This window comes from Streptomyces cinereoruber, from assembly GCF_009299385.1.
Classification (GTDB): Bacteria; Actinomycetota; Actinomycetes; order Streptomycetales; family Streptomycetaceae; genus Streptomyces; species Streptomyces bikiniensis.
Map to the genome: position 1 here is coordinate 1878654 of NZ_CP023693.1, position 56930 is coordinate 1935583.

48 protein-coding genes, 2 pseudogenes and 1 riboswitch (2 of these 51 cut by a window edge) are annotated in these 56930 nt (G+C 75.0%); of the genes and pseudogenes, 29 read left to right on the plus strand and 21 right to left on the minus strand.

Going from position 1 to position 56930, the window contains the following annotated elements; all coding sequences use genetic code 11:
- The 3 genes in view from CP977_RS08285 to CP977_RS08295 are tightly spaced (at most 60 nt apart) and all read right to left on the minus strand, a layout consistent with a single transcriptional unit that may run on beyond the window.
- Nucleotides 1–167, minus strand: the beginning of a protein-coding gene (locus CP977_RS08285; RefSeq protein WP_062756679.1) for an Asp23/Gls24 family envelope stress response protein. It extends 214 nt beyond the left edge of the window; the window shows 167 of its 381 coding nt (coding positions 1–167); the start codon lies at nt 165–167; the stop codon falls past the left edge of the window.
- A gap of 6 nt (nt 168–173) precedes the next feature.
- Entirely contained in the window at nt 174–365 is a 192-nt protein-coding gene (locus CP977_RS08290; RefSeq protein ID WP_030204980.1) for a hypothetical protein, read from the minus strand.
- A 60-nt stretch (nt 366–425) separates the two neighbouring features.
- Nucleotides 426–914 (minus strand): Asp23/Gls24 family envelope stress response protein, encoded by a 489-nt coding sequence (locus CP977_RS08295; protein ID WP_062756678.1) that lies wholly within the window; start codon nt 912–914, stop codon nt 426–428.
- Nucleotides 915–1007: 93 nt separating this feature from the next.
- On the opposite strand from CP977_RS08295, the gene CP977_RS08300 reads away from it, so the two are divergent.
- Nucleotides 1008–1682 carry a hypothetical protein gene (locus tag CP977_RS08300; RefSeq protein WP_062756677.1) on the plus strand — a complete coding sequence of 225 codons (675 nt, stop codon included), beginning with the start codon at nt 1008–1010 and terminating at the stop codon, nt 1680–1682.
- 12 nt (nt 1683–1694) lie between these two features.
- Here the strand turns inward: CP977_RS08300 and CP977_RS08305 are convergent, their stop codons facing one another.
- The 3 genes from CP977_RS08305 to CP977_RS08315 form a co-directional block, all read right to left on the minus strand.
- Entirely contained in the window at nt 1695–2495 is an 801-nt protein-coding gene (locus tag CP977_RS08305; protein ID WP_062756676.1) for an enoyl-CoA hydratase/isomerase family protein, read from the minus strand.
- 129 nt (nt 2496–2624) lie between these two features.
- Nucleotides 2625–2846: a helix-turn-helix domain-containing protein gene (locus CP977_RS08310; RefSeq protein WP_006123601.1), complete on the minus strand. Its 222-nt coding sequence runs from the start codon at nt 2844–2846 to the stop codon at nt 2625–2627.
- A gap of 430 nt (nt 2847–3276) precedes the next feature.
- A complete protein-coding gene (locus CP977_RS08315; RefSeq protein ID WP_062756675.1) occupies nt 3277–4875 on the minus strand; it encodes an ABC-F family ATP-binding cassette domain-containing protein in 1599 nt (532 codons plus the stop codon).
- A 313-nt stretch (nt 4876–5188) separates the two neighbouring features.
- Between CP977_RS08315 and ypfJ the strand changes: the two genes are divergently transcribed.
- Together ypfJ and CP977_RS08325 are read left to right on the plus strand one after the other, a co-directional pair.
- Nucleotides 5189–6079, plus strand: a complete 891-nt coding sequence (gene ypfJ, locus CP977_RS08320; protein ID WP_062756674.1) for a KPN_02809 family neutral zinc metallopeptidase — start codon at nt 5189–5191, stop codon at nt 6077–6079.
- An 81-nt stretch (nt 6080–6160) separates the two neighbouring features.
- Nucleotides 6161–6562 (plus strand): VOC family protein, encoded by a 402-nt coding sequence (locus tag CP977_RS08325; RefSeq protein ID WP_183953385.1) that lies wholly within the window; start codon nt 6161–6163, stop codon nt 6560–6562.
- 49 nt (nt 6563–6611) lie between these two features.
- Here the strand turns inward: CP977_RS08325 and CP977_RS08330 are convergent, their stop codons facing one another.
- Nucleotides 6612–8021 (minus strand): hypothetical protein, encoded by a 1410-nt coding sequence (locus CP977_RS08330; protein ID WP_079131256.1) that lies wholly within the window; start codon nt 8019–8021, stop codon nt 6612–6614.
- A gap of 209 nt (nt 8022–8230) precedes the next feature.
- A complete protein-coding gene (locus CP977_RS08335) occupies nt 8231–9358 on the minus strand; it encodes an alpha/beta hydrolase (protein WP_062756671.1) in 1128 nt (375 codons plus the stop codon).
- A 382-nt stretch (nt 9359–9740) separates the two neighbouring features.
- Here CP977_RS08335 and CP977_RS08340 point away from each other — a divergent pair, with 382 nt between their 5' ends.
- From CP977_RS08340 to CP977_RS08370, 7 genes are all read left to right on the plus strand, one after another.
- Complete coding sequence (locus CP977_RS08340; RefSeq protein ID WP_062756670.1) at nt 9741–11006, plus strand: inorganic phosphate transporter; 1266 nt, start codon at nt 9741–9743, stop codon at nt 11004–11006.
- Between the two features lie 12 nt (nt 11007–11018).
- The gene (locus CP977_RS08345; protein ID WP_062756669.1) at nt 11019–11240 is read left to right on the plus strand and encodes a hypothetical protein; all 222 of its coding nucleotides are present in this window, start codon (nt 11019–11021) and stop codon (nt 11238–11240) included.
- A 135-nt stretch (nt 11241–11375) separates the two neighbouring features.
- Nucleotides 11376–11514, plus strand: a riboswitch (cobalamin riboswitch).
- A 35-nt stretch (nt 11515–11549) separates the two neighbouring features.
- The gene (locus CP977_RS08350) at nt 11550–12521 is read left to right on the plus strand and encodes a cobalamin biosynthesis protein (RefSeq protein WP_152369853.1); all 972 of its coding nucleotides are present in this window, start codon (nt 11550–11552) and stop codon (nt 12519–12521) included.
- On the plus strand, nt 12518–14035 hold the full coding sequence (locus tag CP977_RS08355; RefSeq protein ID WP_062756667.1) for a cobyric acid synthase: 1518 nt from the start codon (nt 12518–12520) through the stop codon (nt 14033–14035). The genes CP977_RS08350 and CP977_RS08355 overlap by 4 nt, the downstream gene beginning before the upstream one ends.
- An 82-nt stretch (nt 14036–14117) precedes the next feature.
- Nucleotides 14118–16202, plus strand: a complete 2085-nt coding sequence (locus tag CP977_RS08360; protein WP_152369854.1) for a putative cobaltochelatase — start codon at nt 14118–14120, stop codon at nt 16200–16202.
- Nucleotides 16202–16810 carry a cob(I)yrinic acid a,c-diamide adenosyltransferase gene (cobO, locus tag CP977_RS08365; RefSeq protein ID WP_062756666.1) on the plus strand — a complete coding sequence of 203 codons (609 nt, stop codon included), beginning with the start codon at nt 16202–16204 and terminating at the stop codon, nt 16808–16810. Before CP977_RS08360 ends, cobO begins: the two co-directional genes overlap by 1 nt.
- Entirely contained in the window at nt 16804–18174 is a 1371-nt protein-coding gene (locus CP977_RS08370) for a cobyrinic acid a,c-diamide synthase CobB (protein ID WP_152369855.1), read from the plus strand. The genes cobO and CP977_RS08370 overlap by 7 nt, the downstream gene beginning before the upstream one ends.
- Nucleotides 18175–18176: 2 nt before the next feature.
- On the opposite strand, the gene CP977_RS08375 is transcribed toward CP977_RS08370, so the two are convergent.
- Nucleotides 18177–18905: a ZIP family metal transporter gene (locus CP977_RS08375; RefSeq protein ID WP_062756664.1), complete on the minus strand. Its 729-nt coding sequence runs from the start codon at nt 18903–18905 to the stop codon at nt 18177–18179.
- Nucleotides 18906–18947: 42 nt separating this feature from the next.
- On the opposite strand from CP977_RS08375, the gene cobC reads away from it, so the two are divergent.
- Nucleotides 18948–20561 carry an Rv2231c family histidinol phosphate aminotransferase CobC gene (gene cobC, locus CP977_RS08380; protein WP_372460688.1) on the plus strand — a complete coding sequence of 538 codons (1614 nt, stop codon included), beginning with the start codon at nt 18948–18950 and terminating at the stop codon, nt 20559–20561.
- A gap of 142 nt (nt 20562–20703) precedes the next feature.
- Here cobC and CP977_RS08385 read toward each other — a convergent pair whose 3' ends face one another.
- Nucleotides 20704–21696 carry an SCO1860 family LAETG-anchored protein gene (locus tag CP977_RS08385; RefSeq protein WP_062756661.1) on the minus strand — a complete coding sequence of 331 codons (993 nt, stop codon included), beginning with the start codon at nt 21694–21696 and terminating at the stop codon, nt 20704–20706.
- A 297-nt stretch (nt 21697–21993) separates the two neighbouring features.
- Nucleotides 21994–22713 carry a siderophore-interacting protein gene (locus CP977_RS08390; protein ID WP_062756660.1) on the minus strand — a complete coding sequence of 240 codons (720 nt, stop codon included), beginning with the start codon at nt 22711–22713 and terminating at the stop codon, nt 21994–21996.
- Between the two features lie 90 nt (nt 22714–22803).
- Here CP977_RS08390 and CP977_RS08395 point away from each other — a divergent pair, with 90 nt between their 5' ends.
- Nucleotides 22804–25110, plus strand: coding sequence for a penicillin acylase family protein (locus CP977_RS08395; protein ID WP_062756659.1), 2307 nt, complete (start codon nt 22804–22806; stop codon nt 25108–25110).
- Nucleotides 25107–25667, plus strand: a complete 561-nt coding sequence (locus CP977_RS08400; protein ID WP_062756658.1) for a GNAT family N-acetyltransferase — start codon at nt 25107–25109, stop codon at nt 25665–25667. The genes CP977_RS08395 and CP977_RS08400 overlap by 4 nt, the downstream gene beginning before the upstream one ends.
- 89 nt (nt 25668–25756) lie before the next feature.
- Here the strand turns inward: CP977_RS08400 and CP977_RS08405 are convergent, their stop codons facing one another.
- Nucleotides 25757–26842 (minus strand): amidohydrolase family protein, encoded by a 1086-nt coding sequence (locus CP977_RS08405; protein WP_062756657.1) that lies wholly within the window; start codon nt 26840–26842, stop codon nt 25757–25759.
- Between the two features lie 86 nt (nt 26843–26928).
- Here CP977_RS08405 and CP977_RS08410 point away from each other — a divergent pair, with 86 nt between their 5' ends.
- Nucleotides 26929–28029, plus strand: coding sequence for a pyridoxal-phosphate-dependent aminotransferase family protein (locus CP977_RS08410; protein ID WP_109186090.1), 1101 nt, complete (start codon nt 26929–26931; stop codon nt 28027–28029).
- Nucleotides 28030–28251: 222 nt separating this feature from the next.
- On the opposite strand, the gene CP977_RS08415 is transcribed toward CP977_RS08410, so the two are convergent.
- The 3 genes from CP977_RS08415 to CP977_RS08425 form a co-directional block, all read right to left on the minus strand.
- Nucleotides 28252–29322, minus strand: coding sequence for an aminotransferase class V-fold PLP-dependent enzyme (locus CP977_RS08415; protein WP_062756656.1), 1071 nt, complete (start codon nt 29320–29322; stop codon nt 28252–28254).
- Nucleotides 29323–29500: 178 nt separating this feature from the next.
- Nucleotides 29501–30211 carry a DsbA family oxidoreductase gene (locus tag CP977_RS08420; RefSeq protein WP_152369856.1) on the minus strand — a complete coding sequence of 237 codons (711 nt, stop codon included), beginning with the start codon at nt 30209–30211 and terminating at the stop codon, nt 29501–29503.
- A gap of 68 nt (nt 30212–30279) precedes the next feature.
- Nucleotides 30280–30756 carry a GNAT family N-acetyltransferase gene (locus CP977_RS08425; protein ID WP_152369857.1) on the minus strand — a complete coding sequence of 159 codons (477 nt, stop codon included), beginning with the start codon at nt 30754–30756 and terminating at the stop codon, nt 30280–30282.
- Between the two features lie 201 nt (nt 30757–30957).
- Here CP977_RS08425 and helR point away from each other — a divergent pair, with 201 nt between their 5' ends.
- Nucleotides 30958–33138, plus strand: coding sequence for an RNA polymerase recycling motor ATPase HelR (gene helR / locus CP977_RS08430; protein ID WP_152369858.1), 2181 nt, complete (start codon nt 30958–30960; stop codon nt 33136–33138).
- A gap of 32 nt (nt 33139–33170) precedes the next feature.
- Here helR and CP977_RS08435 read toward each other — a convergent pair.
- Together CP977_RS08435 and CP977_RS08445 are read right to left on the minus strand one after the other, a co-directional pair.
- A pseudogene (locus CP977_RS08435) lies at nt 33171–33452 on the minus strand (helix-turn-helix transcriptional regulator); the annotation flags it as partial.
- A gap of 165 nt (nt 33453–33617) precedes the next feature.
- Nucleotides 33618–35117, minus strand: coding sequence for an aldehyde dehydrogenase (NADP(+)) (locus CP977_RS08445; protein WP_152369859.1), 1500 nt, complete (start codon nt 35115–35117; stop codon nt 33618–33620).
- A 152-nt stretch (nt 35118–35269) separates the two neighbouring features.
- Here CP977_RS08445 and CP977_RS34765 point away from each other — a divergent pair.
- From CP977_RS34765 to CP977_RS08460, 4 genes and pseudogenes are all read left to right on the plus strand, one after another.
- Nucleotides 35270–35523 (plus strand): annotated as a pseudogene (locus CP977_RS34765) (hypothetical protein); the annotation flags it as partial.
- A gap of 255 nt (nt 35524–35778) precedes the next feature.
- Nucleotides 35779–35961: a hypothetical protein gene (locus CP977_RS08450; protein ID WP_152369860.1), complete on the plus strand. Its 183-nt coding sequence runs from the start codon at nt 35779–35781 to the stop codon at nt 35959–35961.
- Nucleotides 35958–37196, plus strand: a complete 1239-nt coding sequence (locus tag CP977_RS08455; RefSeq protein WP_062756651.1) for a sensor histidine kinase — start codon at nt 35958–35960, stop codon at nt 37194–37196. The genes CP977_RS08450 and CP977_RS08455 overlap by 4 nt, the downstream gene beginning before the upstream one ends.
- 92 nt (nt 37197–37288) lie before the next feature.
- A complete protein-coding gene (locus CP977_RS08460) occupies nt 37289–37936 on the plus strand; it encodes a response regulator transcription factor (RefSeq protein ID WP_079131351.1) in 648 nt (215 codons plus the stop codon).
- Nucleotides 37937–38006: 70 nt separating this feature from the next.
- Here the strand turns inward: CP977_RS08460 and CP977_RS08465 are convergent, their stop codons facing one another.
- Nucleotides 38007–39083: a serine/threonine-protein kinase gene (locus CP977_RS08465; protein WP_062757157.1), complete on the minus strand. Its 1077-nt coding sequence runs from the start codon at nt 39081–39083 to the stop codon at nt 38007–38009.
- Between the two features lie 233 nt (nt 39084–39316).
- Here CP977_RS08465 and CP977_RS08470 point away from each other — a divergent pair, with 233 nt between their 5' ends.
- The 6 genes from CP977_RS08470 to CP977_RS08495 all read left to right on the plus strand — a co-directional run bounded on the left by CP977_RS08470 (nt 39317) and on the right by CP977_RS08495 (nt 47990).
- Complete coding sequence (locus CP977_RS08470; RefSeq protein WP_062756650.1) at nt 39317–40765, plus strand: peptidoglycan D,D-transpeptidase FtsI family protein; 1449 nt, start codon at nt 39317–39319, stop codon at nt 40763–40765.
- 179 nt (nt 40766–40944) lie between these two features.
- Nucleotides 40945–41331, plus strand: a complete 387-nt coding sequence (locus CP977_RS08475; protein ID WP_152371534.1) for a hypothetical protein — start codon at nt 40945–40947, stop codon at nt 41329–41331.
- A gap of 100 nt (nt 41332–41431) precedes the next feature.
- Nucleotides 41432–43498: a SpoIIE family protein phosphatase gene (locus CP977_RS08480; RefSeq protein WP_062756649.1), complete on the plus strand. Its 2067-nt coding sequence runs from the start codon at nt 41432–41434 to the stop codon at nt 43496–43498.
- Nucleotides 43495–46311 (plus strand): SpoIIE family protein phosphatase, encoded by a 2817-nt coding sequence (locus tag CP977_RS08485; RefSeq protein ID WP_062756648.1) that lies wholly within the window; start codon nt 43495–43497, stop codon nt 46309–46311. The genes CP977_RS08480 and CP977_RS08485 overlap by 4 nt, the downstream gene beginning before the upstream one ends.
- Nucleotides 46312–46433: 122 nt before the next feature.
- On the plus strand, nt 46434–47177 hold the full coding sequence (locus CP977_RS08490) for a hypothetical protein (RefSeq protein ID WP_152369861.1): 744 nt from the start codon (nt 46434–46436) through the stop codon (nt 47175–47177).
- A gap of 57 nt (nt 47178–47234) precedes the next feature.
- Entirely contained in the window at nt 47235–47990 is a 756-nt protein-coding gene (locus CP977_RS08495) for an SDR family oxidoreductase (RefSeq protein WP_152369862.1), read from the plus strand.
- Between the two features lie 439 nt (nt 47991–48429).
- On the opposite strand, the gene CP977_RS08500 is transcribed toward CP977_RS08495, so the two are convergent.
- Complete coding sequence (locus CP977_RS08500; protein WP_208421604.1) at nt 48430–49455, minus strand: AraC family transcriptional regulator; 1026 nt, start codon at nt 49453–49455, stop codon at nt 48430–48432.
- A gap of 55 nt (nt 49456–49510) precedes the next feature.
- Between CP977_RS08500 and CP977_RS08505 the strand changes: the two genes are divergently transcribed.
- Together CP977_RS08505 and CP977_RS08510 are read left to right on the plus strand one after the other, a co-directional pair.
- A complete protein-coding gene (locus CP977_RS08505) occupies nt 49511–49750 on the plus strand; it encodes a hypothetical protein (RefSeq protein WP_062757155.1) in 240 nt (79 codons plus the stop codon).
- A 36-nt stretch (nt 49751–49786) separates the two neighbouring features.
- Nucleotides 49787–51007, plus strand: coding sequence for a TerD family protein (locus tag CP977_RS08510; RefSeq protein ID WP_183953384.1), 1221 nt, complete (start codon nt 49787–49789; stop codon nt 51005–51007).
- Nucleotides 51008–51079: 72 nt separating this feature from the next.
- On the opposite strand, the gene CP977_RS08515 is transcribed toward CP977_RS08510, so the two are convergent.
- On the minus strand, nt 51080–52522 hold the full coding sequence (locus CP977_RS08515; RefSeq protein ID WP_109185682.1) for an alkaline phosphatase PhoX: 1443 nt from the start codon (nt 52520–52522) through the stop codon (nt 51080–51082).
- Between the two features lie 160 nt (nt 52523–52682).
- Nucleotides 52683–54146 (minus strand): hypothetical protein, encoded by a 1464-nt coding sequence (locus tag CP977_RS08520; RefSeq protein WP_109185683.1) that lies wholly within the window; start codon nt 54144–54146, stop codon nt 52683–52685.
- A 237-nt stretch (nt 54147–54383) separates the two neighbouring features.
- On the opposite strand from CP977_RS08520, the gene CP977_RS08525 reads away from it, so the two are divergent.
- Both CP977_RS08525 and dapA read left to right on the plus strand, forming a co-directional pair.
- Complete coding sequence (locus CP977_RS08525; protein ID WP_152369863.1) at nt 54384–56219, plus strand: endonuclease/exonuclease/phosphatase family protein; 1836 nt, start codon at nt 54384–54386, stop codon at nt 56217–56219.
- A gap of 139 nt (nt 56220–56358) precedes the next feature.
- Nucleotides 56359–56930 carry the 5' portion of a 4-hydroxy-tetrahydrodipicolinate synthase gene (dapA, locus tag CP977_RS08530; protein WP_062756641.1) on the plus strand. Its footprint extends 322 nt past the window's final position, so the window shows 572 of its 894 coding nt (coding positions 1–572); it begins with the start codon at nt 56359–56361; the stop codon falls past the right edge of the window.

The following is a 56930-nucleotide window of genomic DNA, read 5'->3' on the forward strand; positions in this document are numbered from 1 at the left end:
GAGGCGTGGGGTTTCGAGCCCCCCTTCGGAACGCGGTCGAGCGCTTCCCGGGCCGCCTGGGCGGCGATCTTCGCGACGACCCGGTCGGCGATGTCGGTCGCTCCCCGGTCACGTACCGGGTCGCGTGCCGTGTCCGCCGCCGGGGCCGCTGCAAGGTCCGTCGCCACCCCGCGTCACCGCCGCCGGTCGCCGCGCTCGCGTCCCCGGAACAGGTCGCCGGGTTCGAGGTCTCCGTCGGCGAAGCGGCCGACCACGAAGCCGACCGCTCCGAGGGCCGCGACCAGTACGAACGCTCCGAAGCCGCCGAAGTATCCGGCGAAGCCGAGAGCCATGCCGGCCAACAGGCCGACCACCGCCATGCTCATTCCGAGTCCCTTTCCTGGCCCTGTCCGCCGGGTGTCCGGTGCCTGCTGGGTTCGACGGTCCTACTGGAGTCGGCGCTGATCGTCGTCGCCGTCGTCGTCATCGTCGTCGTCGGGCAGCTTCACGTCGCTGACCGCGATGTTGACCTCGACGACTTCGAGGCCGGTCATCCGCTCCACGGCGTTGACGACGTTCTCCCGGACGTCGCCCGCGACGTCGGAGATGGCGTACCCGTACTCGACGACGATCTCCAGGTCGAGCGCGGTCTGTACCTCGCCGACCTCGGCCTTCACCCCGCGCGTGGCGTTCGCCTTGCTGCCGCCTCCGCCGGGGACCCGGTCGCGTACGGCGCCGAAGGTGCGGGAGAGGCCGCTGCCCATGGCGTGGACGCCGTCGACGTCACGCGCGGCGAGACCGGCGATCTTCTCGACCACGCCGTCGGCGATGGTCGTCTTGCCGCGGGTGGCGGCGGGACCGCCGCCGCGCTTGGTCACGGAGGTGCGGCGCGACTCGTCCGAGCCGGAGTCTCCGGTGTGGGTGGTGTCCGTCATCAGCTTTCGCCCCTTCTGGGATATTTCGGGGTTCCTCGCTCACATTAAGGGCGTTTCCCCCGTTCCGCTCCGCTGATGCGGCAGTCTGGGGGAATGACGACGGCTGAGGGATGGACGGCGGCGGTCCGGGACCGCCTCGCCCCGGGCAGGCTGCTGCCCCTGGGCGCGGCGGAGGACGGCGCCTGGATCACGGAGCGGGCGGTGCGGCAGGTCCTCGACGGGACCGCCGCGGCGGTACGGGGGGTGGTGCCGGGCAGGCTCCGGGTCGGCCCCGATCCGGACGGGGAGCCGGGCCCGGAGCCGCTTCCGGTGCCGCCGGGCGGGCTGCCGCCGGGGCCGCTGCGGATCACGGCGGAGTTCGCGGCGGTGGCGGGCCGGCCGCTGCCGGAGGTGTCCGAGGAGCTGCGGGCGGCCCTGCTCGGGGCGGCGGCGGACAGGATCGGACTGCCGGTGACGTCCGTGGACCTGCGGGTGACGGAACTGCTCGACGCGGCCCCGGAGGAGGGTCCGGCCGCTCCCCCGCCGGGCCGGCCCTCCCCGGCGACGGACGATCCGGTGGCCCTGGCGGTGCTGCGGGTCGAGGGGGTGGCGGGGATGACGGACGCGCTGGGGCCGCCGGTGCGCCGGAGCGGGGAGGCGCTGCGGGTCGAGCTGGCCATGACGGCGGGCCGCTGCCCGCTGGACGTGGCCCGCGCCGCCCGGAGCGCCGCGACCGCGGCCGCCGGTGGGGCGACCGCGGTCACGGTACTGGTGTCGGAACTGCGCTGAAGGGGTCCTGCGTCAGTCGCCGAGGCCCGCGAGGTCGCGCAGGCGGCGGCCCTGGGCGGCGCGCTCGGCGACGCGCTGCTCCTCGTAGGAGCGGCCGGAGACGCCCTGGAGGAGCGCCTTGGTCTCGTTGACCGCGTCGCGGGGCGCCGCGAGCAGGGCGGCGGTGAGGTCCCGTACGGCCGCGTCGAGCTGGTCGGCGGGCACGGCGAGGTTGGCGAGGCCGATGCGCTCGGCCTCGTCGGCGTGCACGAAGCGTCCGGTGGCGCAGATCTCCAGGGCGCGGGCGTAGCCCACGAGGGAGACGAGGGGGTGCGTACCGGTGAGGTCGGGGACGAGGCCCAGGCTGGTCTCGCGCATGGCGAACTGCACGTCCTCGGCGACGACCCGCAGGTCGCAGGCGAGGGCGAGCTGGAAGCCCGCGCCGATGGCGTGCCCCTGGACGGCCGCGATCGACACGAGGTCGCCGCGGCGCCACCAGGTGAACGCCTCCTGGTACTCGGCGATGACGGCGTCGAGGTCCTCGTCGGACCCGCGCGCCATGTCGAGGAAGGACGGCTCGCCGTCGAAGCCCTCGGGCGTGAACGCCTGCCGGTCGAGTCCGGCGGAGAAGGACTTGCCCTCGCCGCGCAGGACCACGACCCGCACGCTGCCCGGCAACGACCGCCCGGCTTCCGTCAACGCCCGCCACAGAGCGGGAGACTGGGCGTTGCGCTTCGCCGGGTTGGTCAGGGTCACCGTGGCAACGGCGTCCTCGACGGTGAGCCGTACACCGTCCTTGTCGAATACGGGCTCAGAGTCGTCGAGCGTGGTCATGGGGCGCCTCCGGTTCCGGTGCAGCACTGCGTCCGATGCTAAGTGACTGCACAGTAACCACCCGGTCGGCCGCAGGGCCGACCGGGTGGCCACCGGGAGACCCGATGGCCCGGTCGGGCCGCCCCTCTGTCAGGCCGAGGCCGCCTTCTTGCCCCGGGTCGCCCCGCCGCGTCCGCGCAGCGTGACTCCGGACTCGCTGAGCATCCGGTGGACGAATCCGTAGGAGCGGCCGGTTTCCTCGGCCAGCGCCCGGATGCTCGCACCGGAGTCGTACTTCTTCTTCAGGTCTGCCGCGAGCTTGTCGCGCGCGGCGCCGGTCACCCGGCTGCCCTTCTTCAGAGTCTCGGCCACCCGTGCCTCCTCATGGGAAGTGCGCTCTGGACTTCTCATGATCACCCCTCCCGTCCGTCCTGGCCACCCATTCGACAAGGTCCGTGCCGCTTCGTTGGTGGACGCGTACCCCGTCGTCACGACCGGAACCCTGAATTCCGATCACGGGGAAAGACGCCGCCGCGCCGGCCGGGGCGGGAAGTGCCAGGTCAGCGGCGCGTCGGAGAGACGCGTGCGGCGCGGGTCTGCCGGAAAGATTCAGCAGAGCACCGCGCCGACGGGTACGAGACGTCCTCACTCAGATGAAGGATCACCGATGAGCCGAATGATCCAGCCCCGAGTGATCGTTTCGGGTCCGGGAAGGGCCTGGGAGGGGTTCGGAAAGGGTCCGGGAGGGGTTCGCGGGGGCCTTCCCGGGGGCCCGCGAGGGCTCCCCGGGCCCCTGCAGGGGTCAGGCCAGGGCCACCAGGTCCGCGTAGTCCGCGCCCCACAGGTCCTCGACGCCGTCCGGGAGCAGGATGATCCGCTCCGGGTCGAGCGCCTCCACGGCCCCCTCGTCGTGGGTGACGAGGACGACGGCGCCCTTGTACGTGCGCAGCGCGCCGAGGATCTCCTCGCGGCTGGCCGGGTCCAGGTTGTTGGTGGGCTCGTCGAGGAGCAGCACGTTCGCCGAGGAGACGACCAGGGTCGCCAGGGCGAGCCGGGTCTTCTCGCCGCCGGAGAGCACCCCGGCCGGCTTGTCGACGTCGTCGCCGGAGAAGAGGAACGAGCCCAGCGTCTTGCGGACCTCGACCAGGTCGAGGTCGGGCGCGGCCGAGCGCATGTTCTCCAGGACGGTCCGGTCCGGGTCGAGCGTCTCGTGCTCCTGGGCGTAGTAGCCGAGCTTGAGGCCGTGGCCCGGGGTGACCTCGCCGGTGTCGGGCTCCTCGACCCCGCCGAGGAGGCGCAGCAGGGTCGTCTTGCCGGCGCCGTTGAGGCCGAGGATGACGACGCGCGAGCCCTTGTCGATGGCGAGGCTCACGTCGGTGAAGATCTCCAGGGAGCCGTACGACTTGGAGAGCCCCTCGGCCGTCAGCGGGGTCTTGCCGCAGGGCGCGGGCTCCGGGAAGCGCAGCTTGGCGACCTTGTCGGAGGCGCGCACCGCCTCCAGGCCGGAGAGCAGGCGCTCGGCGCGCTTGGCCATGTTCTGCGCGGCGACGGTCTTGGTGGCCTTGGCGCGCATCTTGTCGGCCTGCGAGTTGAGCGCGGCGGCCTTCTTCTCGGCGTTCTGGCGCTCGCGCTTGCGGCGCTTCTCGTCGGCCTCGCGCTGCTGCTGGTAGAGCTTCCAGCCCATGTTGTAGACGTCGATCACGGAGCGGTTGGCGTCCAGGTAGAAGACCTTGTTGACCACGGTCTCGACCAGGTCCACGTCGTGGGAGATGACGATGAAGCCGCCGCGGTAGGTCTTCAGGTAGTCGCGCAGCCAGACGATGGAGTCGGCGTCGAGGTGGTTCGTCGGCTCGTCGAGGAGGAGCGTGTCGGCGTCCGAGAAGAGGATCCGGGCGAGCTCGACGCGGCGGCGCTGACCGCCGGAGAGGGTGTGCAGCGGCTGGCCCATGACCCGGTCGGGCAGGCCGAGGGCGGCGGCGATGGTGGAGGCCTCGGCCTCGGCCGCGTAACCGCCCTTGGTGAGGAACTCGGTCTCCTGGCGCTCGTACTGGCGCAGGGCCTTGTCGCGGGTGGCGCCGCTGCCGGTGGCGATCCGCTCCTCGTTCGCCCGCATCTTCTTGAGGAGGGTGTCGAGGCCGCGGGCGGAGAGGATGCGGTCGCGGGCCAGGACGTCGAGGTCGCCGGTGCGCGGGTCCTGCGGGAGGTAGCCGACCTCGCCGGAGCGGGCGATGGTGCCGCCGGCGGGCTGGCCCTCGCCGGCCAGGCACTTGGTGAGGGTGGTCTTGCCCGCTCCGTTGCGGCCGACCAGGCCGATGCGGTCGCCCTTGGCGACGCGGAAGGAAGCGGACTCGATGAGGACGCGGGCGCCGGCGCGCAGCTCGATGCCGGAAGCGGTGATCACGGACAGACTCCAGGGCGGTGGGGAACGGCGGAAGGACGGGGTGGAGGGCTTCGACGCCGCTAATGCACGGGGAGAATGGCCATACGGCCAGTCTAACGGGCCCCTGCAACTGGTTTTCGGCCATACGGGGCGCGGACCGCCGCCGTCCGGGCCTCCGCTCCGCCCTCCGCTCCCGGCGGACCGCCGCCTTCCGCGTCTCCCCCGCCCGCCGCTCCCACCGGCGCTTCGCAAAAGAAGCGCCGGGTACACGGGCGTCCGATACTCGGCGCAGGGCGGCGGTCACTGCCCGGCGGACAGCGGAGGGTGGTGGACCGTGCAGTTCGACGACAACGCCGATCTGGACACCTCGGAGGTCGAGGACTCCCGGGGCGGCCGGATCCCGGGCGGCGGAGCGACCATCGGCGGCGGGATCATCGGTTTCGTCGCGCTGGTCCTGGGGCTGTTCTTCGGGGTGGGCCCCGAGCAGCTGGGGCTCTCGGACGGCGGCGACCAGCCGGCCGCGACCTCGTCCCCGGCGACCCGGGTGGACCAGGTCTGCCGGAAGGGCTCGGACGCCAACACGCGCGACGACTGCCGGATCGTGGCCGTCGTCAACAGCGTGCAGGACTACTGGCGGAGCGAGTACGAGCGCCGGGGCGGGACCTACGGCACCGCCTCCACCGAGCTCTTCACCCAGCGGGTCGGGACCGCGTGCGGCACGGCGACCTCGGCGGTGGGGCCGTTCTACTGCCCCGGCGACCGGCAGGTCTATCTGGACCTGGACTTCTTCGAGGAGCTGCGCACCAAGTTCGGGGCGAGCGGCGGGCCCTTCGCCCAGGCGTACGTGGTGGCGCACGAGTACGGCCACCACGTCCAGAACCTGATGGGGACCCTGGGCCGCGCCCAGGACGGGCGGACCGGCGCGGACTCCAACGCGGTGCGGGTCGAGCTCCAGGCCGACTGCTACGCGGGCGTGTGGGCGCGGCACGCGACGACCACGCCCGACGAGAAGACCGGCCGGCTGCTGCTGACGAAGCTCACCGACCAGGACATCCGGGACGGTCTGGACGCGGCGGCCGCGGTGGGCGACGACCGGATCCAGGAGAGGTTCCAGGGCCGGGTGACACCGGAGAGCTGGACCCACGGCTCGGCGGCGCAGCGGCAGCAGTGGTTCCACCGGGGGTACGAGACGGGCGACATGGCCCGGTGCGACACCTTCCGCTGAGGCTTCCCCGGCGTTGTCGGTGGCGGCTGCGAGACTGAGACCTGGATCACACGCCGTCGATTGCGAGAGGACGTGGTCGGGATGACCGGGACACCCCACATCTGCCCGACGCTGCTGTACGAGGACGCGAAGGCGGCGATCGCGCTCCTCACGGAGGGTTTCGGCTTCACCGCGACCGGCGTGTACGAGGGCGAGGACGGGCGCGTCGTGCACGCCGAGCTGTCCCTGGGGAACGGGGTCGTGATGCTGGGCAGCAGGGGCACCGGGAGCGCCTTCGACAAGGCGATGGCCGGTGCCGGCCCGGCGGGCGTCTTCGTGCACGTGGACGACGTGGACGAGCACCACGCGCGCGCGGTCGCCCACGGGGTGGAGGTCCTGACGCCGCCCACGGACCAGGAGTACGGCGCCCGGGACTACATGGCCCGGGACGCCGAGGGCAACGTCTGGAGCTTCGGGACGTACAGCCCCGGCGCCGCGGAGTAGCCGGGCGCCGGGATCTTCCCCGGCGGCCCGGTCTCCCCGGCGCCGTGCGTCACGCTCCCCCGGTGTGGACCTGGAAGGCGGCCCTGCGGACCGCCTTGGCCAGGGCCGGGTCCGGGTGGGCGGCGGCGAGGGCGACCAGGACCTGGACGGTACGGGGGTGGCCGACGGCCCGGACCTCGTCGAGCAGCGCGGGGACGGTGCCCTGCACGGCGGAGTCCAGGTGGCGGACGAGCAGCGCGCTCTCGCCGTGGTCGGCGACGGCCGCGGCGGTGTCCACCCAGAGCCAGGTGGCCTCCTCCCGGGTCAGCACCTCCTGGGCGTCGTCGGGGTCGGCGCCCTCGTACTCGGCGAGCCAGAGCAGCGCGTACGGGCGCAGCGGGGGCTCGGCGACGGTGGCCCGGACCTCGGCCTCTGCGGGGGCGCCGACGACCCGGAGCGCCTCGAAGGCGAGGCCGCGCAGCAGGGCGTCCTCGCCCCGGGCGACGGCGAGGAGTTCGGCCACCGCGCTGGAGAGGGTGCGGGCCGCGAGCCAGGCGCGGTACTCGTCGCGGGCCGGGCCGGGGGTGAGCCGGGCGCAGCCGCGGAGCATGTCCTCGGCGGACTGCTCGATGTTGCCCGCGGGGCTCTGCGCGGCGACGCAGATCTGCTCCAGCTTGACCCACACGGCCCAGTTGCCGAGCGGGGTCAGGGTGGCGTGGCGCTCGTCGGCGCCGGGGTCCAGGGTGAGCGCGCCGACGGCGGCCAGGCCCTCCAGGGCCCAGTCGAGGAGGGCGGGGAGCCCGGCGGTGCCCGCCTCGGCGGGGGCCTCGGGGGCCCGTTCGGGCACGGGGACCTCGCAGCGCTCTCCGCGGAGCTCCTCGACCCGCTGGCCGAGGAGGTCGAGGAGGGCGGGGACGGGGACCGGGCCCTGGGAGAGCTGGAGGAGCGAGAGGACCTGCGGGACGGCCTCGACGACCTCGGCGACGGCGCCCGGGGCGACCCCCTCGGGGGCCGGGTGCACCAGGGACCAGGCGTCGAAGAGGGCGACCCAGCCGCGCAGTACGGCGGAGTCGTCGCGGTCCCAGGCGTGCAGCCGCCAGCCGGGGCGGGCGGTGTCGCCGTGGAGCTCGACGAGTCCGGCGAGCCGGGCGCGGTCCCAGCCGGCCCGGACCTGGCCGGGCGTCAGGTCGAGCGCGGCGGCGGCCCGTTCCTGCGGGGGGACGGCGCCGGGGCCGGTACGGGGGGCCGTCCGGGCGCCGCCCTCGACGGCGGCCCAGCGGGCGATCCGTACGGCGTCGGCGAGGACGTGCCGGGCCTGGCGGGCGAGTTCCGCGCGGGGCGGAGTGCCCTCGGGCGGCCGCGGCGCCGGCCGGGTGCGCCGGGTCGTCACGGCCCGTCGGGCGGTGGCCAGCGACCGTGGGCGGACGAGTCGGAGTCTGGAGTTGCGCGCCAATGGTTCATCGGGCTTTCGAGACGTCACGGGGGCAGTCTTCCCGCTGACGGCCCGAAAGCCCAATCGGAATCGGCCGCGCCGTCGGAACGGGGCCCGCGGAGGGCCGGCGGAGACGGTACGGAGACCTCGCGGAGACTTCGGGAAGACCGCGCGAAGTCCCCCGGCCCGGCGCTCCCGGCCGGTAGGGGAAAGGCCTCGGGCCGGTGCCGGGCGGTCCCCGGAGCAGTACCGGGGGCTCAGAGCAGCGGGACGAGGAAGCGCCGCAGGGACTCCTCGTAGCGGGTCGGGTCCGGGTTCCACATCGCCGCGTGCGGGGCGTCCCGGACCGTCCGGAGGCTGATCAGGTCGGGGCGGCGGGCGGCGAGTTCGACGGAGGGCTCCCAGGGGGCGATCGCGTCCTCGGGGCCGTGGAAGAGGAGGGTCGGGGCGCGCAGGGCGCCGGGGGCCGAGGCGAGCCGGAGCAGGTCGTCGTGGGGGCCGGTCCTGCCCTGGGCGGCGCGGACGGCGAGCGGGACCAGGAAGCCGGGGACGTGCCGGGCCGACGCGAGGTTGCGGAGGGTGACCTCCCAGTCCAGGACCGGGGAGTCGAGGACGAGGCCGCCGATCCGGTCGCGGACCCCCGATTCGGCGGCGGCGCGCAGGGCCATCGAGGCTCCGGGTCCCCAGCCGTGCAGGACGACCTCGCGGGCGCCCCGGCGGACGGCGTAGCGCAGGGCCGCGTCGACGTCGCGCCACTCGGAGTCGCCGAGGTGGGTGAGGCCGTCCGGGGAGGGCGGCGCGCCCTCGTCGCCCCGGTAGGCGGGGACGAGGACGGGGATGCGGTGCCGGTGGTAGAAGGGGACGACGTTGAGCGGGTGCTCGCGGGTGGTGCCGAGGCCGTGCAGGGCGATCACCCAGGTGGTGCGCGGGGCGGGCACGAGCCAGGCGGGCAGGGGGCCGAGCTCGCCGGGGATCTCCACGTCCTCGTGGTCGAGCCCGAGGGCGCTCGCGGGCGTGCCGCGGTGGAGCGCGGGGGTGAGCCGGACGCGGGCGCCGGGCCCGGGGGCGCCGAGCTCGATCCGCTCCAGGCGCCGGACGACGGTGTCGGCGGTGTGCGGGGCCCGGGCGAGGACGGGGCCGAGGACGGCGTGCAGGCCGTGGCCCTCCATGCCGTACGTGCCGGGGCGCAGCGAGGCGAGGCTGCGGGTGAGGGTGATCCGGTCGGGGCCCGTGGCGTGCACGGTCAGTCTCGGATCGCCGGGCAGGGGGCGTACGGACGACGCCTTGAGGGCGAGGTCGCTGGCGTACCGGCCGGCCGCGACCGCGGCCGCGCCGGCACCGAGCAGGGTGGTGACGGCCGCTGCCGTCGCTGTAGCCGGGCGCACACCCCCAGTGTCCGCAGGACGGGACCGGGGTGCCACCGGAGGGTCCGGAGGGATGCGTTCCGGGGTGCGGGGGCCCTCCCCGGGAGAGTGACGCGGGTCTCCTCGGCGGGGTCCCCCGGTCGGGTGGTCCGGTCCGGGGAGCGGAACCGGGCGGCGGGGGCGGAACCGGGACGGACCGCCGAGACCTTGCGCGGGCCCGGATTACCCGGGGTCGCAGGGCGACCGCATCGTGGACGGCCCCTCCCGGGGACCCCTCCGGAGCACTAAGCGGAATCTCTTGACACCGGTTAGGGACACCACGCCGCCCGCCCCAGTTCATCTTCCGTTCACCCAGGTTGCTTACGTTCGACCAGCCACTGACGTCAAACGATTGCCTGGGTAAATGGAACACATCACGCTGCTGCTCGCCATTGTGGTCGTGACAGCTCTCGTGTTCGATTTCACGAACGGTTTCCACGACACCGCCAACGCGATGGCCACGACCATCTCGACCGGTGCGCTCAAGCCCAAGACGGCGGTGGCCATGTCCGCCGTGCTCAACCTCATCGGCGCGTTCCTGTCCGTGGAGGTCGCCAAGACGATCTCCGGCGGGATCATCAACGAAGAGGGCATCCGCACAGAGGTGATCTTCGCCGCGTTGGTCGGCGCCATCCTGTGGAACCTGCTGACGTGGCTGCTCGGACTCCCGTCCAGCTCCTCGCACGCGCTCTTCGGCGGTCTCATCGGCGCCGCGGTCATGTCGGCCGGCTGGTCGGCCGTGAACGGCTCCACCATCGTCACCAAGGTCCTCATCCCGGCCGTCGCCGCGCCGCTCGTCGCGGGCCTCGCCGCCATGTTCGCGGCCAAGCTGACGTACAAGATCAAGGCCAACCCCGAGGCGAAGGCCACGGCCAAGGGCTACCGGGCCGGCCAGATCGCCTCCGCCGGTCTCGTCTCCCTCGCCCACGGCACCAACGACGCCCAGAAGACGATGGGCATCATCACCCTCGCCCTGGTCACCCAGGGCGTCGTCGCCCCCGGCTCGAACCCGCCCCTGTGGGTCGTCGTCTCGGCCGGTGTCGCCATCGCGCTCGGCACCTACCTGGGCGGCTGGCGCATCATCCGCACCATGGGCAAGGGCCTCACCGACCTCCAGCCGCAGCAGGGCTTCGCCGCCCAGACCAGCGCCGCGACGGTCATCCTGGCCTCCTCGCACCTCGGCTTCTCCCTCTCCACCACCCAGTCCTGCTCGGGTGCCGTGATGGGCGCCGGCCTCGGCCGCAAGGGCGGTGTCGTCCGCTGGTCGACCGCGACCCGGATGTTCGTCGCCTGGGGCCTGACCCTGCCCGCCGCGGGCCTGGTCGGCGCCGGCGCCGAGTTCCTCACCAAGCAGGGCCCCTGGGGCATCGCCGCCGTCGCGGTCCTGCTCGTGGCCGGCTCGGCCGTCATCTGGGCGCTCTCCCGCCGCAAGCCGGTCGACCACCACAACGTCACGGCCGACGACCTCGACGCCGAGCCCGCGGGCGTGGTGACCACCGCCATCGCCGCCGTCACCCCGCCGCCGCCCGGCTCCGTCGCCGCCGTCGCCGACGAGGACCTCAAGGCGACCATCCTCGCCCCGGCCCCCACCGACCCGACCGCTCCCCCGGCCCCGGCCGCGAAGGTCTAAGGAAAGAACCACATGAAGATCGACTGGGCAGCCCTCGGCTCCGTCTTCGGCGTCAGCCTCGTGGCGACCGTCGTCCTGGTGGGCCTCTTCACCCTCGGCATCGTCGGCCTCACCAAGCAGGAGGAGGCCGAGGCCCGGGGAGGCTCCGCCGCCCTGGCCCGCACCGGCGCCTACGCCTGCTTCGGGCTGTGCCTGGCGGCCGTGGCGTACGGCATCTACCTGATCGTCGTCTGATCGTCGTCCGACGGCCCCCGCTCCACCGGCCGGGCGGTCCGCACCTTCGGGTGCGGGCCGCCCGGTCCCTTTTCCGCCGCGCTTCCTGTGGTGCTCCGCACAGTGCGCCGCCGCAGGTCAAGGCTGGGTTGACGCCCGTTCTCGGCGCGTGGTGGACTGCCGGGGCCATTACGGCGGCAGCAGAGGAAGTCCGGTGCGAATCCGGCGCGGTCCCGCCACTGTGACCGGATCCGAGGGTCCGGGAGTCAGGAACTCTCGCCGCCGGTCACGTCGATCCAGGGCGCGGACCCTGAGTGAGGACATAGCGCCATGCCCGGCCGCAGCAGAGCCACCGGTGTCTTCGCGTACGGAGCGGCCGCGGGCCTCGCCGTCGACCTGCTCCTCGGGGACCCCCGCAGGGGCCACCCCGTCGCCGCGTTCGGCCGGGCCGCCGCCGTCGTCGAGCGGCGCCTCCACCACGACCACCGGGGCTGGGGCGCCCTGCACACCGCCGTCTGCGCCGGCTCCACCGTCGCCCTCGGGGCCCTCGCCGCCCGGGCCGTACGGGACCGGCCGGCCGCCGCCGTCGCGCTGACCGCCGCCTCCGTGTGGGCCGTCGTCGGCGGGACGACCCTGGGCCGGGAGGCCCGCGCGATCGGCGGGGCGCTGGCCGCCGGGGACCTGGAGGTGGCCCGGGAGCGCCTTCCGCACCTGTGCGGGCGCGACCCGCAGTCCCTGGACGGCCCCGCGATGGCCCGCGCGGTCGTCGAGTCGGTCGCGGAGAACACCTCGGACGCCGTGGTCGGCGCCCTGTTCTGGGGCGCGGTCGCGGGCGTGCCGGGGCTCGTCGGCTTCCGGGCGGTCAACACCCTGGACGCGATGGTCGGCCACCGGTCGCCCCGGTACCGGCGCTTCGGCTGGGCCTCGGCCCGCCTCGACGACCTGGCCGGCGGGCCGGGCGCCCGTCTGACCGCCGTCCTCGCGACCGTCGCCGGCGGGAATCCGCGCGGGGCCGTACGGGCCTGGCGGGCGGACGCTTCGAAGCACCCGAGCCCCAACGCGGGCCCGGTCGAGGCCTCCTTCGCGGGCGCGTTGGGCGTGCGGCTCGGGGGCACCCTCTCGTACGGCGGACGCGTCGAGCACCGGCCGGTGCTGAACGGGGAGGGGCGGGCCGTCGAGGTGGCGGACATCGAACGGGCGGTGGCGCTCTCGCGCCGGGTGACCGCGCTGACCCTGGCCGCCTGCGTGGGCGGCCGTCTGATCGCCGACGCCGTGCGGCGCGGGAAGCGGAGGGCTTCATGAGGGGCGGGAAGGGCGGGGGGCTGCTGGTCGCCGGGACCACGTCCGACGCGGGCAAGAGCGTCGTGACGGCCGGGATCTGCCGGTGGCTGGTCCGCAAGGGTCTGAAGGTGGCGCCGTTCAAGGGGCAGAACATGTCCCTCAACTCCTTCGTCACGCGCGAGGGCGCCGAGATCGGGCGGGCCCAGGCCATGCAGGCGCAGGCCGCCCGGGTCGAGCCGACCGCGCTGATGAACCCGGTGCTGCTGAAGCCGGGCGGCGACCGGTCCAGCCAGGTCGTCCTGATGGGGAAGCCGGTGGGCGAGCTGAGTGCCAAGGGCTACCACGGGGGGCGGCAGAAGGAGCTTTTCGAGCCGGTCATGGCCTGCCTGGAGGAGCTGCGGAGCACGTACGACGCGGTGATCTGCGAGGGCGCCGGCAGCCCGGCCGAGATCAACCTGCGGCGCACCGACATCGTGAACATGGGCGTGGCGCGGGCCGCGAAGCTGCCCGTGGTGGTGGTCGGGGACATCGACCGGGGCGGGGTCTTCGCCCAGTTCTTCGGCACGACGGCGCTGCTGTCCCCCGAGGACCAGTCGCTCGTCGCCGGGTACCTGGTGAACAAGTTCCGGGGCGACGTGAGCCTGCTCGAACCCGGGCTCGACATGCTGTACGGCCTGACCGGGCGCCGGACCTTCGGCGTCCTGCCGTACGCGCACGGGCTCGGCATCGACGAGGAGGACGGTCTGCGGGTCTCCCTGCGGGGCACCGTCCGGGAGTCGGTGGTGGCGCCGCCGGTCGGCGCGGACGTGCTGCGGGTCGCCGTCTGCGCCGTCCCCCTGATGTCCAACTTCACGGACGTGGACGCGCTGGCGGCCGAGCCGGGCGTGGTCGTCCGGTTCGTGGACCGGCCCGAGGAGCTGGTCGACGCGGACCTGGTCGTCGTACCGGGCACGCGCGGCACGGTGAAGGCGCTCGCCTGGCTGCGGGAGCGCGGCCTGGCGGACGCCCTGGCCCGGCGCGCGGCCGAGGGCCGCCCGGTCCTCGGCATCTGCGGCGGCTTCCAGGCCCTCGGCGAGCGGATCGAGGACGAGGTCGAGTCGAAGGCCGGTGTGGTCGACGGGCTCGGGCTGCTTCCCGTACGGGTGCGGTTCGGGGTCGAGAAGACCCTGGCCCGGCCGGTCGGCGAGGCGCTCGGCGAGCGGGTCGAGGGGTACGAGATCCACCACGGCGTCGCGGACGTACGGGGCGGGGAGCCCTTCCTGGACGGGTGCCGGGTCGGTGCCGTGTGGGGCACCCACTGGCACGGCTCGCTGGAGAGCGACGGCTTCCGGCGCGCGTTCCTGCGGGAGGTCGCGGCGGCGGCCGGGCGCCGGTTCGTCCCGGCGCCGGACACGTCGTTCGGCGCCCTGCGCGAGGAGCAGCTCGACCGGCTCGGCGACCTGATCGAGGAGCACGCGGACACGGACGCGCTGCTGCGGCTGATCGAGGAGGGCGCCCCGGCGGGGCTGCCGTTCGTGCCGCCGGGGGCGCCGTGAGCACGGGAGGCCGCCGCCGGCTCCTCCCCGGCGGCCGCGCGCCGTCGTCCGAACATCAGCGATCCGAAGGAGAGACCACCCGATGAGCACCCGGTACCCGTTCACCGCCGTCGTCGGCATGGACGACCTGCGGCTCGCGCTGCTCCTGAACGCCGTCAGCCCGGCCGTGGGCGGCGTGCTCGTCCGGGGCGAGAAGGGCACCGCGAAGTCCACCGCCGTGCGCGCGCTCGCGGAGCTGCTGCCCGCCGTGCCGGTGGTCGCGGGCTGCCGGTTCAGCTGCGACCCGGCGTCCCCCGATCCGGGCTGCCCGGACGGGCCGCACGAGGCGGGGCCGGGGGCCGAGCGGCCCGCGCGGATGGTCGAACTCCCCGTCGGCGCCTCCGAGGACCGGCTCGTCGGCTCGCTCGACATCGAGAAGGCGCTCGCGGAGGGCGTGAAGGCGTTCGAGCCGGGGCTGCTCGCCGACGCGCACCGGGGCATCCTGTACGTGGACGAGGTCAACCTCCTCCACGACCACCTGATCGACCTGCTGCTCGACGCCGCCGCCATGGGCTTCTCGAACGTCGAGCGCGAGGGCGTCTCCGTGCGGCACGCCGCCCGGTTCCTGCTCGTCGGGACCATGAACCCCGAGGAGGGCGAGCTGCGGCCGCAGCTCCTCGACCGGTTCGGGCTCACCGTGGAGGTCGCCGCCTCCCGCGACCCCGAGCAGCGGGTGGAGGTCGTGCGGCGGCGGCTCGCCTTCGAGGACGACCCGGCCGCGTTCGCCGCGCGCTGGGCCGACGAGGAGGCCGAGCTGCGCGGGCGGATCGTCGCCGCGCGCGCCCTCCTCCCGCAGGTGACCCTCGGGGACGCCGTGCTGCTCCAGATCGCCGCGACCTGCGCCGCGTTCGAGGTGGACGGCATGCGCGCCGACATCGTCATGGCCCGCACGGCCACCGCGCTCGCCGCCTGGGCCGGGCGGACCGGGGTCACCTCCGAGGACGTGCGGCAGGCCGCGCTCCTGGCCCTCCCCCACCGCCGCCGGCGCTCGCCCTTCGACGCGCCGGGGCTCGACGAGGACAAGCTGGACGAGACCCTCGAACAGTTCAAGGGCGAGGACCCGGACCCCGACCCGGACCCGGAGCCGGACGGCCCGGACGACGGCGGTCCGGGAGACGGCGGTCCGGGAGACGGGGGCCCCGGCGGGGGCGGTCCGGACGGCGGCGGGATCCCGCCGCAGGGCGACGGACCCGTGCCCGAGGACGTACCGGCGCCGGAGGAGGCGCCCGTACCCGAGCCTGCTCCCCAGAGGGCGGGTGCCGGTGAGCGGGCCGCCGTCAAGGCCGCCGAACCCTTCCGTACGAAGGTGCTCAGCGTGCCCGGACTCGGCGAGGGCGCGGCCGGGCGCCGCTCCCGGGCCCGGACCGAGCACGGCCGTACGACCGGCTCCACCCGGCCCCGGGGCGCGCTGACCAAGCTGCACCTGGCCGCGACCGTGCAGGCCGCCGCCCCCCACCAGAAGGCGCGCGGGCGGACCGGGCGGGGGCTCGTGGTCCGGCGCGACGACCTGCGGCAGGCGACCCGGGAGGGCCGCGAGGGCAACCTCGTGCTCTTCGCGGTCGACGCCTCGGGCTCGATGGCGGCCCGGCAGCGGATGAGCGCGGTCAAGGGCGCGGTGCTGTCGCTGCTCCTCGACGCCTACCAGCGGCGCGACAAGGTCGGTCTGGTCACCTTCCGGGGCCGGGACGCCGAGGTGGCGCTGCCGCCGACCTCGTCCGTGGACGCGGCCGCCGCCCGGCTCGAACAGCTGCCGACGGGCGGGCGCACCCCCCTGTCGGCCGGGCTGCTCAAGGCCCACGACGTGCTGCGGGTCGAGCGGCTGCGGGACCCCTCGCGCCGCCCCCTGCTGGTCGTCGTGACGGACGGGCGGGCGACCGGGGGGCGGGCGGCCGGGGACCCGGTGGCGCTCGCCGCCCGCGCGGCGCGGCTGCACGCCGCCGAGGGCACGGCGTCGGTCGTCGTGGACTGCGAGACCGGCCCGGTGCGGCTCGGGCTCGCGGGGCGGCTCGCCCTCGAACTCGGCGGCACGGCCGTGACGTTGGACGAGCTGCGCGCCGACGCGATCGCCGGGCTCGTCAGGGACGTACAGACAGGACACGCAGGGCACGCATCCAGGAGGGCCGCTTAATGCCGCAGGGACAGCCGACCGTCGTTCCCGACGACGGTCTGACCACCCGCCAGCGCCGCAACCGCGCGCTGGTGATGGTGCACACGGGCGTCGGCAAGGGGAAGTCGACCGCCGCCTTCGGCATGGCGCTGCGCGCCTGGAACCAGGGCTGGCCGATCGGGGTGTTCCAGTTCGTGAAGTCCGCCAAGTGGAAGGTCGGCGAGGAGAACGCCCTCAAGGCGCTCGGCGAGACCGGCAAGGGCGGCACGGTCACCTGGAACAAGATGGGCGAGGGCTGGTCCTGGATCCAGCGCGAGGTCGCCGAGGGCGAGCAGTCGCACGAGGACAAGGCACGCGAGGGCTGGGAGCAGGTCAAGCGGGACCTCGCGGAGGAGAGGTACAAGTTCTACGTCCTCGACGAGTTCGCCTACCTCCTGCACTGGGGCTGGATCGACGTGAACGAGGTCGTGGAGGTGCTGCGCGACCGTCCCGGTCAGCAGCACGTCGTCATCACCGGCCGCAACGCGCCCCGGGAGCTGGTGGACTTCGCGGACCTCGTCACCGACATGTCCAAGGTCAAGCACCCGATGGACGCCGGTCAGAAGGGCCAGCGGGGCATCGAGTGGTAGCACGTCTCGTCATCGCCGCGCCCTCCTCGGGCGCGGGCAAGACCACGGTCGCGACCGGCCTGATGGCCGCGTTCGCCGGCCGCGGCCTGGCCGTCTCCCCGCACAAGGTCGGCCCCGACTACATCGACCCCGGCTACCACGCCCTCGCGACGGGCCGCCCGGGGCGCAACCTCGACGCGTACATGTGCGGCACGGGGCTGGTGGCGCCGCTCTTCCTGCACGGGTCGCGCGGCTGCGACCTGGCCGTGGTCGAGGGGGTCATGGGCCTGTACGACGGGGCCGCCGACCAGGGGGAGCTGGCGTCCACCGCGCAGGTGGCGAAGCTCCTGAAGGCGCCGGTGGTACTGGTCGTGGACGCGTCGTCGCAGTCGCGGTCGGTGGCGGCGCTCGTGCACGGGTTCGCGTCCTGGGACCCGGAGGTGCGGATCGGGGGCGTGATCCTCAACAAGGTCGCCACCGACCGGCACGAGCACCTGCTGCGGGAGGCGCTCGGGGAGTCCGGGGTGCCGGTCCTCGGCGTGCTGCGGCGGGCGCCCGCCGTGGCGACGCCGTCGCGGCACCTGGGGCTCGTGCCGGTGGCCGAGCGGCAGGCCGCCGCCGTGGAGGCGGTGGCGGCGCAGGCCGAACAGGTCCTGGCCGGGTGCGACCTGGAGGCGCTGCTCGCGCTCGCCCGGTCGGCGCCGGAGCTGCACGCGGAGGCGTGGTCGCCGGAGGTCGTGGGGCCGGCCGTCGCCGGTGCGCGGCCCCGGATCGCGGTGGCCGGCGGGGCCGCGTTCACGTTCTCGTACGCCGAGCACACCGAACTCCTGACCGCCGCAGGGGCCGAGGTCGTCACCTTCGACCCGCTGCGGGACGAGGCGCTGCCCGAGGGGACCTCCGGGCTCGTGATCGGCGGCGGCTTCCCCGAGGTGTACGGGGGCGAGCTGTCCGCCAACGAGCCGCTGCGGAAGGCCGTGGCCGACCTCGCCGCCTCGGGCGCGCCGGTCGCGGCCGAGTGCGCCGGGCTGCTCTACCTGGCGCGGTCGCTCGACGGCAGGCCCATGTGCGGGGTGCTGGACGCGGACGCGCGCATGTCGGAGCGGCTGACGCTGGGGTACCGGGACGCGGTGGCCGTCAGCGACAGCGTCCTCGCGCCGGCCGGGGCGCGGATGCGGGGGCACGAGTTCCACCGCACCGTGATCGAGCCGGGCGCCGGGGAGCGGGCCGCGTGGGGGCTGCGGCAGCCGGTGCGGCGCGTGGAGGGGTTCGTACGGGGAGGGGTGCACGCCAGTTACGTGCACACGCACTGGGCGGGCGCGCCCGAGGCGGCGGCGCGGTTCGTGGCGGCTGCCGCCGGTTCTGTCGCGGGCGGTCCGGTCACGTGAGTTCAGCCGCCGGAGGCTCCCACCACGAGCCAGATGAAGCCGACGCCCGTCACCGTGCACAGCAGGGTGGAGCGGGCGGGGTGGTCGTGGTGGGCCTCCGGCAGGATCTCGGCGGCGGCGAGGTAGAGCAGGGCGCCGCCGAAGAACCCGAGATAGCCGCCGAGAAGTTCCTCCGGAAGGGTGAACAGCAGAGTGGAGGCGGCGCCGAGGATCGGGGCGACGGCGTCCGCGACGAGCATCGCGAGGGCCTTGCGGCGCGCGTTCCCGTAGAGGCTCGTGATCGTGTACGTGTTGAAGCCGTCGGCGAAGTCGTGGGTGATGACGGCGAGGGCGACGGTGGCGCCCATGCCGCCGCCGACCTGGAAGGCGGCGCCGAGCGCGATGCCGTCCATGAGGCTGTGGCCGACCATCGCGGCGGCCGCCGTGAGGCCGACCTGGGGGACCCGCTCTCCGGCCGCGACGCCGTGCGCGGCCCGGCGCACGGCGAGCAGGCGCTCCACGACGTGGGCGAAGAGGAAGCCGCCGACGAAGAGCAGCAGGGCCTCCGGGACGCCGAACACCTCGTCCCCGGCGGCCTCCAGGGCCTCGGGCAGGAGGTCGAGTCCGACGACGCCGAGCATGAGTCCGCCGGAGAGTCCGAGGACCAGGTGACGCCGGTCGGTGACGCGTCCGGCGACCCATCCTCCGAAGAGCGTCATGAGGAACGCGCCGAGCGCGACGACCACAGCCATGGGGCTTTGCTATCGGATGGGGAGGCGTCCGCGCACCTCGGTGTGGGGGCCCGGTCGGGCGTCCCGGTGGACGAGGTGCTGGCCCTCGTGGACGCGGTGCTGCGGGAGGCGGGGCTTTCCCGTACGGCCGTCCGGTCCCTCGGCACGCTCGACGCGCGGGCGGCGGAGCCGGGGATCGCGGGGGCCGCGGCGCTCCTCGGCGTGCCGGTACGGGGGTTCGCCGCCGAGGAGCTGGCGGCCGTGTCCGTACCGCACCCGTCGGCCCGGCCCCTGGCCGCGACGGGCACGGCGTCGGTGGCGGAGGCGGCGGCCCTGCTGGCGGCGGGTACGGAGCCGGGCGCGGATGCGGGCGCGGTCCCGGGCGCGGTCGTGGCCCCTGGCACGGGCGAACCGGCGGCGCCCCCGGCACGTGCGCGGGCCGTGCTGCTCGTACCGAAGCGGAAAACCCGGCGCGCAACGTGCGCTCTCGCCGCTTCCGTCCCGGTTCGATCGCACGAAGACGCCCCGGGCGCACGGTTGTTGCCCCGAACTCACGGGTACATCGCTGGCGAGCCTGGCTCACCCCCCACCATCCCCACCCCCCACACGACGGCGGCCATGGACATGCACACGCATACCGACGCCCACGACCTTCGCCACCACGGTGACGCCGAGGTCAGGGACGAGAAACTCATCGATCTCGCGGTCAACGTCCGGACGGACACCCCTCCGGACTGGCTGCGCAGACGCATCGCCGACTCCCTGACCGGCCTCGCCGCCTACCCCGACGGCCGGGTCGCGCGGGCCGCGGTCGCCGAGCGGCACGACCTGCCCGCGGACCGGGTGCTGCTCACGGCCGGCGCGGCGGAGGCCTTCGTGCTGCTCGCGCGGGCGCTGCCGGCGCGGCGGCCGGTGGTGGTGCACCCGCAGTTCACCGAGCCGGAGGCGGCGCTGCGCGACGCCGGGCACGCGGTGGGCCGGGTGCTGCTGCGCGAGGAGGACGGCTTCCGGCTGGACCCGGCGGCGGTCCCGGAGGACGCGGACCTGGTGGTGATCGGGAACCCCACCAATCCGACCTCCGTGCTGCACCCCGCCGCCTCGATCGCCGCGCTGGCCCGCCCGGGGCGGACCCTGGTGGTGGACGAGGCCTTCATGGACGCGGTGCCGGGCGAGCGGGAGTCGCTTGCCGGGCGGACGGACGTGCCGGGGCTCGTGGTGCTGCGCAGCCTCACCAAGACCTGGGGCCTGGCCGGGCTGCGGATCGGGTACGTGCTCGCCGCACCCGGGACGATCGCGGACCTGGAGCGGGCGCAGCCGCTGTGGCCGGTGTCGACGCCCGCCCTGGTGGCGGCGGAGGCCTGCATGTCGCGGGCGGCGCTCGCGGAGGCCGAGCACGCGGCGCACCGGATCGGGGTGGAGCGGGCCCATCTGCTCGCCGGGCTCGCGGAGTTCGACGAGGTGCGGACGGTGGCGGGGGCGGAGGGCCCCTTCGTGCTCGTCCGGATCGACGGGGCGGACGCGGTGCGGGAGCGGCTGCGGTCGTTGGGCTTCGCGGCCCGCCGGGGCGACACGTTCCCGGGGCTCGACCGGAACTGGCTGCGGCTCGCGGTCCGGGACCGGGCGACGACGAACCGCTTCCTCCAGGCGCTGGACCAGGCGCTGTTGATGGGCGGCTGAGGCAGGGGTCCCGGGAACGGGCCGGGGCCGAGGTCTTCCGGCGACGGGCCGGGGCCCGGGGAGGGCGGTGTCGTCACCGCCGCCCTCCCCGGGCCCCGCCGTCCTGCTTCCCCCGCGCCCCCGGCGCCTCCCCCTCGGGCCGTCAGCCGCGCGCGCGGGCGCGCGAGCGGGTCAGCGCGAGCGCGCCGCCGCCGGCCACGACGAGGGCGAGCGCCCCGGCCGCGATGTACGGGGTGGTGGAGCTGCCACCGGTCTCGGCGAGGTTCTGGGTGGGGGCGCCGCCGCCGTTGTTGGTGGTGATGCCGCTGTCGTCGCTCGGCTCGGCGGAGGGCTCCGGCTGCTCGGAGGGCCGGTCGGTGGGCTGCTGCGTGGGCCGCTCCGTCGGCTTCTCGGTGGGCTTCTCTGTCGGCTTCGTGCCCTCGGGCGTCTCGCAGGTCGCCTCGGCGAGGGTCACCTTGCCCTTGACCTCGGCGACGCCCAGCTTCAGCGGGTTGACCTCCACGTCGAGTTCCAGGGCGGTCGCCGCGGCGGTGCGGGAGGTCGTGGAGGTGCGGGAGAGGTCCAGGGTGACCTCGCCGACCTTCGGCACGGTGACCTGGGTCCGGCCGGCCGCGGAGAGGGTGGTCTTCTTGCCGAGGACGGTGACGTGGCCGAGGACGTTGGACTCGGCGACCGGCTGCTTCCCCACCTCGCACAGCGCCTTGGAGGTGACCTTCTCAACCTCGATGAGGGAGAGCAGGGGGAGGCCGGGGACGTGCACGCGCGCCTTGACGAGGTTGACGTGCCCCTCGGCCTTCTTCTCGTCGACGGTGGCCTCGGAGGTGGCGACGTCGGCCTTGAGGATGTCGACCGGCTTGCCGTTCTCGGCCCCCTGCACCTTCACGGAGAGCGCGGTCTCGTTCTCGCTCTTCGGTGCCTGGACCTCGTTGAGGGAGGCCCGGACCGGCACGTTCACCGTCTTGTCGAGGAGGGAGACGTCGAGGCCGGTCCGCAGGACGACGGCGGTGGCGCGCCCTTCGCCGCCCGTGGCGTGCGCCGCGGGGGCCGCGAGGAGCACCGGGCCGACGGCCAGAACGGCGACGGTCGCGGCGGCCGCGGAACGGCGTACGGGCATGCGGAAGGTGTTGCTGTTCAAGGTGGTGGAACCCCCACAGGAGACATGGCGTCGCCGGCCGCTCACCACGGGGACGGTGGCTCGGCGCGGTCCGGCGACTTGGGACACCGGAATCTTTACGCACGGAGAGTGAACCGGCAGTCACCTGACGCCAGTTCACTCCAAAGGGGGGTTTCCGCGTTCATTTTCGATTGTTTTCGCTACAACCGTTCCCGCTCGTCCCGCGTGTTTCGTACGAAGGGGCGCGAGCGGGGACGGCGGGCGAGGATGTGAACGACCGGTTCCGCGCCGGGGTAACGGATCGTCAACCCGGTGCGTTCAGCTGTCGCGCCAGTACCCGAGGGCGTGGACGCGCTCCTTGGGCAGCCCGAGCTCCTTGCGCGCGTACGTGCCGAGGGTGCGGGTGGTCGTGGTGTCGCAGGCGATCCAGACGTACGGGGCGGTGCCGGCGAGCGCGGGCAGTTCGGCCTTCACGCGGGCGACGAGCTCGGCGCCGCCCTTCTCGCGCGGCACCCGGCGCAGGTCGTGCCGCTCGGGGTCGACGCGGAACGGCAGTTCGGCGTCGGAGGCGTGCTGGGTCTCGAACCAGACGGTGGCCGGGAGGTCCGGGAAGGCGTCGAGCAGCGAGTTGATCGCGGGCAGGGAGGCCGAGTCGCCGACCACGAGCAGCCGGCCGGGCAGCGGGTCGGGGGCCTCGAAGCCGGTGCCCTGGAGGGTGGCCTCCACGGTGTCGCCGGCGGCGCAGTCCCGGGCCCAGCGGCTCGCGACGCCCTCGTGGAGGGCGAACTCCAGGCTGAAGGTGCCGGCCTCCGCGTCCGGGTCGACGAGCGTGTAGGCGCGCTGGTGCGGCTTGCCGCCGCCGTCGAACCAGATGCGGACCCACATCGTCGGGTGGACCCCGGCGGCGGCGAGGAGGCCGCCGTCCGTGAAGTGCACCCGCCGGTAGTCCTCGGTGACCTGCTCGGCGCCCGTCACGGTGAACGTGAAGTCCTTGCCGCGCATCAACTTGAGGACGGCGCCCTGCCAGCCATGACCCACCGTGATCCCCTCCCCTGTGATTACTGTAGATTAATTTAGGTCAGCCTAACCTAAGATTTTATGGAAAAGCAGGGACGGGAGAATTTCTCCGTGAGCATCGAGGTCTACCGGGACGCCTGGGGCGTTCCGCATCTGCGGGCCGGGGACCCGGACGAACTCGCCTTCGCCCAGGGGCGGGTCACCGCCCGTGACCGCGCCTGGCAGCTGGAGGTGGAGCGGCACCGGGCCCAGGGCACCACGGCCGCGTTCCTCGGCGCCGCCGAGCTCGGCTGGGACGTCTTCGCCCGGCGGGTCCGGCTCGCGGACACCGCCCGCCTCTGCTTCGCCCGCCTGGAGCGCGCGGACGCGCCGACGGCCGCGTGGGTGCGCGCGTACGTGGACGGGGTCAACGACGGTCTGGCGGAGGGGGCGCGGCGCGCGCCCGAGTTCGCGGAGACCGGTCTCGCGCCCGGCCGCTGGGAGCCGTGGACGCCGCTCGCCGTCTGGCTCTCGACCCACATCCTCTTCGCGGGCTTCCCCACCAAGCTGTGGCGGGAGGAGGTCGCGCGCCGGCTCGGCGAGGAGTGGACGGAGCTGTTCGCGACGGACGGGCCGGGCACCGCGGGCTCCAACGGCTGGGTGGTCGCGGGCGAGCGGACCGCGAGCGGGGCGGCCCTGGTGGCCGGCGACCCGCACCGGTTCATCGAGGCGCCGGGCGTCTACCAGCAGATCCGGCTCGCCTGCCCCGCGTACGACGTGGTGGGCCTCGCCGTGCCGGGCATCCCCGGCCTCGCGCACTTCGGCCACACCGGGCCGGTGGCCTGGGCGATCACCAACGCGATGGCGGACTACCAGGACGTGTACCGGGAGCGGCTGCGGCGGCTGGCCGACGGAGGCGTGGAGGCCCTCGGCCCCGAGGGCTGGCGCCCGGCCACCGCCCACACGGAGACGATCGAGGTCGCGGGCGGGGACCCGGTCGTGATCGAGGTGATCGAGACGGACCGGGGACCGGTGATCGTCGGCGTGGAGGAGGAGCCGGAGGCCGGGGGGTCGGAAGGCGGGCCGGTCGGCGGCACCCCGGAAGCCGGAACCCCGGTCGGCAACGCCCCCGCGGACGCCCGGACGGCGGGCGACAGCCCGGCGGCGGGCGCGCCGGTGGACGGTCCGGCGGGCGGGGCCCTGGCGGACGGCCCGGTCGGCGGAGCCCCCGAGGACGGCCCGACCGACGGCGCCCCGGAGGGTGGCCGCCCCGGTGAGGGGCACGACAGCGAGGGGCGCGGCTGGGAGGTCCTCGCCCTGCGCCACCCGCCCCGGGTCACCGGGGAGCTCGGTTTCGGGGTGCTGCCCGCGCTGCTGCGCGCCCGGACCGTCGGGGACGTGGACGCGGCGCTCGACGGCTGGGTCGAGCCGGTGAACGTGGTCCAGGCGGCCGACACCCGGGGCGGGCTGCTGCACCGGGTCGCCGGCCACGTCCCCGTACGGGACCGGCTCAACTCCCTGCGTACCGTGCCCGCCTGGGATCCGGCGCACGCCTGGGCGGACGCGCCCGCCCCGCTCCCCCGCGCCGAGGTCCGGGGGCACGCCGTGATGGCCAACGCCCGGGGCCTGGCCGCGCCGCTGGGCGTCGAGTTCGCCCCGCCGCACCGGGCGGACCGGATCGACGCGCTGCTCGGTGCCTCGGCCGACTGGACCCCGCAGGCCGTCACCGCCGTCCACCGGGACACCGACAACCCCTCGGCGGCCCCCCTCCTCGCGGCGGTCGGACGCGCGGAGGCGGGCCTCTCCCCCGCCGCCTCGGCCGTACGGGAACGGCTGCTCGCCTGGGACCGGCGCATGGACGCGGAGAGCACCGACGCCGGCCTGTACGCGGCCGTCCGGGGCGCGGTCGTCCGCCGCCTCGCCGGGCACGAGGCCTTCGCGGCGCTGCGCGAACCCGCCCCGTACCCCGAGGTGTTCCGGCCCTGGCTGGCCCTCGGGCCGCGCGTGGCCTTCGCCCTGGAGACCCTGCTCACGGCCGGGCCGGTGCCCGCCGGGGACGTCGACCGGATCGTGCGCGAGGCCCTGGAGGAGGTCGCGGCCGGGGAGCCGCCGGCCGCCTGGGGCACCACCCACCGGCTCGCGCCCTGGCAGGCGCTGCCCGATCCCGACGACGCGCGGTGGCCGGGGCTCGCCGGGGACCACGACTGCGTGCTCTCCACGTCCAGCGTGCCCGGCTGGACCGACCGCAGCGCGCGCGCCTCCGCCGCCCGCTACGTCTGGGACCTGGCCGACCGCGAACGCAGCGGATGGGTCGTCCCGTTCGGCGCGTCCGGCGTGCCCGGCGACCCCCACCACCAGGACCAACTCCCCCTGTGGCTGCGGGGCGAGCTCGCCCCCGTCACCACCGACTGGCAGTACCTCACCAAGGAGCAGGGATGACCACCGCCGTTCACGTCCAGACCGTCGAGGGCTTCGGCACCGTCACCATCAGGCCCGTCGACCCGGACCGGGACGCCCCGCTCCTGCACGCCTGGGTCAACGAGGAGCGGTCCCGCTTCTGGGGCATGACCGGGACCACCGTCGAGCAGGTCCGGGAGATCTACGCGCACCTGGACTCGCTCACCACCCACCACGGCTACCTGGTCAGCAGGGACGACGAGCCCGTCGCCCTGCTCCAGACGTACGACCCCGAGGCCGACCGGGTGAGCGAGTGCTACGAGGTGCTGCCCGGGGACATCGGCGTGCACTTCCTCATCGCGCCGAACGCCTCCCCGGAGCCGGGCTTCACCGGCAGGCTCGTCACCGCGCTGATCGCGTTCACGCTGAAGGACCGCACGCGGGTCGTGGTCGAGCCCGACGCCGACAACGAGAAGGCCGTCGCCCGCATGGTGCGGATCGGTTTCGAGCTGGGCCCGGAGGTCGTGCTGCCGGAGGTGGACCTGCCGGAGGTCTTCCTGCCGGAGAAGCGGGCCCGGCTCGCGTTCCTGACCCGCTGACCGGCTGACTGTCTGACTGGCGGGCCGGCGGGCCGGCGGGCCGGCGGGCCGATTCTCGGGCCGCCCGTCGCTCCCGGGCCGCCCGCCGGTCAGCCCGTGATCCGCCCGTTGACGACGATCCGCCGGGGCGCCGCCAGGACGCGGACGTCCGCGCGCGGGTCCTCGTCGTAGACGACCAGGTCGGCGGGGGCGCCCTCCTCCAGGGCGGGGCGGCCCAGCCAGGCCCTGGCCCCCCAGGTGGTGGCCGAGAGGGCGTCGATCGGCGGGATGCCGGCCCGGGTCAGCTCCTCGACCTCCTCCGCGACCAGGCCGTGGGCGAGGGAGCCGCCCGCGTCGGTGCCGACGAAGACCGGGACGCCCGCGTCGTAGGCGGCGCGGACCGTGTCGTACCGCCGCTCGTGCAACCGGCGCATGTGGGCCGACCAGCGGGGGAACTTCTCCCGGCCGCCGTCCGCGAGGTGCGGGAAGGTCGCGATGTTGACCAGGGTCGGGACGATGGCGACGCCCCGCTCGGCGAAGAGCGGGATGGTCTCCTCGGTGAGCCCGGTGGCGTGCTCGACGCAGTCGATGCCCGCCTCGACCAGGTCGCGGAGCGAGTCCTCGGCGAAGCAGTGCGCGGTGACCCGGGCGCCGAGCCGGTGCGCCTCCGCGATGGCCGCCTCCACCTCGGGGCGCGGCCAGCAGGCGGTGAGGTCGCCGACCTCGCGGTCGATCCAGTCGCCGACGAGCTTGACCCAGCCGTCGCTCCTGCGGGCCTCCCGGCCGACGTACGCGACGAGGTCGGCGGGCTCGATCTCGTGGGCGTAGTTGCGGATGTAGCGGCGGGTGCGGGCGATGTGCCGCCCCGCGCGGATGATCTTCGGCAGGTCCTCGCGGTCGTCCATCCAGCGCGTGTCGGAGGGCGAGCCCGCGTCCCGGAGGAGCAGGGTCCCGGCGTCCCGGTCGGTGAGGGCCTGCTTCTCGGCGGTGTCGGCGTCGACGGGCCCGTGCCGGTCGAGGCCGACGTGACAGTGGGCGTCGACGAGCCCGGGCAGGGCCCAGCCCGTCACCGTCAGGGCCTCCCCCGGGGGCCGTTCGAAGGTGATCCGCCCGTCCACGCACCAGAGTTCGTCCCGTACGTCCTCCGGGCCGACGAGCACCCGCCCCTGCACGTGCAACACCTCGTGATCGCTCATGCCTGCACTGTACGAGGGCGCGCGGGAGGGGTGGGCGTACGCTGGCCACGGCCGTACCACCGACCCGAGAAGGCACCACCGTGACCGTGACGCACCCGCTCCTGGACCTGGCCCCGCTGACCGCCGCGCACTTCGCGTCGATCGAGCGGCGGGTGGCCGCGCTGCTCTCCACGGAGCAGGACGTGGTGATCACGCAGGGCGAGGCCCTGCTGCCGCTCGAAGGGTGCATCCGGAGCGGGGCGCGGGCCGGTTCGACCGCGCTGAACGTGGTCACCGGCCCGTACGGGCAGACCTTCGGGAACTGGCTGCGGGACTGCGGCGCGACCGTGGTCGACCTGGAGGTGCCCTTCCACACGGCGGTGACGGCGGAGCAGGTGGAGCGGGCGCTCGCCGAGCACCCGGAGATCGACTTCGTGTCCCTGGTGCACGCGGAGGCGGCGACGGGCAACACCAACCCGGTCGCGGAGATCGGCGAGGTCGTCCGGGCCCACGGGGCGCTGTTCTACCTGGACGCGGTGGCGTCGATCGGTGCGGAGCCGGTGCTGCCGGACGCGTGGGGCGTGGACATGTGCATCATCGGCGCGCAGAAGGCGATGGGCGGCCCGGCGGGCGTGTCCGCGGTGTCGGTGAGCGCGCGGGCCTGGGAGCGGTTCGCCGCCAACCCGGCCGCGCCGCGCCGCTCGTACCTCTCGCTCCTGGACTGGAAGGAGCGCTGGATCGACGGCGGCCGGAAGGCGCTGCTGCACGCGCCTGCGCAGCTGGAGATGCTGGCCCTGGAGGCCTGTGTGGAGCGGATCGAGGCGGAGGGCCTGGACGCGCTGATGGCGCGGCACGCCTCGGCGGCGGCCGCGACCCGCGCGGGCGCGCTCGCGCTGGGCGGCGGTCTGGAGCCGTACGTGTACGAGGCGAGGGACGCGGCCCCGGTGGCGACGACGCTGCGCACCCCGGCGGACGTGAACGCCGCCGAGCTGGTGGCGAAGGCGCTCGCGGCCGACCCGTCGCTGCCGCTGATCGCGGGCGGCGGCGCGCTGTCCGGGGAGATGATCCGGGTCAACCACTACGGGGTGGACGCGACCCCGGGGGCCGTGCAGTCCTCGCTCGCGGCCCTGGGCGCGGCGCTCGGCGAGACGGGCCGCGCGGTGGACCTGGAGGGGGCGCGCCGGGCGGTGACGGAGGCCTGGGCGTAGAACGCTGTACGGGCTGGGGGCGGGGACCCGACACCGGGACCCCGCCCCCTCCGCGTACGCCCGGCCGGTCACAGCGCCGGACAGTCCGTGGAGACGCGGTGGCCGCCGCCGGAGGGGGTGGCGGGCCCGGGGTGTTGGAGGGGCCGCCGGCCCTCAGGCGGGCAGGCGGGTCCCGGCCGTCGGAACGGGGGTCCGGGCGCCCGGTGTCGGGACCTCGGCGCGTCAGTCGTCCAGGGCGTTCAGGGCGCGGTCCACGTCCGCCGTCGTGTTGTACAGGTGGAAGGAGGCCCGCAGGTTGCCCGCGCGGACCGAGAGCAGGACGCCGGCCCTCTCCAGGGCGTCCGCGCGGTCCCCGAGCCCCGGGACGGCGACCACCGTCGAGTCGTCCGCGACCGGCTCGTGCCCGAGGGAGCGGAGCCCGGCGCGGAAGCGGGCCGCGAGCCCCTTGTTGTGGGCCTCGATCCGCTCGATGCCGACCTCTTCGAGGAGGGCGAGCGAGCGGGCCGCCCCGTGGTACGAGAGGAAGGCCATCGGTTCGTCGAACCGGCGCGCGGAGCGGGCGAGTTCGCGGACCGGGCCGTAGCTGTTGACCCACAGGTCCTCGCCGGTGACCCAGTTGGCGTGGATGGCGAGGAGCGAGTCCTGCGCCTCCTCGGTGACGGTGAGGAAGGACGCCCCGCGCGGACAGAGCAGGTACTTGTAGCCGCCGGCGACCGTGTAGTCCCATTCCCCCGCCCGCAGCGGCAGCCAGCCGGCCGCCTGGGTGGCGTCCAGGAGGGTGCGGGCGCCGTGGGCGGCCGCGGCCTCCCGCACCGCCGCGAGGTCGGCCGTCCGGCCGTCCGCCGACTGCACGGCGGAGAGGGCGACGAGGTCGGTCTCCGGCCGGACGGACGCGGCGAGCCGCTCCAGGGGCGCGAAGCGGACCTTGAGGTCGCCGCGGACCGTGAAGGGGGTGATGACGGAGGAGAAGTCGCCCTCGGGAAAGAGGACCTCGGCCCCGGCCGGCAGCGACTGGGCGATCATCCCGCAGTGCACGGCGACCGAGCTGCCGACGGCGACGCGCTCGGGGGCGGTCCCGACCAGCCGGGCGAAGGTCGCCCGGGCCTCGGCGACGATCTCGAAGCTCCCGGAGCCGCCGGGGCGCCCGTCGGCGGTCTCCTGGGCGAGGAGCGTGACGGCCTCGACGGTCCGGCGGGGCAGCAGCCCGCAGGTGGAGGTGTTGAGATAGGTCTTCGTGGGCGCGAACTCGGCGCCGCCGAGCGGCCGGTCGAGCGTCTGATCGAGGGAATCCATGCCCCCACCCTGGATTCCCGACGATCACCCGTCAATTGCTCCCCCACCTGGGGGATCTTCCAAGTGCGGCTTATCACCGCAGGTGAGAGGGGGTAAGAGGCTCCGGCCCGGGGACGGCGGACGCCGAAGCCCGGGCCGGGTCGGGGAGGGGTCGGGGCCGGATCAGGGGCGGGTCCGATCAGGCCCCCGGGACCTCGCAGCCGTCCGGGCCGCAGGCGTCCGCGCCCGCGCCGGTGCCGAGCGGCTGGAGGGCACGGCCCTGCCAGGCCTGTTCGAGGGCTTGGGTGAAGACCTCGGCGGGCTGGCCGCCGGAGACGCCGTAGCGGCGGTCGAGGACGAAGAACGGCACGCCGTTGGCGCCGAGTTCGGCGGCCTCGCGCTCGTCCTGCCGTACGTCGTCGGCGTAGGCGGTCTCGTCGGCGAGGACGGCCCGGACCTCGGTCTCGTCGAGGCCGGCCTCGACGCCGAGCGCCGCCAGGGTGTCGGCGTCGAAGACGGAGCGCTCCTCCGCGAAGTTGGCCCGGTAGGCCAGGTCGAGGAGCGCGTCCTGCCGGCCGCGCGCCTTGGCCAGGTGGAGCAGCCGGTGGATGTCGAAGGTGTTGCCGTGGTCGCGGCCCTCGGTGCGGTAGTCGAGTCCCTCCGCGTGCGCGTTGGACGCGACGTGCGCCTCCATGGCCCGGGCCTCGTCGGGGGTGCGGCCGTACTTCTTCGCCAGCATCTCCAGGACGGGGGCCGTGTCGCCCTTGGGTCGGCCGGGGTCGAGCTCGAAGGAGCGGTGCACCACCTCGACCTCGTCCCGGTGCGCGAAGGCGGCGAGCCCCTTCTCGAAGCGCGCCTTTCCTATGTAGCACCAGGGGCAGGCGATGTCGCTCCAGATCTCGACGCGCATGGGTTTCTCTCCGAGGGGTGGTGGTGGGGCGTTCGCAGGGGGAACGCCCCACCGGCGCCCTTCATTCCTCATTCCTCCCGCGGTCCGAGGGTGAGACGGAGCACCAGGTGGTCGCCGTTCCTCGGGGTCTCGGGGTCCGGGGTCCAGCCCCGGGCCGCGTAGAAGGCCCGGGCGCGTTCGTTCTTGTCGAAGACCTCCAGGCGGGCCCAGGGGGCTCCGGCGGCGTGCCAGATCTCGACGCAGGCGTCGTGGAGCTCGCCGCCGATGCCCCGGCGCCACCGGGCGGGGGACACGTGGAGCTGGGAGAGGACGGGTACGCCGTCGTCCACGCGGTGGGCCGCGACGCCCGCCACCTCGCCGTCCCGTTCGGCGCAGAGGACGATCCCGCGGCCGACGGCGGCCGCCCAGCCCGCCCGGGAGCGGGCGACCTCCTCGGGGCCGAGGAACTCGGCGTCGGGCAGGTGGCCGCGGTAGTAGGTGGCGCGCGCCTCGGTGTGGAGGGCGACGACGGCGTCGAGGTCGGCTTCGGTCGCGAGTCGGATCATGGTCTTTCAGGACGCGGGGGCCGGGGGGACGGTTCCGGACCTTCCCGCGCCGGGCGCGCGTACGGGAGTGGACCCTCCCCTCGCCACTCTCAACGTATAGCGCACAGGGGGGCTTGCGGCAAGGCCCTCTCCGTACCGCAGAATCGTCGACCTGCCCGGGAAAGCCCCAGGTCGGACCCTGCGAAACGGGAGACCCGCCACGTGCCCACCTCTTCGTCCGCCCCTCTCCGCCCCTCCACCGCGCTCAGCGCGTTCGACCTCCCCGACCGGCTCTCCGCCAAGGCCGACCCGGCGCTGGTCGCCGCCGACGAGCGGCACTTCGCCGTCGTGGCGGAGAGCCTGGGACGGTCCGTCGCCGAACTGTCCGGGCGGCTCGACGCCCTGCGGAAGGCGCCCGGCGGCATCGGGCGCGAGGCGATGGAGCGGGACGCCGAGATCCACCGGCTGACCGCGCGCCTGCGGACCCTGCGCCGCTTCGGCCTCGATCTGTGCCTCGGCCGGATGGTCGGCGCGGACGGCGCCGAGCCGGTGTACGTCGGGCGGCTCGGGCTCACCGGCGGCGACGGGCGCCGGCTGCTCGTCGACTGGCGCTCTCCGGCGGCCGAGCCGTTCTTCGGGGCGACCCACGCCGACCCGATGGGGCTCGCCAGCCGGCGCCGGTACCGCTGGACCGGCGGCCGGATCACCGACTACTGGGACGAGGTGTTCACCGCCGAAGGGCTGGAGGGGCACGCGGCCCTGGACGACCAGTCTGCGTTCGTCGCGAGCCTGGGCGGCGAGCGCTCGCCCCGGATGCGCGACGTGCTCGGCACCATCCAGGCCGACCAGAACGCCGTGGTCCGGGCGGGTTCCAAGGGCGCGCTCGTCGTCGACGGAGGTCCGGGGACCGGGAAGACGGTCGTCGCCCTGCACCGCGCCGCCTACCTCCTGCACGCGGACCCGCGCCTCGGGCGCCGCGGGGGCGGCGTGCTGTTCGTCGGGCCGCACCGGCCCTATCTGGACTACGTCTCCGACGTCCTGCCCGGCCTCGGCGAGGACGGGGTGCGGACCTGCACGCTGCGGGACCTCGTCGCCGAGGGGGCGGAGGCGGTGGCCGAGCCCGACCCGGAGGCGGCCGCGCTGAAGTCCTCGGCGGACATGGTGGAGGCGATCGAGACGGCCGTCCGGTTCTACGAGACGCCCCCGGACGGGGTCATGACGGTCACGACCCCCTGGGGCGAGGTCCGGCTGACCGCCCGGGACTGGGCGCGGGCGTTCGAGGCGCCCGAGCCGGGGACCCCGCACAACGAGGCGCGCGAGCAGATCTGGGAGGAGCTGGCCGAGATCCTGCGGGACGGACTCGGCGAGGAGGTCCCGGAGGACGAGTTCCGGGCGTCGCTGCGCCGGGACCGGGAGCTGGCGGACGCCCTGCACGGCGCGTGGCCGCTGATCGAGGCGGCCGACCTGGTCGGGGACCTGTGGACGGTCCCCGCCTATCTGCGCCTGTGCGCCCCCTGGCTCGGCCCGGACGGGGTGCGGAGGCTGCGGCGTACGGACGCGCACGCGTGGACGGTGTCCGACCTGCCGCTCCTGGACGCGGCCCGGCGACGGCTCGGCGCCCCGGAGGCGTCGCGGCGCGCACGCCGGCGCGAGGCCGCCGTCGCGGCCGAGCGCGCACGCCGGGCCGAGGTCACCGCGAGCCTGCTGCAGAACATGGTGATCGACGAGAGCGAGGGCGCCATGGGCATGCTGCGCGGGCGGGACCTCCAAGAGAGCCTGATCGACGAGGGCGCGCTGCCCGTAGCCGAACCCGACCTGCTCGCCGGGCCGTTCGCGCACGTCGTGGTGGACGAGGCGCAGGAGCTGACCGACGCGGAGTGGCGGATGCTGCTCGCGCGCTGCCCGTCCCGGAGCTTCACGGTGGTCGGGGACCGGGCCCAGGCCCGGCACGGCTTCACGGAGTCGTGGCGGGAGCGTCTGGAGCGGGTCGGGCTCGACCGGATCGAGGTGGCCTCCCTGAGCGTCAACTACCGGACGCCGGAGGAGATCATGGCGGAGGCGGAGCCGGTCGTCAGGGCCGCGCTCCCGGACGCCAACGTCCCGACGTCCGTCCGCCGCACCGGGATCCCCGTCGCGTACGGGTCGGTCGGGGACCGGGACGCGGTCCTGGACGCCTGGCTGGCGGAGCACGCGGAGGGGACCGCCTGCGTCATCGGCGACCCGGCGTTCCGCGAGCGGCCCCGCGTCCGGTCCCTGACCCCGTCCCTGGCGAAGGGCCTGGAGTTCGACCTGGTCGTCCTCGTCGACCCGGAGGCGTTCGGCGGGGGCGTCGCGGGGGCGGTGGACCGGTACGTGGCGATGACCCGGGCGACGCGGCGCCTCGTGGTCCTGGGGAGCGCCTGACGCGGGGCGCGCCGGACCTGCCCGGTGCTCCGTCACGCGCTCCCGCGGTACTGCCCCGGCGCCACCCCGCACTCCCGCCTGAAGGCCTTGGCGAAGGCGAACCCGGAGGAGCAGCCGTAGCGTTGGGCGACCGCGCGGAGCGGGAGGTCGTCGGAGCGGAGCAGCCGGCCCGCCGCGGTCATGCGCCACCAGGTGAGGTACGCGAGGGGCGAGCGGCCGACGAGGCGGTGAACCGGCGGGCGAACGCGGCGCGGAAGAGGCCGCCGAGCTCCTCGACCGTCCACGCCCCGGCGGGGGTCCTGGTGGAGGGCGCGGGGCGGCCGGGTTCATCGGCTCGGGGCTGCGCGACGGCTCCCTCGCGCCGGTGGTAGCCGAGGTCTTCGACGGCCTGGACCGGATCGCCGACGCCCACCGGCTGATGGAGTCCGACGCGCACGCCCCAGTGGCTGTCCGGCGGACAGGGCCCAGCGCCCGCGGGCTCAGCGTCTCGGCAGTCCCAGTGGGTTGCCGTCGCGGAGTTCCGGCGGGAGGAGGTGGTCGGGGGTCGACTGGTAGGTGACCGGGCGGAGCCAGCGCTCGATCGCGGTCGCGCCGACCGAGGTGGCGGTGGAGGTGGTGGCCGGGTAGGGGCCGCCGTGGTGCTGGGCGGCGGCGACGGCGACGCCGGTGGGCCAGCCGTTGACGAGGACGCGCCCGGCCAGCGGGGTGAGGGCGGCGAGGAGCGGGGCCGCGTCGGGGTCGTCGGCCGCCTCCGTGGTGTGCAGGGTGGCCGTGAGGTTGCCCGGCAGCAGGTCCAGGACGGCCGCGGCCTCCTCGCGGGTGGAGTAGCGGGCGACGACCGTGACCGGGCCGAAGCACTCCTCCAGGAGGAGGTGGTGGCCGCCCGCGACGAGCCGCCCGGCGTCGACCGCGAGGACGCCGGCGCTGACGGTGTGCGCGCCGCCCGCGCCCGGGGTGACGGGGGCGGCGACCCCGGGGAGCGCGGCGCGTTCCCCGACCCCGGCGACGAAGGCGTCCCGCATCCGGTGGTCGAGCATGACGGACGGCTCGGTCTCGCTGACGCCGGCGGTGAGGGCGTCGAGGAAGCGGTCGCCCGCCGCGCCCGCGGGGGCGAGGACGAAGCCGGGCTTGGTGCAGAACTGGCCCGCGCCCAGGGTCATGGAGGCGGCGAGCCCGGCGCCGATCTCGGCGGCCCGCTCCCCGGCGGCGGCGGGGGTGATCACGACCGGGTTGAGGGAGCCGAGTTCGCCGTGGAAGGGGATCGGCACGGGTCGGGCGGCGGCCGCGTCGAAGAGCGCCCGGCCGCCGCGTACGGAGCCGGTGAAGCCGGCCGCCGCGACGAGCGGGTGGCGTACGAGCGCCACACCGGCGTCGAAGCCGTGGACGAGGACGACGACGTCCTCGGGGAGGCCGGCCTTGACGGCGGCCCGGCGCAGCAGGGAGGCGCAGAGCTCGGAGGTGGCCGGGTGGTCGGGGTGGCCCTTGACCACCACGGGGCAGCCGGCCGCGAGGGCGCTCGCCGTGTCGCCGCCGGGGACGGAGAAGACGAGCGGGAAGTTGCTGGCGGCGTAGACGGCGACGACGCCGAGCGGGACCTTCCAGCGGCGCAGGTCGGGCCGGGGCGGGACGGCGCCGGGGTCCGGGAGGTCGATCCGGACGTCCAGGAAGGACCCTTCCTCGACGGTGTCGGCGAAGGCCCGCAACTGGGCGGTGGTACGGGCGAGTTCGCCGGTGAGCCGGACGGGCCCGAGGGCCGTCTCGGCGTCGGCGGCCTCCACGACGTGGTCGCGGGACCCGTCGAGGAGGTCGGCGGCGGTACGGAGGAGGGCGGCCCGCGCGGCCCGGTCGGCGAGGGCCCCCCGGGCGGCGTGCGCGGCCCGGACGGCCCGGTCGACCTCCTCCGCCGTGGCCTCCACCGCGACCTGCTCGCGCGGCTTCCCCGTCCGGGGGTCCACGCTCCACACCGGTTCTGCCGCCACCGTCACGCCCCTGTCGCCGCCCTGAACACGATTCCCGCAGATGAAAGCGTTTCCGATGGACTCTATTGACGGCCCGGCCGTCTCCACAAGGGGTGGCCGGACGGAGGGAGAAGGGGCGAGGGGCATGGTGACTGCCGGCGCGAGCGGGCGGAGAGGAGTTGCGCGCCGTCCGCGCGCGGGGGTTCTCGGTCGACCGCGAGGAGAACATGCCGGGCTGCGCCGCTTCGGCGTCGCGATCCTCTACCGGACCCTGCTGGTGCGGGACGCAGTCGACCGCTCGGTGCCGGTGGCGGTGGCGGTGCTGTTGGCGGTGGCGGTGGCGCGGCTCGCGCCGGTTCGCGAGCGGTCGAGCCGGGGCGCGCTCCTCGACGTGCGCGACCGGCCGGACCTGACGACCCGCCGGCTCGGAGCGCCGGGACCGTGGTGCCTGCGCGAGAGAGCACCGGGACCGCGGAGGCCGTGCGGGAGAGCACCGGGACCGTAGGCCCGTACGGAAGGTGGGCGTCTCCCCCGTGCGGCGGAGGCGGTTCACCGTACGGGAGGAGGCGGCGCCCGGGGCCCGCGCGGGAGCGTGAACGCATGACACCGACCGTACGTCACACCTCCTCCCCCACCCCGGCATCCCCCGCCGGGTCCCGTCCGTCGGTGGCTGCGCGGGCTGGTGGTCGTCGCCGCCGGCTGCTGGGGCGCCTCCATGTCGCCGGTCGCCCTGCTCCCCGTGGCGGATCCCGCCGAGCGGGTCACCGTCCTGACCCGGCTGTCCTACGCTGGCGTCATGATCACCGGTTTCCTCCTGGCCGCGTGCGCGGCCGTCGTCCTGCGGCGGCGGGGCGCCGGGGCGTGAGGCGGTGGACGGGGGCCCTCCTGGGGCGGCGGGCCAGGCTGCGCTGGCTGCACCTGATCCTGGGCGGCGCGCTGTTCATGCCGTACTGGCTGGTCGGCACCGTGGTCGTGGGGCTCTTCGGCGGCGGGGGCGGGCTGACCGGCGGCGACCTCCGGACGCAGTTCGGGGCGTACGCGGTGGGGCTGCCGCTCGCGGCCGTCACCGCGCTCTTCCCGCTGACTCGGCCGATGTCGGTGGCGGCGGCCCGGACGCTGTGCGGGGTGCCCGCCGAGCGGTTCGCGGACGGACCGGCGCGCGGGTGGGAGGCCAGGGCGCGGACGGCGGGCTGGTTCACCCTCCACCTGGGCGCCGGGGCCCTGGTCAGCGGCGCGAGCCTGGCCCTGCCGCCGTTCGCGGCGGCGGTGGCGGCGCTGCCGTTCTCGCCGTCGCTCCGGGCGTCCGAACTCGGCGCGTACTGGGGGCTCGACGGGTTTCCGTGGGTCTGGGCGGCGGTCCCGGCGGCCGTGCTCATGCTGCTCGCCCTGGCGGGCGCCGCCGCCGCGACCGGGGCCCTGCTCGCCCGGCGGGCGCCCCGGCTGCTCGGGCCCGGCCCGGCGGACCTGCTGGCGGCGGCCGAGCGGCGCGCGGCGGAGGCGGAGTCCCGCAACCGGCTGGCCCGCGAGCTGCACGACTCCGTCGGCCACGCGCTGAGCGCGGTCACCCTCCAGGCGGGCGCGGCCCGCCGGGTGCTGAACGCCGAGGGCCCCGACCTGGAGTTCGTACGGGAGGCGCTGACCGCGATCGAGGAGACCACCCGGCGCACGGTCGGGGAGCTGGACCGGGCCCTCGGCCTGCTGCGGCGCGGCGAGGAGGTCGCGGAGGGCGTGGGCCCGGGGCTCGACGCCCTGGAGGCGCTGGTGCGCGGGGCGGGGCCGCGGGTGGCGCTGGCCGTGGCCGGGACCCCGGAATCCGTACCGGAGGCGGTGTCGCGGGAGGCGTACCGGATCGTCCAGGAGGGGCTGACGAACGCGGCCCGGCACGCGGGCGGCGCGCCCGTCACCGTACGGCTCGACGTCCGTACCGAGGAAGTGGAGATCGTCGTGGAGAACCCCCTGCCCGAGCGGCCCCCGGTCGCCCGCCCGCACGGCGGACGCGGACTGCCCGGCATCGCGGAACGGGCCCGCCTGCTCGGCGGCACCACGGGGGCGGGCCCGGCCGACGGCGTGTGGCGCCTGGCGGCCAGGATCCCCCGGTGAACGCCGACGGCCACCGGGACGAGCCGGTGGACGACCCGGTGAACGCGGCGGAGGCGGGGCGGGCGGTGAGCCCTGCGGGGCCCGGGCAGGTCGTGCGGATCGTCCTCGCGGACGACGAGCGGATGGTGCGGACGGCCCTGCGGGTCATCCTGGACGCGGAGCCCGGCCTGGAGGTGGTCGGGGAGGCGGCCACCGGCGCCGAGGCCGTGTCGGTGGTGCGGGCGGTGCGTCCGGACGTGGTCCTGATGGACGTGCGGATGCCGGAGATCGACGGCATCCGGGCCACCGAGCAGATCCTCGCCGGGATGCCGGAGCCGCCCCGGATCGTGGTGGTGACCACCTTCGAGAACGACTCCTACGTGTACGACGCGCTGCGCGCGGGTGCGGCCGGCTTCCTCCTGAAGCGGGCGGCGGCGGAGGAGCTGGTGGGCGCGGTCCGGCTGGTCGCGCGGAGCGACTCGCTGCTCTACCCGGCGGCGGTGCGCGGCCTGGCCGCCGAGCACGCCCGCCGCGGGCCGGCGGCGGCACCGCCCTGGGCCGCGCGGCTCACCGACCGGGAGGCGGAGGTGCTGCGCCTGGTGGCGACGGGCCTGACGAACGCGGAGATCGCCGCCCGGATGGGTGTCGGCCCGGCCACGGTCAAGACGCACGTGGCGTCGGTCCTGTCGAAACTGGGCGCCCGCGACCGGACCCAGGCGGTGATCCTGGCGTACGAGTCGGGGTTCGTGGGGACGGGGTGAGCCCCTGGGCCCCCGAGGGTCCGAGCCCCCGAGCCCTGGACCCCTGGGTCCCCGGGCCCCCGGGGGTCCGCTACGACCGGGTGGCCGTCCCGCAGCCCTCGCGGACCCCGTTCCCGCCCGCGCCCAGCGGTGCCGTGCGGTCGTAGGGGTCGGCCCTGACGCCGTTCGGGTCGGTGTCCGCCGCTCCCCCGCCGAACTGCGGCCGGAAATAGCCGGTGGATTCGTCGCAGCCGCCGTTGGTCATGTCGAGCTTGTACGACAGGAGGGTGAAGGTCCCCTTCTCCGTGGTCACCTTCGACGGGTCGTCCCAGCTCACCACGGTCTCCCGGCGCGCGATCACCCGCACGACCTCGTCACCGCCGCCCGCCGGGGCGGCCGGGTACACGTACGTGACGTCGGCGGTGACCTCCAGGGCCCCGTCCCTCCCCTCCCGGTAGGAGAGCCGGCCCCGGGTCCTGACCTCGTCCCCGACGAGGCGGGCCTGCGCCGGGTCGAAGCGGCTGAAGAGCAGCAGCGGGTCGTGCTCCTCGCCCGGCCTGCTCAGCGCGGTCGCCACGAAGGTCCTGACGTCCTTCTGGTGCGGGTTGATCAGGGCGATCGCCTTCTCCGGGCGGGCGCCCCGCAGCACCGCCGGGTCCAGGTGGGACGCGGCGAGGAAGTCACGCGTGCGCGTGAGGGCCCGCGCCACCTCCGGCTCCGTCATCCAGCCGGTGGCCCGGGCGGCGGGCACGGTGATGCCGGCCGTGCCGCTCGCCCAGCGCGCGGCCGGGGAGCCCCGGAACGGGTCGGCGAGCGTGGCCCGCCCGTCCGCCTCGGCGGGAGGGGCCTCCGTCGGCCGCTCCGTCTCCTGCGCGAGGGGCGCGCCGGCCCGGTCCCCTTCGCCGGACCAGCCGACGAGGCCTCCCGGATCGACCGCCACGAACAGCAGGGCGAGGGCGGCCGCGAACCCCGCCACGTACCAGCCCTTCCTCGGCCGGGACCGGGGCCGTACGGGCGCGGACGTCGGCGCGCGCCACGGGACGGGCTCCGCGGGCTCCGACCGCAGCCGGGCCGCCGTCTCGCGGGCCCGCGCGGACGGCTCCTTCGGCGCGTCCCCCGCGCCGTCGGCCGAGGTCCGGAGGAACTCCTCCCACACCTCGTCCGGCACCGACGAACCGTCCCGCTCCCCGCCCACTACCGGCCCCTCCCCGTGTTCCCGCGTGCTCGTGGCCCCTCCCCCGGGGCCTCCGCATGATCGCACAGCCGATCACGCAGCCGATCGCACACCCGATCACACAGCTGATCGCACAACCGACCGAACGGATCCGGACATGAAGGTTCGCTGAGAAACGGGGCGCATCCGGAACGTCCGCCGCCGGTCCGTTCGTCCCGACCAGTGCGATGAACAAGACGATCAGGCACACCTCGGTCTTCGTGCTGCTCCTCGTGCTCGCCCTCCTGGGCCGGGCCACCTGGGTGCAGGCGTACCGGGCCGAGGCGCTCGCGGACGACCAGAAGAACCGGCGGAACACGATCGCGCAGTACGCGCAGCCGCTCGGGAACATCGTCGTGGCCGGCTCCCCGGTCACCGGCTCGAAGAGGACGGAGGGGACGGACCTGGAGTACCGGCGCGCCTACACGGACGGCGAGCTGTACGCGGCCGTCACGGGCTACAGCTCGCAGGCGTACGGCTCCACCCAGCTGGAGGGCATCTACGCCGACGTCCTCGACGGCACCGACGACCGGCTGAAGAACCCGCTGGACGCGGTGACCCGCAAGCAGCGGGAGCCGGGCACGGTCCTCACCACGATCGACCCCGCCGTGCAGGAGGCCGCCTACCGGGCGCTCGGGAACAAGAAGGGCGCGGCCGTCGCCGTCGATCCGGTCAGCGGCCGGATCCTCGCCCTGGCCTCCACCCCGTCCTACGACCCGTCGAAGATCTCCGGGACGAACGACGGAGCGGCCTGGCGGGAGCTGACCGGCGACCCGGACAAGCCGCTGGTCAACCGGGCGCTGCGACAGCCGCTGCCGCCCGGCTCCACCTTCAAACTGGTCGTCGCGGCGGCGGCCCTGGAGGACGGCCTCTACCGCTCGGTGGACACGGCGACGGAGAGCCCCTCCCCGTACACGCTGCCGCACACCCGGACCGTGCTGCGGAACGAGAACGCCTCCGCGCCCTGCGAGAACGCGACGATCCGCACCGCGCTGCGGTACTCCTGCAACAACGTCTTCGGCAAGATGGCCGCCGACCTGGGGCAGGACAAGGTGCGGGCGATGGCGGAGAGGTTCGGCTTCAACGACGCCGAGCTCGACGTCCCGGTCCGGGCGTACGCGAGCGTGTACCCGTCGACGATGGACCCGGCGCAGACGGCGCTCAGCGGCATCGGCCAGTTCGACGTGACGGCCACCCCGCTCCAGATGGCCATGGTGTCGGCGGCCATCGCCAACGACGGGCTCCTCGCGGCCCCGCACATGGTGTCGGAGGTCGTCGACTCCGACGGCGACGCGCTCACCTCGTACGAGGACGGGGACACCCGGCGGATCGTCTCCTCCGCGACGGCCGCGCAGCTGCGCAGCGCGATGGTGACCGTGGTGGAGGAGGGCACCGGCACGAACGCGGCGGTCGCCGGGGCGGAGGTCGGCGGCAAGACGGGTACCGCGCAGCACGGCGAGAACAACAGCAAGACGCCGTACGCCTGGTTCACCTCGTACGCCAAGGACCCCGCGACCGGGAAGCAGGTCGCCGTCGCGGTGATGATCGAGGACTCGGGCGCGGCCCGCTCCGAGGTCAGCGGCAACGGCCTGGCGGCCCCGGTGGCGCAGAAGATGATGGCGGCGGCGCTGAAGTGACGGCGGCATGACGGCGGTGGTGCCGAAGTGACGCCGGGCGGGGCCCGATTGGCCGTCGGGCCCCGTCACGCGATATGCAGGGGCACGCTCTCACCCGAGCACACATTCGATCCGTACCCCCTGCTTCCCCCTCACGGAGGACCCCCGTGCGTCTGCCCCGTTCCCTGTCCGGCTGGACCATGGCGGTCTTCGGCGTGCTCGCCGCCGCGCTCGGCGTGGTGGGCCTGGTCGCCCCGGACGCCCTGCTCACGGTCATGGGCTTCGAGCCGGTGCCCGACGGCGGGCGGGCGGACGGCGACCACACCCTGGTCTTCCTGACGGCCTCCTCGATGGCCGCGCTCAACATGGGCGTCTACTACGTCCTGGCCGCGCTCGCCGACTGGAAGCCGTTCTTCCGCTGGACGGTCCCCTTCCGCCTCCTCACCTGCGCGGTCTTCACCCTCGCCGTCGTCACCGGCCGCGCCCCGGCCGGCTTCCTGGGCGTGGGCCTGTGGGAGGGCGTAGGCGCGCTCGTGACGGGGCTCGCGCTGCGGTACGAGAAGGGGAAGGGTACGGACGTCTCCTAGGGCCTGCCCGGCCCTGACCCGCCGGACACGCCCTAGGTGCGGCGCGGCCTCCGGGCGGGGAGCATGGAGGAGAAGCGCGGGCGCGGCGGGAGGAGGCAGGGTGACGGCCGGTTCCTTCCCTGGGACGGCGGGGCGGGTCGGGATGCCCCTGGACGGCAAGGGGCTGCTCGACGTGCTCGGGGTCGCGGCCGTCGTCGTGGACGCGCGCGGCCGGATCGTGCTGTGGAGCCCGCAGGCGGAGGCCCTCTTCGGCTTCCGCGCCGAGGAGGCCCTGGGCCAGTACGTGGCCCGGCTGATCGTCGGCGACGACCACCGGGAGGAGGCGATGCGCCTCTTCGGCGAGGTGCTGGCCGCCGGCACGACCTGGGCGGGCACCTTCCCCGTACGGCACAAGGACGGCTCCACCCGGCAGGTCGAGTTCCGCAACATGCGGCTCACCGACGACCTGGGCGGGCTCTACGCCCTGGGGATCGCCGCCGACCACTCCGTCGTCGAACGGGTGGAGGCCGAGCTGGCCCTCTCCGACCGGCTCGTCTCCCAGTCCCCGATCGGCCTCGCCGTCTTCGACACCGCGCTCCGCTTCGTGCTGGTGAACCCGGCCCTGGAGCGGATCAACGGCATCCCGGCCGCGCTGCACACCGGGCGGCGGATCTCCGACATGCTGCCGGGGATCGACGCGCCGGGGATGGAGGAGGTGCTGCGGACGGTCCTGGCGTCGGGCGAGCCGCTGCTCGACCACTCCACGATGGGCCGCACCCCGGCGGACCCGGACCGCGACCACGTCTGGTCGGCGTCGTTCTACCGCCTCGAAGGGGGCGAGGGCCGGGTCCTGGGCGTGGCGGCGTCGGTGATCGACGTGACCGAGCGGCACCGGGCGGACGCGGAGGCGGACCGGTCCCGGCGGCGGCTCGCACTCATCGCGGACGCCTCGGCCCGGGTCGGCACCACCCTGGAGGTGGAGCGGACCGCCGACGAGCTGGCCTCGGTGGTGGTGCCGGCGCTCGCGGACATCGCGGCCGTGGACGTCCTGGACTCCGTCCTGTCACTGCGCAGACCCGGCGCGCCGGACGAGGGGCCCGCGCTGTTCCGGGCGCTCGCGGTGAAGGCGGCGGGGCGCACGGAGGCACTGCCGGCCGCCGACCCGCCGGGTTCGGTCGCGATGTACGGGGCGGACCGGCTGGTCACCCGGTGCGTGCACACGGGTCTGCCGGTCCTGGTGGAGCGGGTCGGCCCCGAGGACCTGCCCCGGATCGCGCGGAGCCCGGAGGCGGCGGAGATGCTGGCCAGGGCGGGGGTCCACTCGTACCTGGCGGTGCCGCTGATCGCGCGCGGCGAGGTGCTCGGCGCGCTCGACCTCAAGCGGGACCGCAACGCGCTGCCGTTCGACGGGGACGACGTGCTGCTCGCGACGGAGCTGGCGGCCCGGGCGGCGGTGAGCATCGACAACGCGCGCTGGTACCAGAGCGTGCGGAACTCGGCGGTGACGCTCCAGCGGAGCCTGCTGCCGGGAGCGCCGCCGGCGCGGGCGGGCCTGGAGGTCGCGGCCCGCTACCAGCCGGCGCAGGCGTCGAGCGAGGTCGGCGGAGACTGGTACGACGTGATCCCGCTGCCCGACGACAAGACGGCGCTGGTCGTCGGGGACGTGATGGGCAGCGGGATCGACGCGGCGGCGACGATGGGCCGGCTGCGGACGGCGACCTGCGCGTTCGCGGACCTCGACCTGTCCCCGGCGCAGGTCCTGCGGCACCTGGACCGGATCACGGAGGGCCTGGAGCACTACATCGCGACCTGCCTCTTCGCCGTGCACGACCCGGCCAGGGAACGGTGCCGGATCGCGAACGCCGGGCACCTGCCGCCCGTGCGGGTCCCGGTGGACGGCCCGGCCGAGCTGGTGCGGCTCTCGACCGGGGTGCCGCTGGGAGTGGGCGGCGGCACCTTCCGGACGGCCCGGGTGCCGTTCCGGCCCGGGGACCGCCTGGTGCTCTACACGGACGGCCTGATCGAAACCCGCGACGAGGCGATCGACGAGCGGCTCGCGCTGCTCGTGGGCCTGCTCGACGAGGCGCGCGGGCCCCTGGAGGAGACCTGCGACCTGCTGCTGAAGGCGCTGCGCCGGCCGGGGGCGCCGGACGACGTGGCGCTCCTGATCGCCCGGAGCACGGGATGACCGCGCGGAGGCGGCGGGACGGCCCGGGCCCCGGCACCGCCCGGGGGCAGAAGCGGGCCCGGCGGGAGAAGGGGCGGAAGCGCGGGACCGGGCTGCGGAGCGTCGCCGGGCAGGTCTTCGCCCTGGAGGCGCTGATCGCGCTCCTGGTGATCGTGGCGGCGGCGTTCGTCACGTTCTACCAGGAGCGACGGGACACCGAGCGGGACGCGCGGGCCCGCTCGCTCGCGGTCGCGGAGGCGCTGGCGAACGCCCCCGGCATCGACGCGGCGCTGGCCTCGCCCGATCCGACGGCGCGGCTCCAGGACGAGGCGGAGGCGATCCGGCGGGCCACGCGGCTCGACTTCATCGCGATCCTGGGGCCGGACGGGATGCGGTACACCGACTCGCAGCCGGACCTGATCGGCCGCAGGGCGGTCGGCGACCTCTCGCGGGCGTCGGTGGACGGCGAGTCGTACACGGAGATCTTCCAGGGCGCGCCGAACGACGCGGTGCGGGCCGTGGTCCCCGTGGTGGACGACCGGGGAAAGATCGTCGGCATGGTGACCAGCGGCATCGAGGTCGAGAACATCGCGCACGCCGTCCAGGACCGGCTGCCGCTGCTGGCCGGGGCAGCGGGCGGCGCGCTCCTGGTGGCCGTGGGCGGGGCGGCCCTGGTGAGCCGGCGGCTGCGGCGGCAGACGCACGGCCTGGGGCCTGCCGAGATGACCCGGATGAAGGAACACCACGAGGCGGTGCTGCACGCCGTCCGGGAGGGCGTCCTGATCATCGACTCCGACCACCGGCTGCTGCTCGCCAACGACGAGGCGCGCCGGCTGCTCGGCCTCGGGCCGGAGGCCGAGCGGCGGCACGTCTCGGAGCTGGGTCTGGACCCGCGGACGGTCGAGCTCCTGGAGTCGGGGGAGGCGGCGACCGACGAGGTGCACCGGGCGGGCGACCGGCTGCTCGCGGTGAGCGTGCGGCCCACGCTGCCGCACGGCTCCGAGTCCGGCTGCGTGATGACGATGCGGGACACCACCGAGCTGGCCGCGCTGTCCGGCCGGGCGGCGGTGGCCCGGGGCCGGCTCCAGCTCCTCTACGAGGCGGGGGTGCGGATCGGGACGACCCTGGAGGTCGTGCGGACGGCGGAGGAGCTGGCGGAGGTGGCGGTGCCGCGGTTCGCGGACTTCGTCACGGTGGAGCTCCTGGAGCCGGTGCTGCGCGGCGAGGAGCCGTCCGAGATCGTGGAGACGGCGGCCGCGACGGCGGAGATGCGGCGGACGGCGCTGAGCGGGCTGCGGCCGGACCGGCCGCTCCAGCCGGTCGGGGACACCGTCCGCTTCGACGTCCCCAGCACCCCGATGGCCATGGCCCTGGCCACCGGGCACGCGGTGGTGCAGCCGGAGCTGGCGGCGGCGGAGGGCTGGCGGGCGCAGGACCCGGAGGGGGCGGCGCAGGCCCTCGCGTACGGGATGCACTCGCTGCTCACGGTGCCGCTGCTGGCCCGCGGGGTGGTCCTCGGGATGGCGAACTTCTGGCGGGCGGACACCCCGGAGCCGTTCGGAGAGGAGGACCTGTCGTTCGCGGAGGAGCTGGCGGCGCGGGCGGCGGTCGCGATCGACAACGCGCGCCGGTTCACCCGGGAGCACGCGATGGCGGTGTCGCTCCAGCGGAGCCTGCTGCCCCGGGTGCTGCCGGAGCAGAGCGCGGTGGAGGTCGCGTACCGCTACCTGCCGGCGCAGGCCGGGGTGGGCGGCGACTGGTTCGACGTGATCCCGCTGCCGGGGGCGCGGGTGGCGCTGGTGGTGGGGGACGTGGTGGGACACGGGCTGCACGCGGCGGCGGCGATGGGGCGGCTGCGGACTGCGGTGCACAACTTCTCGACCCTGGACGTGCCGCCGGACGAGCTCCTGGGCCACCTGGACGAGCTGACGGGCCGGATCGACCCCCGGGAGTCGGAGGGGACGGACGGGGAGGGGCGGCGGCGCGACGAGGGGATCACCGGCGCGACCTGCCTGTACGCGATCTACGATCCGGCGTCCGGGCTCTGCACGGTGGCGAGCGCGGGCCATCCCGGGCCCGCGCTCGTCTCCCCCGACGGGCGGGTGGAGTTCCCCGAGCTGTCGCCGGGGCTGCCGCTCGGGCTCGGCCTGGGCGAGGCGGCGTTCACGTCGACGGAGCTGCGGCTGCCGGAGGGCAGCAAGCTGGTGCTCTTCACCGACGGCCTCCTGGAGGACCACGGGCGGGACTTCGACACGGGGCTCGGGCTGCTGCGGTCCACGCTCACCCGTCCGGACCGCAGCCCGGAGCAGACCTGCGCGGACGTCTTCGCGACGCTCCTGCCGCCCGCGCCGCGCGACGACATCGCGCTGCTCGTGGCGCGGACCCGGCTGCTCGACCGGGAGCGGATCGCCGAGTGGGAGGTGGTGCGGGACCCGTCGGCGGTGTCGCCGGTGCGGAACGCGGCGGCGGCGAAGCTGTCGGAGTGGGGGCTCGACGGGCTCGCGTTCTCGGCGGAGCTGATCCTCAGCGAGCTGATCACGAACGCGGTGCGGTACGGGGCGGACCCGGTGCGCGTGCGGCTGCTCCACGACCGGACGCTGATCTGCGAGGTCTCGGACGGCAGCAGCACCTCGCCGCACCTGCGGCACGCGGCGGCGACGGACGAGGGCGGGCGCGGGCTCTACCTGGTCGCGCAGTACGCGGAGCGCTGGGGCACGCGGTACGGCCGGCGCGGCAAGACGATCTGGGCCGAACTGCGGGCGGGCGCGGACGGCCCCGAACCGGCGGAGGCGGCGATGCCGGACCTGGACGCGCTGGAGGACCTGGCCTGGTGAGGACCCGGCCTGGTGAGGACCCGGCCTGGTGAGGACCCGGCCTGGTGAGGACCCGGCCTGGTGAGGACCCGGCCTGGTGAGGACCTGGCCTGGTGAGGACCTGGCTCCGCTAGGGTGCGCGGATGGCGGACACGCGTACGTACGGCGGTTATCGGACGGGCGGGTTGTGGGCCGCGGTGGGGATCTCGTTCACCGCGGTGCTGATCGGCTCGGGCCTCGCGCTGTTCCTGATGCTGGAGTACGACGAGCGGTGCTCCCAGGGGCTGGTCCAAGGGCCCGGCGGGCTGCGGGGGATCCGGAATCAGGCGTTCCCCCCGGCCACCGTCTGCGAGTTCGAGCGGGAGGAGGTGTCCTCGCTCGGGAACGCGTGGGTCCTCGGCGCCCTCCTGTGGGTCGCCCTGGTGGTCCTGGTCGTCTGCCTGTTCACGGCCCTGGTGGCGGACTGGTTCGAGCCGCGCCCCGGCGATCCGCTGGTGGAGCCGAGGAGCAGGGCCGAGCAGGTGAGCCGCACGGGGGCCGCCTTCTTCGTGACCGGATCCCTCTTCCTCCTGCTGTACGCGCTGGCCGGCTGGGAGCTGTTCACCGGCCCGTCGTCGGCCTGTTCGGCGTCCGGGGACTGGGGGCACCACCCGCCCAGGACGCTGGAGTACTCCTTCTTCCCGCCGCAGGCGACCTGCCAGTACGAGAGCGGCACGACGGAACACCTCACCTCCGGCTGGCTGTCCTCCCTGACGGCGCTGTCCGCCCTCCCCGCCCTCGTCGCGGGCGTCGGTTTCGCCCTCGCGCGGCGCCGCCGCCGGGAGGAGCGGCGGGCCGCCGCCCCGCTCTCCGCCCCGGCGGAGGAGCGCTCCCGCGAACTCCCTTGACGGCCCGTCAGGCGGCTTCCTAGCGTGTCCCGGGACCGACCGGAGGAGAGCCGCCGCATGTCCCGTCCCCTCGCCCTCGTGACCGGGGTCGGCCGTACCGTCGGCATCGGCGCGGCCGTCGCCCGGCGCCTCGCGGACTCGGGCTGGGACCTCGTCGTCACCCACTGGACCCCCTACGACCTTCGCATGGAGTGGGGCGTCGAGCGGGGCGCGACCGAGGCGATCCTCCGCGACCTCGCCGACCGGGGCGCGACCGCCGAGGCCGTCGAGGCCGACCTCGCCGACCCCGAGGCCCCCGCGCTCGTCTTCGAAGCCGCCGAACGGCACCTCGGCCGCCCGGTCACGGCCCTCGTCCTGTGCCACTGCGAGTCGGTCGACTCCGGTCTGCTCGACACCACGGTCGAGAGTTTCGACCGCCACTTCGCGGTCAACGCACGCGCGTCCTGGCTGCTGATCCGCGAATACGGCCGGCGGTTCACCGGGGCCCCGGGCACCGGCCGTATCGTCGCCCTGACCAGCGACCACACCGTGGGGAACCTCCCGTACGGGGCGAGCAAGGGCGCCCTGGACCGCATCACCCTGGCGGCGGCCCGTGAACTCGCGCACCTCGGGGTCACCGCGAACGTCGTCAACCCCGGCCCCGTGGACACCGGCTGGATGTCCGAGGAGCTGCGGGAGGAGATCGTCCGGAAGACCCCGCTCGGCCGCCTCGGCACCGCCCGGGACGCGGCGCACCTGGTGGGCTTCCTCTGCTCGCCCGAGGGCCAGTGGGTCAACGGGCAGCTGCTGACGGGCAACGGCGGCCTGGTCTGACCCGGAGGCACGCTCCGGACGTACGCAGGACCCGGCCGGACTGATACGGGGGAGCCGGCCGGGTCCGGGTGACCGTCCGCACGGGCGGACCGGACCCGCTCACCGTAGGCCCGGCCGAAGATCGTCGCGAGCCGCGGAGCGCGGAGCCTGTCCGGAATGCGCGACGGATCGGGGGAACGGAAGCACGGTCCGGCCGGAGCGCGCGCCCCCGGCGGCGCGATCCGGACCGGCGGCTCCGGCCGGCGCCACGACACCGCCGGTCCCGGCCGGGCCCGGCCGACGGCTTTGGCGCGATACCGCCGTCGGGGAGTCGGCCCGGGCCGAAGGCCCTACGGGAAGGCCTTACGGAAAGGCTCTACGGGACAAGGCCCTACGGGGCAAGGTCCCGAGGATCCCGAGGGAAGACCCCACGACAGCGCCGCCCCGCCGGCGTCCCCCCTCAGCCCCCCGTCCGCAGCGTCCGGGACGGTGACTCGCCGTACTTCTCGCGGTAGCGGGCCGCGAAGCGGCCCTGGTGGCCGAAGCCCCAGCGCCAGGCGACCTCGCTCACGCGCACCTCGTCCGGCGCGGCCGCCCGCAGCTCCTCGCGGACCCTGTCGAGGCGGACCTCCCGTACGTACGCCATCGGGGACATCCCCACGTACTCCCGGAAGGACTCCTGGAGGCGGCGCACGCTGACCCGGGCCAGGGCGGCGAGCTCGGTCGTGGTGAACGGGTGCTCGGGGCGCTCCCGCACCGCGTCCATCACCCGTTTGACCGGGGCCGGGCGCCTGGTCTCCCCCGGATGGTCGAGCGCCTCGCGCCAGGGGTGCTCGGCGGCCAGGAGCAGCCCGTTGAGCAGGGCCTCCTGGAGGGGCCGGGCCACCAGTTCGTGCCGGACGAGGCCATCTCCCGCCAGCGCCTCGTGCGCGACCCGGCGGGCGAGGCGCACCCAGCTCAGGCCGGGGCCGCTCGTGATGTCCAGGCGGGGCGCGAAGGCGAGCGGGCCGCGCGGCGGCCGGCCCGTCAGCTGTTCGAGGCGCTCGCGCAGCGCGGCCGCCCCGATCTTCACGGCCAGGGTCCGGCAGTCGCCGCTCCAGCGGTCCAGGAAGGTGTCCCCCGCCGGGTCGAGCAGCAGCCCCTCGGCGGGCGTCGCGACGAGCGGCGGGCCGCCGCCCTGCCGCAGCTCCATCGTGCCGCTCAGCGGGGCGCTCAGGTGGTAGGCGCCCAGCTCTCCGAAGCTCATCCGGACGTCGGCCCCGCAGCTGAGGTCGCCGATGACCAGCGGCCCGAGGACGACGGTGTCGAACCGGGCCGCGAAGGTCCGCGACCGGTGTTCGACCAGCTCCATGCGGCTCGTGTAGTACCGCGCGTCCAGCTCCTCGCGCGCCTCGTCCACGTCCCCCGTCCGGAACGAGCCCCCGCCCGCCGGTCTCGCCCGCCCCACCGCGCCCACCACCGTCCCCCCGGCCCCCACCGCACCCATGGGTCGAAAGAATATTCATATGACGGATCTGACCGGGAACGGCAGGATGCCCGTCATGCCACGACCTCATGGATTCACGTACGAGCAACGGGGCGACGGATCCGTCGTCCTCACCCACCAGGGCCGCGCCGCGGGCGTGCTGCGCGGCGGGCGCGCCGAGAAGTTCCTGGCCGAGGTGGAGTCGGGCGACACCCAGCTGGTCATGGCCCGCTGGACGGGCGCGTACCGCTTCGGCAACGAACGGCAGGCCAGGAACCACCCGCGTAATCAGGGTGGCCGAACCGGGCGAAGGTAAGGGAACGGCAAAGGGGGCCGGATCGTTAGCCCTGGCATGACCGCTATGACCCCCGGCTCGAACATCCCTCTCACCGCCACGCGCGTGGCGGTGGACGTCGCCGCCCCGGTGCGGCTCGACGTCTCGGGCCTGCTGCTCGGCGCCAACGGCAAGGTGCGCTCGGACGACGACTTCATCTTCTACAACCAGCCCGCCGGGCCCGGTGTCACCTACCGCTCCGGCGGCGGGACCGCGCCCGACGCGATCCTGGTCGACACCGGCGCCCTGCCGGCCGGCGTCGAGAGGATCGTCGTCACGGCGAGCCCGGACGCCGCGGGCCAGACCTTCCAGGGCATCGAGCCCACGGCGACGATCCGCAACGCGGACGACGGCAGCCCCCTCGCCACCTTCACCCCGCCGAGCCTCACCACGGAGACGGCGCTCGTGGTCGTCGAGATCTACCTGCGCAACGGCGCGTGGAAGGCCCGCGCCGTGGGCCAGGGCTACGCCAACGGCCTCGCCGGCATCGCGACCGACTTCGGCGTCTCCGTGGACGAGGAGCCCTCCGCTCCCCCGGCCGCCGCGCAGGCCGCGCCCCCCGCTCCTCCGGCCCCGCCCGCGCCGCCCGTCGCCCCGGTGGACCCCCGGGTCGCGCCCCCGGCCCCGGCCGCGCCCCCGGCCGCCCCCGCACCCGGTACAGGCAAGATCAACCTGGACAAGGGCCGGGTCAGCCTCCAGAAGAACCAGACGGTGTCCCTGGTCAAGGGCGGCCGTCCGCTGCTCTCCCAGGTCAAGATGGGCCTCGGCTGGGAGCCCGCCTACCGGGGCAAGGACATCGACCTGGACGCGTCCGTCATCGCGTACGGGCCCCAGCGCAACCACCTGGACAGCTGCTACTTCGGCAAGCTGACCATCCTCAACGGCTCGGTCAAGCACTCCGGCGACAACCTGACCGGCGAGGGCGCGGGCGACGACGAGGTGATCACCGTCGACCTGGGCCGGCTGCCCGCCGAGGTCTCCGGCCTCGTCTTCACGGTCAACTCCTTCTCCGGCCAGAAGTTCACCGAGGTCGCCAAGGCCTACTGCCGGCTGCTCGACGCGGCGACGGGCGAGGAGCTGGTCCGCTTCGACCTGACCACGGCCGAGCCGCAGACCGGCGTGATGATGGCGAAGCTGATCCGGCAGTTCTCCGGCGAGTGGGAGATGACGGCGATGGGCGAGTTCGTGAAGTCGCGGACCGTCCGGGGCATGGTGAAGCCGGCCGCCCAGGCGCTCTGAGCGACCGGCCGAAAAGCCGAAAAAGGGGGCTCCCGGGATTCGTCCCGGGAGCCCCCTCCTGCGTGTCGGCGCTCAGCGGCGGGGCTGGCGGCGCCAGGGGCCGGTGATCGCGACCATGATCCCGGGGTCCTGGATGCTGGCGAACAGCGTGTCGCCGTCGGGCGAGAAGACGACGCCGGTGAACTCGCTGTCGTTGAGGTCGTTGCGGGCGATCGGGTACGTGCGGCCGGAGTCGGTGGCGCCGAAGAGGTGCTGGACCCCCTCGCCGTCCTCGGCGATGACGAGCCCGCCGTACGGGGAGACGGTGATGTTGTCGGGGCCGTCGTAGGCGCCGTCCTCGTCGGGGTTGGCGTTCACCCCGAGCAGCACCTTGAGGGTGAGGGTGCGGCGCTTCGGTTCGTAGAACCAGACCTGGCCGTCGTGCGCGGCGCCCGGGCTCTCGTCGCGCGCGTAGGAGGAGACGACGTAGGCGCCGCCGTCGGCCCACCACATGCCCTCCAGCTTGCGGGCGCGGGTGACCTGCCCGGCCGCGAACTGCTTGCGGACGGGGACGGTGCGGGCGTCGCGGTCGGGGACGTCGACCCAGTCCACGCCGTAGACGGTGCCGATCCGGGTGGCGCGGGAGAGGTCGTCCACGAAACGACCCCCGGAGTCGACGCACTTGAAGGCCTGGAGCACACCGGCGTCGTCGGCGAGGGTGCGGAGCTTCCCGCGCCCGTGCCGGAAGCCCTTCGGCGGCACCCAGCGGAAGAGCAGCCCGTTGGGGCCGGACGCGTCCTCGGTGAGGTAGGCGTGGCCGCGCTCGGGATCGATGACGACGGCCTCGTGCTCGTAGCGGCCGAAGGCCTTGACCGGCTTCGGGTTCCGGTTGGCGCGGTGGTCGCGCGGATCGACCTCGAAGACGTAGCCGTGGTCCTTGGTCATGCCGTTGACCCCGGCGCGGTCGGCGTTCTCCTCGCCGGTCAGCCAGGTGCCCCAGTCGGTGCGGCCGCCCGCGCAGTTGGTGGAGGTGCCCGCGATACCGACCCACTCGGCCACCGTGCCGTCGCGGTGCACCTCGACGACGGTGCAGCCGCCGGCCGCGGCCGGGTCGTAGACGAGGCCCTCGGCGAGCGGGACGGGATGGGTCCACTTGGAGCGCGGGCCCTTGAGCTCGTGGTTGTTGACCAGGTACGTGCTGCCGCGCGGGCCCGCGAAGGCGGCCGTGCCGTCGTGGTTCGAAGGGGTGAACTCGCCCGACTCCAGGCGGGTCACGCCGCTGTGGGTGACGACGCGGTACGAGAACCCGGCGGGCAGGGCGAGCATCCCCTCGGGGTCGGCGACCAGGGGACCGTACCCGAGCCCGTGCCCGTGTCCGTGGCCGTGGTCATGTCCGTGTCCGCCCCCGTACGCCTGCGGCTCGTCGGACGCGAGCGCCTCGGGGGCGGTGGCGAGAGCTCCGACGACACCGGTGAGGGCGAGCCCCGCACCGGCGACGGCGGACTGCTTCGTGAACTCTCTGCGGTTGAGCGGCATGGTGGCGGGTTCTCCCTGCGGTGGCCGGATGTCGCGGGCCACCCTCCCGCGCCTCCGCGAACACCGCCTGAACGCCACCGGAACACCGCCGGGCGCCCGGGAACCCCGGACGCCCGGCGAGAACGGCCACGCCGTCAGGAGCCGCTCAGTACGGGACCGGTCAGGCCCCGCCCCGCGACCGCGCCTTGAAGGCGGCCTTGCGGGCCTCCTTCGCCGTGCCCTTGTCCCGGTGCAGCCGCCCCATCGCCTCCAGGACCTCCGCCGTCGCCGGGTGCTCCACCCGCCAGGCCGCCTCGAAGAAGCCGCCGTGGCGCCCGGTGAGGCCCTCGATCAGCTCCTGGAGCTCCTCCAGGTCGCCCTCCGCGTCGAGCTGGGCCGCGATCGTGTCGATCGCCAGCCAGAAGATCATCGACTCCGGCGGCGCGGGCACGTCCGCCGCGCCCCGCTCCGCGAGCCAGACCCGCGCCAGGCCGCCGAGCTCCGCGTCGTCCAGGACCTCCCGCACGGCGGGCTCCGCCTCCGGGCCCACCAGGGAGAGCGTCTGCTGGCAGTGCAGGCGGCGGAGCGGGGAGCCCGGGTCGGAGCCGCGGGCGGCGTGCAGCAGCTCGCGGGCCGCGCCGAGGGCGTCGCGGCCGGCCAGCCAGGCGGCGGTCTCCTCGCGGGCCGCGGCCTCCGGGTAGCCGGCGATCCCGTCGAGGAGGGCGTCGGCGCCCTTGTCGGCCAGGTCGCCGACGGCGGGCGCGCCGACGCCGGCCTCCAGCATCCGGGCCCGGACGCCGTAGAGGCCGAGGGGGGTGAGCCGGACCATGCCGTAGCGGGTGACGTCCTCGTCGTCCACGGAGACGGCGGACTCCTCGCCCTCCTCGACCATCAGGGCCTCGTCCAGGGGCTGGTACTCCACGAGCCCGATCGGCTCCAGGAGCCGGAACTGCTCGTCCAGCCGCATCATCGCGTCGGAGACCTGCTCCAGGACGTCGTCGGTGGGCTCGCCCATGTCGTCGGGGACGACCATCGACGCGGCGAGCGCGGGCAGCGGCACCGGGCCCTCGCCGGCCCCGCCCTCGCTGACGGTCAGCAGGTAGAGGTTGCCGAGCACGCCCTCCAGGAACTCGGCCTCGGCCTCGGGGTCCCAGTCGAGGGCGTCGACGTCGATCTCGCCGTCCTCGTCCAGCAGTTGGTCGAGGTCGTCGAGGACGGGGGCGACGGCGTCCGCGAAGACGGTGTCGAAGCCGTCCAGCCAGAGCGCGAGGACGTCCCGGGGCGAACCGCCGGTGAGGAGCGCCAGGTTCTCGCCGGGCGCGGCCCGCCCGGGGACGTCCTCCGCGCCGGCCTCCCCGGCCGACTCGCCGTCCTCGATCTCCACGAGGCCGGTGTCGACCGCGAGCCGCCAGGCGTCGCCCGCCCGCAGCTCGCCCTCCTCGTCGGCGGGGAGGCCCAGGGCCTCGGCCGCCGCCGGGAGCTGCTCGTCGACGAGTTCGCCGCCCGCGTCGACCCGGGTGTCGGGCCCGGCCCAGCGGGCGAGCCGTGCCGCGTCGGCGAGGAGGGGGGCGGCCAGGGCGTCCCGCGCCAGCTCCGCGTCCGCACGCAGCCGAACGGGGGGAAGGGTGGGGTGGTCCGCTGACATCTGGGGGGTCTCCTCGGCGCGTGCGGGGTGAGCGGGTGGACTGGGCGCGGGAAAGCGGTCTCGGAGAGTGGTCTCGGAGAACCGTCCCAGCGTAGACGCATCCGGGAGGGTGCCCGCGGGTTCACGGATCCGTCAGCCTTCGTACACCCGTCGACCCTTGACAAGTGGGGTGCCCTGCCAAGAGATTGACGCGCGTAGATCCATCTGCCGTTCCTCCAAGCACCCTCGGAGTCCCTGATGTCTTCCTCCATACCGAGATCCGCCGCCGTCGCCGCCGTCGTGTCCGCCGCCCTGGCCGCCGGGCTGCTCGCCGGTTCGGCGAGCGCGTCCGCCGAGGACGGGGCCGGTGTCCGCATCCACGACATCCAGGGCACGACCCGCGTCTCGCCCCTGGTCGGGCAGCAGGTCACCGGTGTCACGGGCATCGTGACCGGCGTCCGCACCTACGGCTCGCGGGGCTTCTGGATCCAGGACCCCACCCCCGACGCGAACCCGGCCACCAGCGAGGGCCTGTTCGTCTTCACCAGCTCCGTCCCGACCGTCGCCGTCGGCGACGCGGTGAGCGTGAACGGCACGGTCACCGAGTACGTCCCCGGCGGCCTGGCCTCCGGCAACCAGTCCCTGACGCAGCTCTCCAAGCCGGTCGTCACCGTCCTCTCGCAGGGCAACCCGGTGCCGGCCCCGGTGACCATCTCGTCCTGGTCCGTGCCCGGCGCCTACGCGCCGGCGGGCGACCCGGCCGCGGGCGGCTCGATCAACGGCCTGACCCTGAAGCCCCGCACGTACGCCCTGGACTACTACGAGTCCCTGGAGGGCACCAACGTCCGGATCGGCTCCTCGCGGGTGGTCGGCGCCACCGATCCGTACTCCGAGCTGTGGGTCACGGTGAAGCCGTGGGAGAACGCCAACCGGCGCGGCGGCACGGTCTACGGCTCGTACGAGGACCAGAACACCGGGCGGCTCCAGGTCCAGTCGCTCGTCCCGATCGCCCAGCAGCCGTTCCCGAAGGCGAACGTGGGCGACGTGCTGGCCGGCGCCACCGAGGGCCCGCTCGACTTCAACCAGTACGGCGGCTACACCCTGACCGCCCGCACCCTCGGCACGGTCGTGGACCGGGGCCTGGAGCGCGAGACCACGGACCGGCAGCACAAGAACGAGCTGGCCGTGGCGACGTACAACGTCGAGAACCTCGACCCGAGCGACCCGCAGGAGAAGTTCGACGCGCTCGCGAAGGCGGTCGTGGAGAACCTCGCCTCGCCCGACATCGTCGCCCTGGAGGAGATCCAGGACGACAACGGCGCCAAGAACGACGGCACGGTGAGTGCCGCCCGGACGGTGAAGAAGTTCACCGACGCGATCGTGGCGGCCGGCGGCCCGGCGTACGACTGGCGCTCGGTCGACCCCGAGAACAACGAGGACGGCGGCGAGCCCGGCGGCAACATCCGTCAGGTCTTCCTCTTCAACCCGGCCCGGGTCTCCTTCACGGACCGCCCGGGCGGCGACGCCACCACCGCGACCGGGGTCACCGGCCGCAAGGGGCACGCGGCGCTGACCGTCTCCCCCGGCCGGATCGACCCGGCGAACGCGGCCTGGGCGGACAGCCGCAAGCCGCTCGCGGGCGAGTTCGTCTTCCGGGGCCGCACGGTCTTCGTGATCGCCAACCACTTCGGCTCGAAGGGCGGGGACGAGTCGATCGTCTCCCACCACCAGCCGCCGAACCGTTCCTCCGAGGCGAAGCGCCTGCTCCAGGCCCAGGCCGTCAACGGCTTCGTGAAGCAGCTCCTCGCGGTCGAGAAGCAGGCCGACGTGCTGGTGGTCGGCGACATCAACGACTTCGAGTTCTCCGGCACCACGAAGGCGCTGACGGACGGCGGCGCGCTGTACCCGGCGGTGAAGTCGCTGCCGCGCGGCGAGCGCTACTCGTACGTGTACCAGGGCAACAGCCAGGTCCTCGACCAGATCCTGACCAGCCCGGGGATCCACCACTTCGCGTACGACAGCGTCCACATCAACGCGGAGTTCGCCGACCAGGACAGCGACCACGACCCGCAGGTCCTGCGCTTCCGCCCGTAAGCGTCTCCCGCACCCCGAGCCGCACCCCCGCGCCGCACCCCGGCGCGGGGGTGCGAACCCCTTTCTTCAGCAACCCTTACCTTTCCGCCCAAGAAGATCTAAGTGGACCTTCAGCGTCCGCCCCGCCCAGACTTCCGGCATGACCACCGCACCGCCTTTCGGCCGCGCGCTCTGCGCGATGATCACCCCGTTCGCCCCCGACGGCACGCTCGACCTGGACGCGGCGGGCGCCCTCGCCGTCCGGCTCGTGGCGGAGGGCTGCGACGGCCTCGTCCTCAACGGGACCACCGGCGAGTCCCCGACCACCACCGACGCCGAGAAGACCGCGCTCGTCCGCGCCGTCCGGGAGGCCGTCGGCCCCGGCCCCTCGGTCCTCGCGGGCGTCGGCAGCGCCGACACCGCGCACACCGCCGGGCTGGCCCGCGCGGCCGAGGAGGCGGGCGCGGACGGACTGCTCGTCGTCACCCCGTACTACAGCCGCCCTCCGCAGGCGGCCGTCGAGGCGCACTTCCTGAAGGCGGCGGACGCGACCGGCCTGCCGGTGATGGTCTACGACATCCCCGGCCGCACCGGGACCCGCGTCGAGCCCGCGACGATGCGGCGGCTGGCCGCGCACCCGCGGATCGTGGCGGTGAAGGACTGCGCGTACGACCTGCTCGGATCGGCCCGGCTGATCGCGGAGACCGGCCTCGCGTACTACTCGGGCTGCGA

Excerpts from the sequence above, each read along its gene's own strand:
- CP977_RS08525 (WP_152369863.1), top strand. The coding sequence starts at position 54,384 with ATGTCTTCCTCCATACCGAGATCCGCCGCCGTCGCCGCCGTCGTGTCC.
- CP977_RS08485 (WP_062756648.1), top strand. The coding sequence starts at position 43,495 with ATGACCGCGCGGAGGCGGCGGGACGGCCCGGGCCCCGGCACCGCCCGG.
- cobO (WP_062756666.1), top strand. The coding sequence starts at position 16,202 with ATGCCGCAGGGACAGCCGACCGTCGTTCCCGACGACGGTCTGACCACC.
- CP977_RS08475 (WP_152371534.1), top strand. The coding sequence starts at position 40,945 with ATGGCGGTCTTCGGCGTGCTCGCCGCCGCGCTCGGCGTGGTGGGCCTG.
- CP977_RS08515 (WP_109185682.1), bottom strand. The coding sequence starts at position 52,522 with ATGCCGCTCAACCGCAGAGAGTTCACGAAGCAGTCCGCCGTCGCCGGT.
- CP977_RS08505 (WP_062757155.1), top strand. The coding sequence starts at position 49,511 with ATGCCACGACCTCATGGATTCACGTACGAGCAACGGGGCGACGGATCC.
- CP977_RS08510 (WP_183953384.1), top strand. The coding sequence starts at position 49,787 with ATGACCGCTATGACCCCCGGCTCGAACATCCCTCTCACCGCCACGCGC.
- CP977_RS08400 (WP_062756658.1), top strand. The coding sequence starts at position 25,107 with ATGACCACCGCCGTTCACGTCCAGACCGTCGAGGGCTTCGGCACCGTC.
- CP977_RS08405 (WP_062756657.1), bottom strand. The coding sequence starts at position 26,842 with ATGAGCGATCACGAGGTGTTGCACGTGCAGGGGCGGGTGCTCGTCGGC.
- CP977_RS08325 (WP_183953385.1), top strand. The coding sequence starts at position 6,161 with ATGACCGGGACACCCCACATCTGCCCGACGCTGCTGTACGAGGACGCG.
- CP977_RS08340 (WP_062756670.1), top strand. The coding sequence starts at position 9,741 with ATGGAACACATCACGCTGCTGCTCGCCATTGTGGTCGTGACAGCTCTC.
- CP977_RS08350 (WP_152369853.1), top strand. The coding sequence starts at position 11,550 with ATGCCCGGCCGCAGCAGAGCCACCGGTGTCTTCGCGTACGGAGCGGCC.
- CP977_RS08415 (WP_062756656.1), bottom strand. The coding sequence starts at position 29,322 with ATGGATTCCCTCGATCAGACGCTCGACCGGCCGCTCGGCGGCGCCGAG.
- CP977_RS08375 (WP_062756664.1), bottom strand. The coding sequence starts at position 18,905 with ATGGCTGTGGTCGTCGCGCTCGGCGCGTTCCTCATGACGCTCTTCGGA.
- CP977_RS08495 (WP_152369862.1), top strand. The coding sequence starts at position 47,235 with ATGTCCCGTCCCCTCGCCCTCGTGACCGGGGTCGGCCGTACCGTCGGC.
- CP977_RS08295 (WP_062756678.1), bottom strand. The coding sequence starts at position 914 with ATGACGGACACCACCCACACCGGAGACTCCGGCTCGGACGAGTCGCGC.
- CP977_RS08300 (WP_062756677.1), top strand. The coding sequence starts at position 1,008 with ATGACGACGGCTGAGGGATGGACGGCGGCGGTCCGGGACCGCCTCGCC.
- CP977_RS08425 (WP_152369857.1), bottom strand. The coding sequence starts at position 30,756 with ATGATCCGACTCGCGACCGAAGCCGACCTCGACGCCGTCGTCGCCCTC.
- CP977_RS08290 (WP_030204980.1), bottom strand. The coding sequence starts at position 365 with ATGAGCATGGCGGTGGTCGGCCTGTTGGCCGGCATGGCTCTCGGCTTC.
- CP977_RS08500 (WP_208421604.1), bottom strand. The coding sequence starts at position 49,455 with ATGGGTGCGGTGGGGGCCGGGGGGACGGTGGTGGGCGCGGTGGGGCGG.
- CP977_RS08520 (WP_109185683.1), bottom strand. The coding sequence starts at position 54,146 with ATGTCAGCGGACCACCCCACCCTTCCCCCCGTTCGGCTGCGTGCGGAC.
- CP977_RS08420 (WP_152369856.1), bottom strand. The coding sequence starts at position 30,211 with ATGCGCGTCGAGATCTGGAGCGACATCGCCTGCCCCTGGTGCTACATA.
- CP977_RS08355 (WP_062756667.1), top strand. The coding sequence starts at position 12,518 with ATGAGGGGCGGGAAGGGCGGGGGGCTGCTGGTCGCCGGGACCACGTCC.
- CP977_RS08360 (WP_152369854.1), top strand. The coding sequence starts at position 14,118 with ATGAGCACCCGGTACCCGTTCACCGCCGTCGTCGGCATGGACGACCTG.
- CP977_RS08470 (WP_062756650.1), top strand. The coding sequence starts at position 39,317 with ATGAACAAGACGATCAGGCACACCTCGGTCTTCGTGCTGCTCCTCGTG.
- CP977_RS08490 (WP_152369861.1), top strand. The coding sequence starts at position 46,434 with ATGGCGGACACGCGTACGTACGGCGGTTATCGGACGGGCGGGTTGTGG.
- CP977_RS08305 (WP_062756676.1), bottom strand. The coding sequence starts at position 2,495 with ATGACCACGCTCGACGACTCTGAGCCCGTATTCGACAAGGACGGTGTA.
- CP977_RS08345 (WP_062756669.1), top strand. The coding sequence starts at position 11,019 with ATGAAGATCGACTGGGCAGCCCTCGGCTCCGTCTTCGGCGTCAGCCTC.